Source organism: Geodermatophilus sp. SYSU D01045 (assembly GCF_054050295.1).
Genome location: NZ_JBJGZB010000001.1, coordinates 275894 through 316798 on the forward strand (window position 1 = coordinate 275894; position 40905 = coordinate 316798).

General features: G+C 76.8%; 47 protein-coding genes and 1 pseudogene (1 of these 48 running past the window's edge). 21 read left to right on the forward strand and 27 right to left on the reverse strand.

Features of this window, described 5'->3' with window-relative positions; genetic code table 11:
* Positions 1 to 858, forward strand: the 3' portion of a protein-coding gene (locus tag ACI798_RS01550) for an Mrp/NBP35 family ATP-binding protein (protein ID WP_457047008.1). 303 nt of this gene lie to the left of the window's left edge; the window shows 858 of its 1161 coding nt (coding positions 304-1161); its start codon lies beyond the left edge, outside the window; it ends in the stop codon at positions 856 to 858.
* Positions 859 to 1050: 192 nt separating this feature from the next.
* Here ACI798_RS01550 and ACI798_RS01555 read toward each other — a convergent pair whose 3' ends face one another.
* From ACI798_RS01555 to sigE, 4 genes are all read right to left on the reverse strand, one after another.
* Positions 1051 to 1440, reverse strand: coding sequence for a twin-arginine translocase TatA/TatE family subunit (locus ACI798_RS01555; RefSeq protein ID WP_456941231.1), 390 nt, complete (start codon positions 1438 to 1440; stop codon positions 1051 to 1053).
* Between the two features lie 50 nt (positions 1441 to 1490).
* On the reverse strand, positions 1491 to 3125 hold the full coding sequence (locus ACI798_RS01560; protein WP_456941230.1) for a S1C family serine protease: 1635 nt from the start codon (positions 3123 to 3125) through the stop codon (positions 1491 to 1493).
* A 103-nt stretch (positions 3126 to 3228) separates the two neighbouring features.
* A complete protein-coding gene (locus tag ACI798_RS01565; RefSeq protein WP_457047009.1) occupies positions 3229 to 3801 on the reverse strand; it encodes a zf-HC2 domain-containing protein in 573 nt (190 codons plus the stop codon).
* Complete coding sequence (gene sigE / locus ACI798_RS01570; protein ID WP_456941228.1) at positions 3798 to 4397, reverse strand: RNA polymerase sigma factor SigE; 600 nt, start codon at positions 4395 to 4397, stop codon at positions 3798 to 3800. Before sigE ends, ACI798_RS01565 begins: the two co-directional genes overlap by 4 nt.
* Before the next feature lie 192 nt (positions 4398 to 4589).
* On the opposite strand from sigE, the gene ACI798_RS01575 reads away from it, so the two are divergent.
* On the forward strand, positions 4590 to 5246 hold the full coding sequence (locus ACI798_RS01575) for an O-methyltransferase (protein WP_456941227.1): 657 nt from the start codon (positions 4590 to 4592) through the stop codon (positions 5244 to 5246).
* Here the strand turns inward: ACI798_RS01575 and ACI798_RS01580 are convergent.
* Positions 5243 to 5854 (reverse strand): 2'-5' RNA ligase family protein, encoded by a 612-nt coding sequence (locus ACI798_RS01580; protein WP_457047034.1) that lies wholly within the window; start codon positions 5852 to 5854, stop codon positions 5243 to 5245. The two genes, ACI798_RS01575 and ACI798_RS01580, sit on opposite strands and share 4 nt — an antisense overlap.
* Positions 5752 to 6972 (reverse strand): glucose-1-phosphate adenylyltransferase, encoded by a 1221-nt coding sequence (gene glgC / locus ACI798_RS01585; RefSeq protein ID WP_456941226.1) that lies wholly within the window; start codon positions 6970 to 6972, stop codon positions 5752 to 5754. Before glgC ends, ACI798_RS01580 begins: the two co-directional genes overlap by 103 nt.
* 73 nt (positions 6973 to 7045) lie before the next feature.
* Between glgC and glgA the strand changes: the two genes are divergently transcribed.
* The 6 genes from glgA to ACI798_RS01615 all read left to right on the forward strand — a co-directional run bounded on the left by glgA (position 7046) and on the right by ACI798_RS01615 (position 13574).
* Positions 7046 to 8218 (forward strand): glycogen synthase, encoded by a 1173-nt coding sequence (gene glgA, locus ACI798_RS01590; protein WP_456941225.1) that lies wholly within the window; start codon positions 7046 to 7048, stop codon positions 8216 to 8218.
* A 58-nt stretch (positions 8219 to 8276) separates the two neighbouring features.
* Positions 8277 to 9485, forward strand: a complete 1209-nt coding sequence (locus ACI798_RS01595) for a PP2C family protein-serine/threonine phosphatase (protein ID WP_457047010.1) — start codon at positions 8277 to 8279, stop codon at positions 9483 to 9485.
* On the forward strand, positions 9482 to 10567 hold the full coding sequence (locus tag ACI798_RS01600) for a hypothetical protein (protein WP_456941223.1): 1086 nt from the start codon (positions 9482 to 9484) through the stop codon (positions 10565 to 10567). The genes ACI798_RS01595 and ACI798_RS01600 overlap by 4 nt, the downstream gene beginning before the upstream one ends.
* A 40-nt stretch (positions 10568 to 10607) precedes the next feature.
* Positions 10608 to 11342 (forward strand): GAF domain-containing protein, encoded by a 735-nt coding sequence (locus ACI798_RS01605; RefSeq protein ID WP_457047011.1) that lies wholly within the window; start codon positions 10608 to 10610, stop codon positions 11340 to 11342.
* 70 nt (positions 11343 to 11412) lie between these two features.
* Complete coding sequence (locus ACI798_RS01610) at positions 11413 to 12519, forward strand: spore photoproduct lyase family protein (protein WP_456941221.1); 1107 nt, start codon at positions 11413 to 11415, stop codon at positions 12517 to 12519.
* Complete coding sequence (locus ACI798_RS01615; RefSeq protein ID WP_457047012.1) at positions 12519 to 13574, forward strand: MsnO8 family LLM class oxidoreductase; 1056 nt, start codon at positions 12519 to 12521, stop codon at positions 13572 to 13574. Before ACI798_RS01610 ends, ACI798_RS01615 begins: the two co-directional genes overlap by 1 nt.
* On the opposite strand, the gene ACI798_RS01620 is transcribed toward ACI798_RS01615, so the two are convergent.
* Positions 13499 to 14173 (reverse strand): DUF6766 family protein, encoded by a 675-nt coding sequence (locus tag ACI798_RS01620; RefSeq protein ID WP_456941219.1) that lies wholly within the window; start codon positions 14171 to 14173, stop codon positions 13499 to 13501. The genes ACI798_RS01615 and ACI798_RS01620 overlap by 76 nt on opposite strands.
* 94 nt (positions 14174 to 14267) lie before the next feature.
* Positions 14268 to 14657: a hypothetical protein gene (locus ACI798_RS01625; RefSeq protein WP_457047013.1), complete on the reverse strand. Its 390-nt coding sequence runs from the start codon at positions 14655 to 14657 to the stop codon at positions 14268 to 14270.
* Positions 14658 to 14786: 129 nt separating this feature from the next.
* Between ACI798_RS01625 and ACI798_RS01630 the strand changes: the two genes are divergently transcribed.
* Positions 14787 to 16289 carry a phytoene desaturase family protein gene (locus ACI798_RS01630; protein WP_456941217.1) on the forward strand — a complete coding sequence of 501 codons (1503 nt, stop codon included), beginning with the start codon at positions 14787 to 14789 and terminating at the stop codon, positions 16287 to 16289.
* Between the two features lie 27 nt (positions 16290 to 16316).
* Positions 16317 to 16826, forward strand: a complete 510-nt coding sequence (locus tag ACI798_RS01635) for a DinB family protein (protein WP_457047014.1) — start codon at positions 16317 to 16319, stop codon at positions 16824 to 16826.
* Between the two features lie 101 nt (positions 16827 to 16927).
* Here ACI798_RS01635 and ACI798_RS01640 read toward each other — a convergent pair.
* The 5 genes and pseudogenes from ACI798_RS01640 to ACI798_RS01660 form a co-directional block, all read right to left on the reverse strand.
* Positions 16928 to 17485 (reverse strand): annotated as a pseudogene (locus ACI798_RS01640) (DUF4232 domain-containing protein); the annotation flags it as partial.
* On the reverse strand, positions 17469 to 18932 hold the full coding sequence (locus tag ACI798_RS01645; protein WP_456941214.1) for a hypothetical protein: 1464 nt from the start codon (positions 18930 to 18932) through the stop codon (positions 17469 to 17471). The pseudogene ACI798_RS01640 and the gene ACI798_RS01645, both read right to left, overlap by 17 nt.
* 7 nt (positions 18933 to 18939) lie before the next feature.
* Positions 18940 to 20466, reverse strand: coding sequence for a leucyl aminopeptidase family protein (locus tag ACI798_RS01650; protein WP_457047015.1), 1527 nt, complete (start codon positions 20464 to 20466; stop codon positions 18940 to 18942).
* 89 nt (positions 20467 to 20555) lie between these two features.
* Positions 20556 to 20723, reverse strand: a complete 168-nt coding sequence (locus tag ACI798_RS01655) for a DUF3117 domain-containing protein (protein WP_012947303.1) — start codon at positions 20721 to 20723, stop codon at positions 20556 to 20558.
* 75 nt (positions 20724 to 20798) lie between these two features.
* Positions 20799 to 21452, reverse strand: a complete 654-nt coding sequence (locus ACI798_RS01660) for a DNA-3-methyladenine glycosylase I (protein ID WP_457047016.1) — start codon at positions 21450 to 21452, stop codon at positions 20799 to 20801.
* Positions 21453 to 21569: 117 nt separating this feature from the next.
* On the opposite strand from ACI798_RS01660, the gene ACI798_RS01665 reads away from it, so the two are divergent.
* Both ACI798_RS01665 and ACI798_RS01670 read left to right on the forward strand, forming a co-directional pair.
* Positions 21570 to 22745 carry a DUF222 domain-containing protein gene (locus tag ACI798_RS01665; protein WP_457047017.1) on the forward strand — a complete coding sequence of 392 codons (1176 nt, stop codon included), beginning with the start codon at positions 21570 to 21572 and terminating at the stop codon, positions 22743 to 22745.
* Positions 22746 to 22939: 194 nt separating this feature from the next.
* Positions 22940 to 23203, forward strand: a complete 264-nt coding sequence (locus tag ACI798_RS01670; RefSeq protein ID WP_457047018.1) for a hypothetical protein — start codon at positions 22940 to 22942, stop codon at positions 23201 to 23203.
* A 10-nt stretch (positions 23204 to 23213) separates the two neighbouring features.
* On the opposite strand, the gene ACI798_RS01675 is transcribed toward ACI798_RS01670, so the two are convergent.
* Complete coding sequence (locus tag ACI798_RS01675; RefSeq protein WP_456941210.1) at positions 23214 to 24110, reverse strand: DMT family transporter; 897 nt, start codon at positions 24108 to 24110, stop codon at positions 23214 to 23216.
* A 71-nt stretch (positions 24111 to 24181) separates the two neighbouring features.
* Between ACI798_RS01675 and ACI798_RS01680 the strand changes: the two genes are divergently transcribed.
* On the forward strand, positions 24182 to 24517 hold the full coding sequence (locus ACI798_RS01680) for a hypothetical protein (protein ID WP_457047019.1): 336 nt from the start codon (positions 24182 to 24184) through the stop codon (positions 24515 to 24517).
* Between the two features lie 6 nt (positions 24518 to 24523).
* On the opposite strand, the gene ACI798_RS01685 is transcribed toward ACI798_RS01680, so the two are convergent.
* Entirely contained in the window at positions 24524 to 25372 is an 849-nt protein-coding gene (locus ACI798_RS01685) for an ABC transporter permease (RefSeq protein WP_457047020.1), read from the reverse strand.
* Complete coding sequence (locus ACI798_RS01690) at positions 25369 to 26316, reverse strand: ATP-binding cassette domain-containing protein (protein WP_457047021.1); 948 nt, start codon at positions 26314 to 26316, stop codon at positions 25369 to 25371. Before ACI798_RS01690 ends, ACI798_RS01685 begins: the two co-directional genes overlap by 4 nt.
* A gap of 114 nt (positions 26317 to 26430) precedes the next feature.
* On the opposite strand from ACI798_RS01690, the gene ACI798_RS01695 reads away from it, so the two are divergent.
* Together ACI798_RS01695 and ACI798_RS01700 are read left to right on the forward strand one after the other, a co-directional pair.
* Positions 26431 to 27126, forward strand: coding sequence for a TetR/AcrR family transcriptional regulator C-terminal domain-containing protein (locus ACI798_RS01695; protein ID WP_456941206.1), 696 nt, complete (start codon positions 26431 to 26433; stop codon positions 27124 to 27126).
* Between the two features lie 268 nt (positions 27127 to 27394).
* Positions 27395 to 28024: a LysE family translocator gene (locus tag ACI798_RS01700; protein ID WP_456941205.1), complete on the forward strand. Its 630-nt coding sequence runs from the start codon at positions 27395 to 27397 to the stop codon at positions 28022 to 28024.
* Position 28025: 1 nt separating this feature from the next.
* Here ACI798_RS01700 and ACI798_RS01705 read toward each other — a convergent pair whose 3' ends face one another.
* Complete coding sequence (locus ACI798_RS01705; RefSeq protein ID WP_457047022.1) at positions 28026 to 28835, reverse strand: MerR family transcriptional regulator; 810 nt, start codon at positions 28833 to 28835, stop codon at positions 28026 to 28028.
* Positions 28836 to 28940: 105 nt separating this feature from the next.
* Between ACI798_RS01705 and ACI798_RS01710 the strand changes: the two genes are divergently transcribed.
* Together ACI798_RS01710 and ACI798_RS01715 are read left to right on the forward strand one after the other, a co-directional pair.
* Complete coding sequence (locus ACI798_RS01710) at positions 28941 to 29408, forward strand: DUF2243 domain-containing protein (protein WP_457047023.1); 468 nt, start codon at positions 28941 to 28943, stop codon at positions 29406 to 29408.
* Positions 29405 to 30130, forward strand: a complete 726-nt coding sequence (locus ACI798_RS01715) for a cytochrome c oxidase assembly protein (RefSeq protein ID WP_457047024.1) — start codon at positions 29405 to 29407, stop codon at positions 30128 to 30130. The genes ACI798_RS01710 and ACI798_RS01715 overlap by 4 nt, the downstream gene beginning before the upstream one ends.
* Here ACI798_RS01715 and ACI798_RS01720 read toward each other — a convergent pair.
* From ACI798_RS01720 to dapE, 4 genes are read right to left on the reverse strand one after another with little or no spacing between them, the layout of a single operon-like run.
* A complete protein-coding gene (locus tag ACI798_RS01720) occupies positions 30118 to 30582 on the reverse strand; it encodes an SRPBCC family protein (protein WP_456941201.1) in 465 nt (154 codons plus the stop codon). The two genes, ACI798_RS01715 and ACI798_RS01720, sit on opposite strands and share 13 nt — an antisense overlap.
* Positions 30575 to 30970: a DivIVA domain-containing protein gene (locus tag ACI798_RS01725; protein WP_457047025.1), complete on the reverse strand. Its 396-nt coding sequence runs from the start codon at positions 30968 to 30970 to the stop codon at positions 30575 to 30577. Before ACI798_RS01725 ends, ACI798_RS01720 begins: the two co-directional genes overlap by 8 nt.
* A gap of 7 nt (positions 30971 to 30977) precedes the next feature.
* Positions 30978 to 31820: an LOG family protein gene (locus ACI798_RS01730; RefSeq protein ID WP_456941199.1), complete on the reverse strand. Its 843-nt coding sequence runs from the start codon at positions 31818 to 31820 to the stop codon at positions 30978 to 30980.
* Positions 31817 to 32923: a succinyl-diaminopimelate desuccinylase gene (dapE, locus tag ACI798_RS01735; RefSeq protein ID WP_457047026.1), complete on the reverse strand. Its 1107-nt coding sequence runs from the start codon at positions 32921 to 32923 to the stop codon at positions 31817 to 31819. Before dapE ends, ACI798_RS01730 begins: the two co-directional genes overlap by 4 nt.
* 53 nt (positions 32924 to 32976) lie before the next feature.
* Between dapE and dapD the strand changes: the two genes are divergently transcribed.
* Positions 32977 to 33954, forward strand: a complete 978-nt coding sequence (gene dapD, locus ACI798_RS01740) for a 2,3,4,5-tetrahydropyridine-2,6-dicarboxylate N-succinyltransferase (RefSeq protein WP_457047027.1) — start codon at positions 32977 to 32979, stop codon at positions 33952 to 33954.
* A gap of 12 nt (positions 33955 to 33966) precedes the next feature.
* On the opposite strand, the gene ACI798_RS01745 is transcribed toward dapD, so the two are convergent.
* Positions 33967 to 35073, reverse strand: a complete 1107-nt coding sequence (locus ACI798_RS01745) for an alpha/beta fold hydrolase (protein ID WP_456941196.1) — start codon at positions 35071 to 35073, stop codon at positions 33967 to 33969.
* 137 nt (positions 35074 to 35210) lie between these two features.
* On the opposite strand from ACI798_RS01745, the gene ACI798_RS01750 reads away from it, so the two are divergent.
* Positions 35211 to 35906 (forward strand): hypothetical protein, encoded by a 696-nt coding sequence (locus tag ACI798_RS01750; protein ID WP_457047028.1) that lies wholly within the window; start codon positions 35211 to 35213, stop codon positions 35904 to 35906.
* A 1-nt stretch (position 35907) separates the two neighbouring features.
* On the opposite strand, the gene ACI798_RS01755 is transcribed toward ACI798_RS01750, so the two are convergent.
* The 3 genes from ACI798_RS01755 to fdxA all read right to left on the reverse strand — a co-directional run bounded on the left by ACI798_RS01755 (position 35908) and on the right by fdxA (position 37641).
* Complete coding sequence (locus ACI798_RS01755) at positions 35908 to 36072, reverse strand: hypothetical protein (RefSeq protein ID WP_456941194.1); 165 nt, start codon at positions 36070 to 36072, stop codon at positions 35908 to 35910.
* A gap of 109 nt (positions 36073 to 36181) precedes the next feature.
* Positions 36182 to 37318, reverse strand: a complete 1137-nt coding sequence (dapC, locus tag ACI798_RS01760; RefSeq protein ID WP_457047035.1) for a succinyldiaminopimelate transaminase — start codon at positions 37316 to 37318, stop codon at positions 36182 to 36184.
* Positions 37315 to 37641, reverse strand: coding sequence for a ferredoxin (gene fdxA, locus ACI798_RS01765; RefSeq protein ID WP_456941193.1), 327 nt, complete (start codon positions 37639 to 37641; stop codon positions 37315 to 37317). The genes dapC and fdxA overlap by 4 nt, the downstream gene beginning before the upstream one ends.
* 161 nt (positions 37642 to 37802) lie before the next feature.
* On the opposite strand from fdxA, the gene ACI798_RS01770 reads away from it, so the two are divergent.
* On the forward strand, positions 37803 to 38552 hold the full coding sequence (locus ACI798_RS01770) for a GNAT family N-acetyltransferase (protein ID WP_457047029.1): 750 nt from the start codon (positions 37803 to 37805) through the stop codon (positions 38550 to 38552).
* Positions 38553 to 38617: 65 nt separating this feature from the next.
* On the opposite strand, the gene ACI798_RS01775 is transcribed toward ACI798_RS01770, so the two are convergent.
* Positions 38618 to 39013, reverse strand: coding sequence for a hypothetical protein (locus tag ACI798_RS01775; RefSeq protein ID WP_456941191.1), 396 nt, complete (start codon positions 39011 to 39013; stop codon positions 38618 to 38620).
* Positions 39010 to 39906: an N-acetyl-1-D-myo-inositol-2-amino-2-deoxy-alpha-D-glucopyranoside deacetylase gene (gene mshB / locus ACI798_RS01780; protein ID WP_457047030.1), complete on the reverse strand. Its 897-nt coding sequence runs from the start codon at positions 39904 to 39906 to the stop codon at positions 39010 to 39012. Before mshB ends, ACI798_RS01775 begins: the two co-directional genes overlap by 4 nt.
* Positions 39907 to 39990: 84 nt before the next feature.
* On the opposite strand from mshB, the gene ACI798_RS01785 reads away from it, so the two are divergent.
* The gene (locus ACI798_RS01785) at positions 39991 to 40881 is read left to right on the forward strand and encodes an LLM class flavin-dependent oxidoreductase (RefSeq protein WP_457047031.1); all 891 of its coding nucleotides are present in this window, start codon (positions 39991 to 39993) and stop codon (positions 40879 to 40881) included.
* Positions 40882 to 40905 lie beyond the last annotated feature (24 nt).

Consider the following 40905-nt stretch of genomic DNA (forward strand, 5'->3'; position numbering starts at 1 on the left):
ACCGTCCGCGGCACCGACGCGGCCGACCCCGTCATCCCCTTCGCCCAGCCGGGTTCGCTGACCCGCGTCTACGCGGTCGCGTCCGGCAAGGGCGGCGTCGGCAAGTCCAGCGTCACGGTCAACCTGGCCGCGGCGCTGGCCAAGCGGGGCCTGTCGGTCGGCGTCGTGGACGCCGACATCTACGGCCACTCGGTGCCGCGCATGCTGGGCGTCGACGACAAGCCGACCCAGGTCGACAACATGATCATGCCGCCGCAGTCGATGGGCGTGAAGGTCATCTCGATCGGCATGTTCACCCCGGGCAACACCCCGGTCGTGTGGCGCGGCCCGATGCTGCACCGCGCGCTGCAGCAGTTCCTCGCCGACGTGTGGTGGGGCGACCTCGACGTCCTGCTGCTCGACCTGCCGCCCGGCACCGGCGACGTCGCGATCTCCATCGCCCAGCTGCTGCCCAACGCCGAGATCCTCGTGGTGACCACGCCGCAGCAGGCCGCCGCCGAGGTGGCCGAGCGGGCCGGCGCGATCGCCACCCAGACCCACCAGCAGGTCGTGGGCGTCATCGAGAACATGTCGTGGCTCGAGCTGCCCGACGGCTCCCGCATGGAGGTCTTCGGCTCCGGCGGCGGCCAGGCGGTCTCCGAGGCGCTGACCCGGCTGCTCGGCGCCAACGTGCCGCTGCTCGGCCAGGTCCCGCTCGACACCCGCCTGCGGGAGGCCGGGGACGCCGGCGCGCCGATCGTGCTCGCCGACCCCGAGACCCCGGCCGCGAAGGCGCTGACGAAGGTCGCCGACTCCCTCGCCGTCCGCCAGCGCGGTCTGTCGGGCATGTCGCTGGGGCTCACCCCCGTCCGCCGCTAGGACGCACACGCACCGGAGGCCCGGTCCCCTCGAGGGGCCGGGCCTCCGTGCGTTCGCGGCCCCGGAGAGCCGCCCCGCGAGGACGGCGGACCGACCGCGGGGCCGGAGGCCCCCGGTCGGGACGGCGTGGCGGGGCTCAGCGTCGGTCGGGGACGGCAGCCGGCCGCGGTGTCGGCCGGTAGGCCGACGACGTCACGTCGCGTCGACGTCGAACGGCGGCGGGACGGTCCGGTCGTGCTCGACGACGGCCGGGCGCGTCGCGGGCTTCACCAGGCTCGCCGCGGTCGCGCCCGCGGTGCCCGCGTCGCCGCGGCGCGCCGGCGGGGCGTCGTCGTCCTCGAACAGCTGGGACCGGATGAACGTCTTCGGGTGGTACTTGCGCAGGTCCAGGTCGCGCAGGCCGGCGAGGTCCTCACCGAGGGAGTCGTCGACCTGGGCACGCACCCCGGTGATCGCCTGCCGGACCTTCTTCAGCCCGGCCGCGGCGTCCCGCGCCAGGGTGGGCAGCCGCTCGGGCCCGAAGATGAACAACGCGGCCAGCGCCAGGACGACGATCTCGCCCCAGCCGATCGAGTCGAACACGCGTCGCTCCCTCCTCCGCCGGTCCCAGGGTATGCGGTGCCGCGGTCCGCTCAGGCCTGGGCGAGCGTGGCCTGGACGGTCGTCGACGACCCGCCGCGGACCAGCTCGATGGTCACCTGATCGCCGGGGTCGTGGGCGTCGACGGCGACGACGAGCTCCTCGGAGCTGCCCACCTCCTGGTCGTCGACGGCGATGACGACGTCCTGCTCGCGGATCCCGGCCCGGGCCGCGGGGCTGTCCGGCTCCACGTTGAGGACCAGCGCGCCGTCGCGGGTGCCGTCGGTGACCGACCGGGTGTTCACCCCGAGGGTCGCGTGCACCGCGCTGCCGGTGGCGATCAGCTGCTCGGCGACGTCGCGGGCGGTGTCGATGGGGATGGCGAAGCCCAGGCCCACGCTGCCGCCGCCGAGCGAGGCGATCGCGGTGTTGATGCCGATGACCGCGCCGGTCGCGTCGACCAGCGCGCCGCCGGAGTTGCCCGGGTTGATCGGCGCGTCGGTCTGCACCGCGCTGATCACGGCGTTGGTGTCGCTGCCCTCCCCCGCCAGCCGCACCGGCCGGTCGAGCGCGGAGACGATGCCGCTGGTGACCGTGCCGGCCAGGCCCAGCGGCGAGCCGATGGCCACCACCGGGTCACCGACGACGACGTCGTCGGAGTTGCCGAGCGAGGCGGTGACCAGGCCGGGCTTCTCCACCTTGACGACGGCGACGTCGCTGGCCGGGTCTCGGCCGACGATGCGCGCGGCCGAGCCGCTGCCGTCGCTGAACACCGCCCGGATCTCCGCGCCGTCCACGCCGTCGGCGCCGGAGATCACGTGGTTGTTGGTGACGATGTAGCCGCCCTCGCCGTCGATGACCACGCCGGAGCCGGTCGCGCCGGCGTCGCCGATGCGGACCTCGATCGACACGACCGCCGGCGCCACCCGGCCGGCGATGTCGGACACCGAGCCCGGCTCGCGGCTGATGCCCTCGTCGGTCTCCGAGAGCGTGGTGCCCGGCGCCAGCAGCGGCGTCTCGCTCGCCTCGCGGGTGAGCAGGTAGCCCACGCCGCCGCCGAGCGCGCCCGCGAGCAGGACGGCGAGGACGACCAGCAGGGCCACCCGCACCGACAGGTCGCGCAGCCGCAGCTTCTTCCGGCCCTTCCGGTCGACGACGACCGGGCCCTCCTGCTCGGACTCCTCCTCGAACACCGCGGGGCCGGTGAGGCCGGCCGGGGCGTGCGGGTCGCGCCACGGGTCGCTCTTCGCGTCCGGCTTCCACCACGGTCCGGCCGAGGTGCGACGGCGCCCGGGCCGGCCGCCGGGCGGCTCCTGCAGCCCGGCCTGCCCGGCCGGGGCGCGGAAGGCGCGCAGCACGGCCTCCGGCGGCGGCGGGGCCACCGGCCGCGGGGGCGGGGTCGGGCGGTCCCCGGCGAAGCTGCCCGGGACGGCGGCCGGGCGGCCGAACGCGGCGGCCTGGGCGGGACTGGCCGGCGGCTGCGGCGCCGCCGCGGCCGGGCGCAGCCGCTCCGGCGGCGCGAAGGAGCCGGTGGCCCCGGCGGGACGGGCGAAGACCACGTCGTCCCCCGTGCCGGCGGCGACCGGCGGGTGGACGACCGCCTCGACCGTGCGCTCGCCGTCGCGGGGAGCACCGCCGGGAGCGGGCTCGGCAGGACCGGTCTCGCGGGCGTCGTCGGGTGCGGTCACGGGTTCAGGGTCCTCCCCGGACCTGGCAGCGGACGTGGACTACGGGTGCCGGCGCGACGGTACCCGTCCGCGGGCTCGGGAGTCCGGGGTCAGGGCGCGGTGGTCACGGCGTGGCGCCCCGCGCGGACGACGGGCCGCTCAGCGTGCGGACCACCGGCGGCACGACCTCGGTGCGCTCGTCGGGCGAGGAGGGGCCGGCCACCGACGACGGCGTCCGGGGCGCCCGCTCCGCCGGGTCGGGCAGGTGGAGCGCGAGGACCGCGACGCCGAGGCCCAGCCCGGCCAGCGTGCCGGCGACGCTGCGGCGCAGCCAGCGCGCGTGGTGCGGCGACGCGGGACGGACGGGCGGGTCGTCGAGCGACACGGTCCAGCGGCCGGAGGACCCGGAGACGGTCAGCTCCCCCGCCGACGCGGTGACGGTGCCCAGCCCGCCGCCGCCGGGGACGTCGGCGGTGAACGGGATGGCGCACAGCCGGGAGAGCAGGTCGCGGGGGACGGCGACGTCGGCGGCGGCGTGCAGCGCGTCCTTGGCCTCGCGCTGGGCCTGCACGAGCATCCGGCACTCGAGGCAGCCGGCCAGGTGGCGGGCGGCGCGCGCGGCGGGCCCGCTGGCCAGCTCCCCGTCGACCAGCGCGGCGATCGCCTCCTGCGCCAGGTGGCTCTCCGGCAGGCTCATGCGGGAGCCCCCGGTGCCGGGACGCTGCGCGGGGCGAGGTGGGCCAGGGCCTGGCGCAGCTGCACGCGGCCGCGGTGGATGCGGCTGCGCACGGTGCCGAGCTTGATGCCGAGGGTCGCCGCGATCTCCTCGTAGGTCAGGCCCTCGATGTCGCAGAGGACGACGGCCACGCGGAACTCCGGCGGCAGCGCGTCCAGCGCCGCCTGCACCTGCGGGTCGAGGTGGGTGTCGGCGTAGACCTGCTCGGGGCTCGGCGCGGTGCCGGGCAGCCGCTCGGTGTCCTCGGGCAGCGCGTCGAACCGGATCCGCTGGCGGCGGCGGACCATGTCGAGGAACAGGTTCGTGGTGATGCGGTGCAGCCAGCCCTCGAAGGTGCCCGGCGAGAAGTCGGCCAGCGAGCGGAACACCCGGACGAACGTCTCCTGGGTGAGGTCCTCGGCGTCCTGGGCGTTGCCGGAGAGGCGGTAGGCCAGCCGGTAGACGCGCGCCGAGTGGTCCCGCACGACCTGCTCCCAGGTCGGCGCCACCCACACCTCGCCGGCACCGGACGCGGCCGACTGCTGGTCGGCGGCAGGGGGGACGGCGGCCTCGGACACGTCCCCAGTATCGCGGACGCGCACGCTGCCGACCTCCCCCGCGGGATGGACGGGGACGGCGGCACGCTCGGGTGTCACGCCCGGACCAACGGCGGTGACGGCATTCCGTGTTCCCGTCGTCAGTTCTTGCCAGGTTCCTCACAGGAACGCCTCCCGGATGGCGGGCCGCGGTCCCCTTACCCTCGGCCGGTGATGAGCGCCGAGGGACCGTCGCGCGCCGGCGGGACCGGCGCTGCCGCCTGGTCCGACCGCTACGCCGCCGAGGACCCCGTCCTGGCCGCGGCGCGCGCCCGGGCCGCGGCGCTCGGCGGCCCGCCCCCGCCCGGCCCCGCCGCGGGCGCCACCCTCGCGGTCCTCGCGGCCGGCGCGGGCGCCCGCGCGGTCGTGTCGATCGGCAGCGGCGGCGGGGTGGTCGGCCTGTGGCTGCTGCGGGGCATGCGGCCCGACGGCGTCCTCACCGCCCTCGACGCCGACCCCGAGCAGCTGCGCGGCGCGCGGCGGGCGTTCGCCGAGGCCGGCGTGCCGCAGAGCCGGACCCGGCTGATCTTCGGCACCCCGGCCGAGGTGCTGCCCCGCCTGTCCCCCGGCGCCTACGACCTGGTGGTCTGCGCCGGGCCGCCGACCGAGTACGCCGGGCACCTGGCCTCGCTGCTCGCGCTGGTGCGCACCGGCGGGACGCTGGCCTGCCACGGCCTGCTCGCCGGGGACCGCATCGGCGACCGCGCCGCCCGCGACCCCGACACCGTCGCCTGGCGCGACCTCGCCCACAACGTCCGCGAGGACGAGGGGCTGACCTCCGCCGTCCTGCCGATCGGCGCCGGTCTGCTGGTGGCGACCCGCCGGCACTAACCCGCGAACGGGTGCTCGGCCAGCGGCTCCCACGGGCCGCCGAGGTAGCGCCACAACCCCAGCCCGCGGGCGGGCACCTCGCCGGGGACGAACCCCGCGGCCAGCCGGTCGTGCAGCGCCCGGGCCACCGCCGGCTCCACCTTGTTCTGCACGGTCACGTGCGCCGACAGCCGCTGGCGGTCCTGCCGGGTGAGCCACGGGTCGAACTCCGCGGCCAGCCCCGCGTGCAGGGCCGACAGCTCCGGCGCGGCCAGCCGGTAGGCGACCCCGCGGCCGAGCAGCTGGAGGCCGGTCACGGCGACGGCGAACGGTGGCCGGGCGGCGGCCGCGGCCAGGGCGGCGTCGACGGCGTCGCGCCGGTCGCCCGGCAGGGCGTGGAACAGCGTGACGTGCGCGGCGAGGTGGTTGCGGCCGGCCGGGAAGTGCTCGGCGCGCAGCCGGTCGAACCGCGCCTGCGCCTCCGCCCCGAGCAGCAGCGTGACGACCAGAGGGGCGGTGTCGCCGCTCAGACGATCGCCCTGGCGCCCTTGCCGAGGACGGTCACGCCGCCGGCACTCACGTGGTAGCGCTCGCGGTCGGCGCCGGAGTCCACCCCGATCCGCGCCCAGGCGGGGACGACGACGTTCTTGTCGAGGATCGCCCGCCGGACGTAGGCGCCCTCGCCGATCTGGACGCCGTCCATGAGCACGCTGTCCTCGACCCGCGCCCCGCGCTCGACCCGCACGCCGGGCGAGACGACCGAGTTGTGCACCGACCCGCCGCCGATGATCGCGCCGGCGCTGACCATCGACTCCTCGGCCCGCCCGCCGAGCACGAACTTCGCCGGCGGCTGCTGCGGGGGCAGGGTGAGGATCGGCCAGCGGTCGTTGTAGAGGTTGAACACCGGGGTGACCGACACGAGGTCCATGTGGGCGTCGAAGTAGGAGTCGATCGTCCCGACGTCGCGCCAGTAGCCGTGGTCGCGCTCGGTGGCCCCGGGGACGATGTTGGTGGAGAAGTCGTAGACGTACGCGTCCCCGGTCTCGGCGAGCATCGGCATGATCGAGCCGCCCATGTCGTGCGCCGAGTCGGCGTCCTCGGCGTCCACGCGCAGCGCCTCGAGCAGCGCGTCGGTGGTGAAGACGTAGTTGCCCATGGAGGCGAAGGACTCCTCCGGGCTGTCGGGCAGGCCCGGCGGGTCGGCGGGCTTCTCGAGGAAGCCGCGCACCTTGCCGTCGGCGCCGGCGTCGATGACGCCGAACCCGGTGGCCTCCCGCCGCGGCACCCGCAGCCCCGCGATGGTCACCCCCGCGCCGGTCTGCAGGTGCTGGTCGATCATCTGCGCCGGGTCCATGCGGTAGACGTGGTCGGCGCCGAACACCACGACGACGTCCGGCCGCGCGTCGTAGATCAGGTTCAGGCTCTGGAAGATCGCGTCGGCGCTGCCGGTGTACCAGCGCGGCCCGAGCCGCTGCTGCGCCGGCACCGGGGTGATGAAGTTGCCCAGCATCTGCGACAGCCGCCACGTCGTGGTGATGTGCCGGTCGAGGCTGTGGCTCTTGTACTGGGTGAGGACGGCGATCTGCCGGATGTCGGCGTTCACCAGGTTGGACAGCACGAAGTCGATGAGCCGGTAGTTGCCGCCGAACGGCACCGCCGGCTTGGCACGGTCCTGGGTCAGGGGCGCGAGCCGCTTGCCCTCACCACCAGCCAGGACGATGCCGAGCACTCGAGGACCGCCACGCATGGAGGGAACGTAGCCGCTGCGCGGGCCCGCCGTCGCCCCACCTCGGCACCCCCCGCCCCCTAGGGTGACCGCCGTGCGGATCGGCATCGTCACCCGGGAGTGGCCCCCAGACGTCTACGGCGGGGCCGGCGTGCACGTCGAGCACCTCGTCGCGGCCCTGCGCTCGCTGCCGGCGGGCCCGGACCTGGAGGTGCACGCCTTCGGCGGCCCCCGGACCGACGCCCGCGGCTGGGCGGTGCCGCCCGGCCTGGCCGCGGCCAACGGCGCGCTGCAGGCCCTGGGCACCGACGTCGAGATCGCCGCGGCGCTGGCCGACGTGGACCTCGTGCACAGCCACACCTGGTACGCCAACGGCGCCGGCCTGCTCGCCGCGCTGGTGCACGGGGTGCCGCACGTGGTGACCGCGCACTCGCTGGAGCCGCGGCGGCCGTGGAAGGCCGACCAGCTCGGCGGCGGCTACCGGCTGTCGTCGTGGGTGGAGCGCACCGCCTACCTCGCCGCGGATGCGGTGATCGCGGTCAGCCACGGCATGCGCGCCGACGTCCTCGACGCCTATCCCGACCTCGACCCGGCCCGGGTGCACGTCGTCGGCAACGGCGTGGACGCCGAGGCGTACAAGCCGACGCCGGCGCCGGACGTCGTCCGCTCGCTCGGGGTCGACCCCGACCGGCCCTACGCGCTGTTCGTCGGCCGGATCACCCGGCAGAAGGGCGTCGTCCACCTGCTGCGGGCGGCCGAGCAGCTGCCGCCCGACGCCGGGCTGGTGCTGTGCGCCGGCGCCCCCGACACCCCGGGCGAGCGGCAGCAGGTCGCCGACGCCGTGGCCGAGCTGCAGGCCCGCCGGCCGGGCGTCGTCTGGATCGAGGCGATGCTGCCGCGCGAGCAGCTGGTGCCGCTGATCACCGGGGCGACGGTGTTCGTCGTCCCCTCGGTCTACGAGCCGCTGGGCATCGTGAACCTCGAGGCCGCCGCCTGCGGCACCGCGGTGGTCGCCAGCGCCGTCGGCGGGATCCCCGAGGTCGTGGCCGACGGCGTCACCGGGCTGCTGGTCCCCTACGACCCCGGTGACGTCGCCGCCTTCGAGGCGGGGCTGGCCGCGCGGATCGCCGAGCTGCTGGCCGACCCGACCCGGGCCGCGGCGATGGGCGCGGCGGGCCGCGAGCGGGTGCTGTCGGAGTTCGGCTGGCCGGCGATCGCCCAGCAGACGGTCGGCGTCTACACGGCCGTCCTCGAGGCCCGGGGCTGACCTCTCCCCCACCCACTCCCCGCGCCCGCCGCAGGTCGGGATGCGATCCTGACCCGTCGTGGCCACCGATCCGCGCCCGTCCGAGCGGGACCCCGTCCGGGCGCTCGTCCGTGCGTCGCACCACCTGTCCGCCGACGACCTCGGCGCCGTGGTCGCGGAGCAGGCGCGGCGCCTGGGCGTCCGCGGGGCGGTCGTCTACCTCGCCGACTACGCCCAGCACGTCCTGCTGCCCCTGCCCGGCGAGGGCGTGCCCCCCCGGCAGGAGCTGATCATCGACGGGTCGGTGGCCGGGCGCGCGTTCCGCCGGGTCGAGCCGGTCCACGCCCCGGCCGGTGACGGGCCGGCCAGCCTGTGGGTGCCCCTGCTCGACGGCGCCGAGCGGGTCGGCGTGGTCGAGTACGTGCTCGACGGCGACCCGACGCCGGACCTCGAGGACGATGCGCGGTCGTTCACCTCGCTGGTCGCCGAGCTGGTCGTCACCCGCGACGCCTACAGCGACCTGTTCGCCCGGCTGCGGCGGCGACGCGAGCTGACGCTGGCCGCGGAGATCCAGTGGGAGCTGCTGCCGCCGCTGACCTACGCGAGCGACCGCGTCGTCATCACCGGCGCGCTCGAGCCGAGCTACGACATCGGCGGGGACACCTTCGACTACGCGGTCAACGGCGCGCTGGTGGACCTGGCCGTGCTCGACGCCGTCGGCCACGGCCTGCCCGCCGCCCTGCTGACCACCGCCGCCGTCGGCGCCTACCGGCACGCCCGGCGCGCGGGCCTCGACCTCCCGGCGGTCGCGGCCGCGATGGACGCCGTCGTCGCCGGCCAGTTCGCCGGCAGCCGGTTCGCCACCGCGGCCGTCGCCCGGCTCGACCTCGACACCGGGCTGCTCACCTGGGTGAACTGCGGGCACCCCGACCCGATCGTCGTGCGCGACGGCGCCCTGATCCGGCCGCCGGCCTGCCCGCCGGCGCGCCCCCTGGGGCTGCTCGCGGCGGCACCCGCGGTGTGCCGGATGCAACTGCGCCCCGGGGACCGCGTGCTGCTCTACACCGACGGCGTCGTCGAGGCGCGCTCGCCCGACGGCGCGTTCTTCGGCGAGGACCGGCTCGCGGACCTGGTCGTGCGCGCCGAGCTGGCCGGCGACCCGCCGCCGGAGACGATGCGCCGGCTCATGGGCAGCGTCATGCAGCACCAGGACGGCCGGCTGCAGGACGACGCGAGCATCGTCATGGTCGAGTGGCAGACCGGGCACGAGGAGCGGTTGAGGCTGTGAGCACGGCACCGGAAGGACCCCTGACCGGCGAGGCGGCGGGTCCGGCCGACGTCGTCGTGGGGCTGGTCGCCGCGCCCGGCGCGCCGGTGGAGGTGGCCGACGAGCTGGCCGCCGACCTGGCCGGCGCGCTGCGCGAGCGGCACCCCGACGTCGCGTGGGACGTCCGCGTGGTCGAGGACGGGCTGGTCCAGCCGCCGGCCGACGACGCGGAGATCGTCGGCGCCGCGCGCGACCGGCTGCTGGCGGAGGAGTGGGACCTCGCCGTCGTCGTCACCGACCTGCCGCTGTCGGTCGACCGGCGCACCGTCGTCGCGCACGCCAGCCCGGTGCACGGCGTCGCGGTGCTGTCCCTGCCGGCCCTCGGCGCGGTCGGCCGGCGGCGGCGCGCGCTGCAGACGACGGTCGGGCTGGTCCGCACGCTGCTCGGTGACGCCGAGGGCGACGACGACCCGGCCGCGCTGCGCCGCCGGGTGCGCGAGCTGGCCACCGACCCGGCCGACACCGCCGACGGCGTCCGGTTCACCGCCCGGGTGCTGTCGGGCAACCTGCGGCTGCTGGTCGGCATGGTGCGCGCCAACCGGCCGTGGCGGCTGACCATCCAGCTGTCCCGCGCGCTGACGGCGGCGGTCGCGGCCGGCGTCTTCGCCCTGGTGACCGCCGACATCTGGCGGCTGGCCGACCGGTTCGGCTGGCTGCGGCTGTCCGTCGTCGGGCTGGGCTCGGTGGTGGCCATCTGCGCGACGCTGGTCGTCGGCGCGCAGATGTGGGAGCGGGCCCGCTCGCGCCGCGTGCGCAAGCAGGTGGCGCTGTTCAACCTGGCCACCGTCGCCACCGTGGTGATCGGGGTGCTCACCCTCTACGCCGCGCTGTTCGCCCTCGCGCTGGCCGGCTCGCTGCTGCTGGTGCCGTCGGCGCTGTTCGCCGAGGGGCTGGGGCACCCGGCCGCGCTCGGCGACTACCTGGAGCTGGCCTGGCTGACCAGCTCGCTGGCGACGGTCGGCGGGGCCCTGGGCGCGGGCCTGGAGGACGACGACGCCGTCCGCGGGGCGGCGTACGCGCACCGGCCGGACGCGGCCGGGTGACCGGGATGGCCCCGGTGCCCGCACGGGGCGAGGATGACGTGTGACCATCTCCACGCGGTTCGCCGCCGCGCTGGACGCCGAGGCCGCCGGGAGCCCCGGGTCGGCCGAGCTGCTGCCGGTCCGCCTGGCCCGGGCCTGCGTCACCACCCTGGGGGTCGACGCCGCGGGGCTGTCGGTCGTCGACGGGTCCGGCCTGCGCATCCCGCTCGGGGCGAGCACCACCGAGGCCGCGTGCGCCGAGCGCCTGCAGTTCACCGTCGGCGGGGGGCCGTGCTGGGAGGCCCAGGAGACCCGGCAGCCGGTGTTCGCGCTGCTGGACGACCTGCGGCGGCGCTGGATGCCCTTCGCCGACCTGCTCACCGCGCAGACGCCGTTCCGCGCGGTGGTCGCGCTCCCGCTGCGCGAGGACCTCGCCGGCGCCGGCGCGCTGGACCTGTACTTCACCGACGAGGCCGCCGTGCCGGGACTCGACGTCTTCGCGGCGATGGCCGTCGGCGAGCTGGTCACCGCGGCGCTCAGCGACGCCGCCGTCTGGTCGGACTGGCCGGCCGAGCGCGGCCCCGACTGGCTGCACGGCCCCGAGGCGCGCCGGCGGGCCGCGGTGCTGCGGGCCGCGGGCCGGGCGGCGATGGCGCTGGACACCGACCCGGCCACCGCGCTGGACCTGCTGCGCGCCGAGGCCTACGCCGGGGGACGCGCCGTGGAGGACGTCGCCGAGGACCTCGAGCAGGGCCGGCTCGACGTACGCGAGCTCGCCCCGAACTGGCACCACTGACCCGCACCGTGTGACCGTCCCCGCAGGTCAGGGGCGGAATCCGGGCCCGCGCGCGGGCGCTGCACCCCGCGTGACCGCAGCGCCCCCGCCGTCCGACGTGTCCGCGCCCGTCCCCTCCCCCACGCGGCTGCTCGACGTCCGCACCGTCTACGCCGAGCCGGCCGCCCTGGACTCCGTCCGCGGCCGCGAGGTGCTCGCCCGCTTCCCCGGCGCGGAGGTCGTCGAGGTGCCCTCGCACTGGAGGATCCCGGAGCTGCACGGCAACGAGGGCAACGTGGACCGCTGGGTGCGGGTGAAGACCGAGACGCTGGTGCTCGGCGTGAAGAAGTCGCTCACCGCCCGCCCGAACGGCCGGTCGGCCGACTGGATCGCCCCCTCGACGGCGAACGGCTGCGCGATGGCCTGCGCGTACTGCTACGTGCCGCGGCAGAAGGGCTACGCCAACCCGATCACCGTCTTCACCAACATCGAGCAGATCACCGGCTACCTGCGCCGGCACGTCGCCCGGCAGGGGCCCAAGACCGAGCCCGACCAGGTCGACCCGGTCAGCTGGGTCTACGACATCGGCGAGAACAGCGACTGCTCGGTCGACGCGCTGGTCAGCGACAACGTCGCCGACCTGGTCGCCACCTTCCGCGAGCTGCCCACGGCCAAGGCGTCGTTCGCCACCAAGTACGTCAACCGGCAGCTGCTCGACCTCGACCCGCAGGGCCGCACCCGCATCCGGTTCTCGCTCATGCCCGACGCCGACTCGCGGGTCGTCGACGTGCGCACCAGCCGGGTCGCCGAGCGCGTCGCCGCCGTCGACGACTTCGTCGAGGCGGGGTACGAGGTGCACCTCAACCTCTCGCCGGTGGTGCTGCGCGACGGGTGGGAGGCCGGCTGGGCGCAGCTGCTGCGGCAGCTCGACGACACCCTCTCCCCCGCGGCCAAGGCCCAGGCGGCCGCCGAGGTGATCATGCTGACCCACAACCGGGACCTGCACCAGGTCAACCTCGGCTGGCACCCGAAGGCCGAGGACCTGCTGTGGCGGCCGGACCTGCAGCAGCCCAAGCGCAGCCAGAACGGCCAGTGGAACGTGCGCTACCGCAACGACGTGAAGCGGGCCGGTGTCGAGCGGCTGCGGGAGCTGATCGCCGCCCACGCGCCCTGGCTGCGCGTGCGGTACGCGTTCTGATGCGGCTCTCGCTCCTCGACCGGTCGCGCACCCGCGCCGGCGAGCCGGACGCGGCGGCGCTGCGCGGCACCGTCGCGCGGGCGGTGTCCGCGGAGCGGCTGGGCTACGAGCGGTTCTGGGTCGCCGAGCACCACGGCGTCCCCGGCATCGCCGGGGCCGCGCCCGCGGTGCTGCTGGCCGCGGTCGCCGGCCGGACGACGGCGATCCGGCTGGGCTCGGCCGGCGTCATGCTGCCGCACCACCAGCCGCTCGTCGTCGCCGAGCAGTTCGCCACCCTGGCCGCCCTCGCCCCGGGCCGGGTGGACCTGGGGCTGGGCCGCTCGCCGGGTTTCACCCCGCCGGTGCGCCGGGCGCTGCGGGAGACCGAGCGCGACTTCGCCGCCGACCTCGCCGAGCTGCGCGCGTACCTCACCGGGACGGCGGAGATCACCCTGCACCCGCAGCCCGCCGGGGACGTGCGCGTGGTCGTCCTGGCCACCGGCCGCGGCCTGGAGGTCGCCGCGGACCTGGGCCTGCCGGTCGTCGTCGGAGGGCCGCTGCTCGGGGTGGCCGGCGACCCGGAGCCGGGCCGGCAGGCGCTGGCCCGCTACCGCCGCGCCTACCGGCCCTCGGCGCAGGCGCCGGAGCCGGAGGTCGCGATCAGCCTGGACGTGCTCGTCGCCGACACCGCGGCCGAGGCCGCCGACCTGCTGCTGCCCGAGGCGTGGGCGATGGCGCAGGCGCGCACCACCGGCGTCTTCCCGCCGCTGGAGCCGGTGGCCGCGGTGAGGGCGGCGCCGATGACGGCGGTGCGGCGGCGGCACGCGGAGCGGACGGCGGCCGCGGCGGTCGCCGGCCCGCCGGACCGGGTGGCCGCGCGGCTGGCGGAGCTCGCCGAGCGCACCGGCGCGACCGAGCTGGTCGCCGCGGGCAGCACGCACGACCGCGCGGCGCTGGCCGCCTCCGACGAGGCCCTGGCCCGGCTGCTGGGCGCCCCGGCTCACCCCGTGGCGCCGGTGTCCCCGTGGGACGCGCCGACCGGCTTGGACTCCGGCGACCCCCGCTGGCGCAGGTAGACGGCGAACACCGCCATCGACCCGACCGCGAGCATCTCCGACTGCCAGTTCTGGAAGCTGCGGTTCCAGAAGTCGGCCTGGCCGAGGTAGGACACCCAGCTGACCGGGTCGGCGTGCGACTGCAGCTGCTCGGCGTTGTACGCCGCCCACCCGGCCACCGAGGTCGCCGCCCAGGTGAGCAGGAAGATCCCCGCGAACAGCAGGCCCAGGGACCGGGAGAACAGCGCGCCGCGCCAGCCGCCCACCCGCGCCCACGCCGGCGAGTCGTCACGGGCGTGCGCTCCCGTCCGCTGCTCCTCGTCGCTCTCGGTGCCGACGTCGTCCAGCTCCTTGGACTCCGGCGACCCGCGCTGCACCAGCCAGACGGTGGCGAAGACGTAGAGGAAGAACTGCAGGTACTCCGACTGCCAGTTCTCCATGACGTCGACGGCGAACGACGACGAGGTCACGTAGTCCGCCAGGGAGACCGGCGCGAGGCCCTCGGCCTGCCGGTCCTCGCTCACCTGCGCCGCCCCGGCCACCGCCTGCCCGGCCAGGCTGAGCAGGAACAGCAGGCCGAAACCCAGGCTCAGCGAGTTCTCCCGGACGAACCGCCGCACGCCGCTCACCGCCCCAGCAGGGCGAGGACCACGCAGTAGGCCACGCCGCCGAACACGGTCAGCAGGTAGGCCACGAACACGACGCGCACGGATCTCACGAGCCCTCCACCAGGCAGTCGTAGCGCCCCTCGCCGGAGGGCCGGCAGCCGGCCGCGGCCACCTCCCAGCCGTCGGGCGCGCGGGTGAGGAACAGCGTGTCGTCGGTGAGCCGCACCTGGGCCTCCTGACCCCAGACCTGCGTGGAGACGACGCCGCCGGTGCCGAGCGGGAGCTCCTCGAGCACCACGGGGCAGCCGGTCGGCTCCTCGTGCTCCAGCGCCTGCACCGCGGCGTCGGTGAGCAGGTCGCAGCGGGTGGCGGGATCGGCCACCGCGAAGTCCCCGGCCACCTGCTCGACGTCGGGCAGGTGCACGTCCGAGCACCCGGCCAGCACCCCCAGCACCGGCACCACCAGGGCCGGCACCCACCACGCCACTGTCCGCACGGTCCGTCGCCTCCCGTCCCGCTCCCGCGCGGGCTCCGCGGGTCCCCCGATCGTGGGCCGAGGCCCCGGGCCCCGCCACCCCAGGTGATCACCCGATCGGGCGGTGACCTGCGGCACTACGGTGACGCTGTGGCACGGGTGGTGGTCGTCGGCGCGGGGCTGGGCGGTCTCGCCGCTGCGGCGCGACTGGGCGCCCTGGGTCACCGGGTGACCGTGCTGGAGCAGTCGGCGGCCGTCGGCGGCAAGCTCGGCTGGTACGCCCGCGACGGCCACGCCTTCGACACCGGCCCCAGCCTGGTCACGCTGCCGCAGGTGCTGCGCGACCTGTTCGACGCCACCGGCGGCCCGCTGGAGGAGTCCGTCGACCTCGTCCGGCTCGACCCCGCCGTCGACTACCGGTTCGCCGACGGCACCCGGCTGGCCGTGCCCGGGCACCTCGAGGCGGTCCCGGACGCGCTGGACGCCGCCCTCGGCGAGGACGCCGGCACCCAGTGGCGGGCGCTGCTCGAGCGCGCCGGCGCGATGTGGGCGATCACCGAGCAGCCGTTCCTGCGCTCGCCGCTGCGCGGCGCGGCCACCCTCGCCCGGCTGGCCCGCGACCCGGCCGACGTCGCCGCCGTCGCGCCCTGGCAGACGCTGCGCGGCCTGGGCGCCCGCTACCTGCGCGACCCGCGGTTGCGCGTGCTGCTCGACCGCTACGCCACCTACTCCGGCTCCGACCCGCGGCGCGCGCCCGCCGTGCTGGCCACCGTCCCCTACGTCGAGCAGGCGTTCGGCTCCTGGTACGTCCGCGGCGGGCTGCACCGGCTGGCGGAGGCGGTGGCCGAGCGGGCCCGCGAGCACGGCGCCGACGTCCGCACCGGCACGCCGGTGCGGCGGGTGCTGCGCGACGGCAGCCGGGTGGCCGGGGTGGAGCTGGCCGAGGGCGGTGAGGTGACCGCCGACGTCGTCGTCTCCGGCGCCGACGCCACCGCCCTGTACGCCGGGCTGCTGCCGCCGGACCGGCGCACCCGCGCGGTGCGGCGCGGGCTGACCCGGGCGACGCCGTCGCTGTCGGGGTTCGTGCTGCTGCTGGCGCTGCGCGGCCGCACGCCGGGCCTGGCGCACCACACCGTCGCCTTCCCCGCCGACTACGACGCCGAGTTCGACGCGGTCTTCGGCACCGGCCGGCACCGCGGCCTGCCCTGCCCGGTGCCCGACCCGACCGTCTACGTCAGCGCCCCCGACGACCCCGCCACCCGGCCCGACGACGACAGCGAGTCGTGGTTCGTCCTGGTCAACGCGCCGCGGCACGATCCCGACGGCGGCGTCGACTGGGACACCCCCGGCCTGGCCGACCGCTACGGCACCCGGGTGCTGGAGGTGATGGCCGCGCGCGGGCTCGACGTCCGGTCCCGGCTGCGCTGGTGCGTGACCCGCACGCCGGCCGACCTCGCCCGGGAGACCGGCAGCGTCGGCGGCTCGATCTACGGCACCTCGAGCAACGGCGCCCGCGCGGCGTTCCTGCGCCCGGGCAACGCCGCCCCGGTGCGCGGGCTGTACCTGGTCGGCGGCTCGTCGCACCCGGGCGGCGGGCTGCCGCTGGTGACCCTGTCGGCGGAGATCGTCGCCGGGCTGGTCGGCCCGGCCTGACACCTCCCGGCGTGCGAGGGTGCCCGGGTGCGCACCGACCCGCCGGAGACCGCCGACGAGACCACCACGCTGACCGCCTACCTCGCCTACCAGCGCGAGACGCTGCTGCTGAAGACCGAGGGGCTCACCCGTGAGCAGCTGGCGCGGGCGCACCCGCCGTCGTCGCTCACCCTGGCCGGGCTGCTGTACCACCTGGCGCTGGTCGAGGAGACCTGGGCGGTGGAGCGGTTCGCCGGGCAGCCGGAGCCCGCGCCGTGGGACGGCGTCGACTGGGACGCCACCCCCGACTGGGAGTTCGACGCCGCCCTGGACCTCGAGCCGGAGGTGTTGCGCGAGCGCTACCGGGAGGCCGGGCGGCGCACCGACGCGGTGGTCGCCGCGGCCGGGTCGCTGGACGCGCTGTCGGCCGTCCCGCGGCGCGACGGCAAGCGGTTCAGCCTGCGCTGGATGCTGCTGCACCTGGTCGAGGAGACCGCCCGGCACAACGGCCACGCCGACCTGCTGCGCGAGGCGGTGGACGGCGTCGTCGGCGAGTGAGGCGCTACTGCGCCAGCTCCGTCGCCCACGCGGGCGACGGCGACCTCCCCGGTGGTGCCGGCGTCGACCCACATCGGCAGGACCTGGCCGGGGTCGCCCGGCACCGGGACGACGTGCAGCGCCCGTCCCTCGGTGAGCCCGCCGTCGGTGACCGTCGCCGACCAGGAGACGCCGGTGACCGCACTCTGGCCCGGCTGCAGCACCAGCGGGGACGGCCCGGGGTCGCGGACCGTGTACGTCGACTCGTGCGCCACGGTGAACGGCATCGGGCGCCCCGTCCCGTCGAGGACGGAGACCTCGGCGTAGCCGGTGACGTCCCGCGGCACGTCCCCGCAGTTGGTCACGGTGACGACGACGCCGCGGTGGCCGAGGCCGGCGTCGACCGGGCCGGCGGTGACGAGCAGGCCCAGCGGTGAGCAGGTCGGCGTCACCGGCTGCGGCACCTCCGGCGCGCCGGGTGCGGGCGTCGGTGCGGTCGGCTCCGCGGCCGGGGTGGGCCCGGGCGGGACGCCGATGCCCGCCGCGTCGGCACCGGCCGGCGCGCGGGCGGCCAGCACACCCGCCGTCACCGCGACGACGGCCAGCGCCACCAGCAGCGGGACCGGCCACCGGGCCCGCGGCGCGTCGGCCCCGCGCGGCGACTCAGCCCCGCGCGGCACCGAGGCCCAGCACCGCGGCCAGCCCGAGCGCGCTGCGGGGCGCGTAGGCCGCCCGCCACAGCCCGCCGTGGACGGCGGCGTACGCCTCGTCCTGCCACGGCTGCTCGTGCCGCGGCCCGCCGCCGGTGTGCAGGTCGTGCACCAGCAGCGCGGCCATGAGCACGTTCGACGTCGCCGGCTCGAACACCTCGACGCCGAACCGGTGCGCCCCGGCGTAGGCGGCGGCCAGGGCCCGGTTCTTCACCACCGACCGGGTGCGGGTGGGCGGCGCGACGTTCATCGACACCGTCGTCCCGGCCGCCCGCGCGACGGTCGCCCGCCACCGCTGCAGCCGCTTGGCCAGCGCGTAGTTCGGGCCCTGCTGCGCGACCAGGCTGTCGCTGACGCCCGGGTCGGTGCCCGGCACGTACGCCCGCTGCAGCAACCGCCCGGCCGAGAGCGTGCGCAGCGGCCGGCCGAGGAGCTTGCCGACGCGGGAGCGGCCGGCATAGGCGCGCGCCGACTGCTCGACGGCGTCGCCGGGGACGGCGAAGACGTCGGTGGGCGTGGCGAGGAAGGCCAGCGCGAGGTCGGGCCGGTCGCGCTGCAGGCGGACGGTGAGCGCGTCGACCGCGGCCGACACCCGCACGTTGGTGGCGCCGTCGGCGTAGACGTAGTCGCCGAGCACCGGGTCGCCGGGCAGGCCGGCCACCCAGTCGCCGACGGCCGGCACCTCGCGCACGAGGTCGGCGCCCGCGGTGCCGGCGAGGTCGCCGTCGTCGGTGGGGGCGGGCAGCAGCAGCCGGCCGGCGCCGCGGCGGCCGGTGTCGAGCACCCGCCGCCACAGGTCCGGCCGCGGCAGGTCGACCCCGGCGACGGTGGCGCCCCACCGCAGCAGCGCCGTCAGCGGACCCATCTCCGCACCCGCACCCAGCACGACGACGGTCCGGCCGGGCAGCGCCAGCCACTCCGGGTGCGCGGCCACGGCGCGCACCGCCTCGGCGAGGCCGGGCTCGGCGATCCCGCCCTCGACCCAGGTGTCCACCTGGCGCAGCAGGTCGTCGCCGCGCAGCCGCCGGCCGTGGAAGGGCAGCGTGAACTCGCGCTCGGGCTCGGCGGTGCCGGCCACCTCGCGGGTCCGCAGCGCCCGCCCGGCCGGCGCCGCGGGCAGCGCGCTCAGCGGCTGCTCGCCGTCGTCGGTGGCCACCCGCAGCCGGGCGTGGACGGCGTCCAGGCCGGCCGCGGCGATGGCCCGGGCCGCGTCCGGGGAGGCCAGGCCCGCCTCGACCAGGCGGCGGAAGTGCACCAGGTAGCCCGCCCGCCAGTTGGTCTCGGACTCGGCGGCGCGGGCGCCGGTCGGGTCGACCGGGCGCAGCGCGTCGGCGACGACGGCACGGCCGACCGCCGCGGTGCTGCGCCGCCCGTCGGGGCCGGTGGGGAAGACGACTCCGGTGTCGTCGGTGCTCATGGGCTCCTCAGTCCGTCACGGTCGGCGGCGGGTCGAGCGGGGCGCCGGCCTCCAGCCAGCGCAGCAGCGTGCGGGCGCCGAACCCCGTGCCGCCCTTGACCACCTCGGCCTCGTCGGAGCCGGCCCGGGCCGGGCCCGCGATGTCGAGGTGCGCCCACGGCAGGTCGCCGGCGAACGGGCGGAGGAACAGCGCCGCGGTGGTGCCGCCCGGGTTGCCGGGGGCGTTGTTCGCGTCGGCGACGTCGCTGTCGAGCAGGTCGGCGTACCCCTCGTCCAGCGGCATCCGCCAGACCCGCTCGCCGGCGTGCAGCGCGGCGGTGGACAGCGCGCCGGCCAGCCCGTCGGTGGTGGCGTACAGCCCGGCCGTGCGGGCGCCGAGCGCGGTGCGCATCGCGCCGGTGAGCGTGGCGACGTCGACCAGCGCGGTGGCGCCGAGGTGCAGCCGGGCGTGGGCGAGCCCGTCGGCGAGCACCATCCGGCCCTCGGCGTCGGTGTTCCTCACCTCGGTGGTGCGCCCGCCGACGTGCCGGACGACGTCGGCCGGGCGGTACGCCGACCCGGACACCGCGTTCTCCGCGGCCGGGACGACGGCCGTGACCGCGACCGGCAGCTCCAGCCGCGCGGCAGCGTCGACCGCCGCGAGCACCGCCGCTCCCCCGGCCATGTCGGTCTTCATCTCGCGCATGCCGGGGCCGCGCTTGATCTGGAGGCCTCCGGTGTCGAACGTGATCCCCTTGCCCACCAGCACCGGCCGGGCGGGGCCCGCGCCGGGCGGCTCGTACGCGGCGACGACGACCCGCGGCGGGGACGCCGAGCCGCCGCCGACGGCGAGTACGCCGCCGAAGCCGCCCGCGGCGAGCTCGTCGGGACCGAGCACGGTGACGGTCACGTGCGGCAGGCCGGACAGCCGCTCGACGGCCTGCGCCGCCAGCCAGGCGGGGTCCTCGGTGTTCGGCGGGGTGTTGACCAGGTCGCGGGCCCAGGCGACGGCGCGGCCGGTGACCTCCCCGGCGCGGGCGGCCGCGACGACGACGGGGTCCTCCGCGTCGGCGGCGACCACGGTGACGGTGGCCAGCCGCGGCGGGTGCGGCTTCGACGTCTCGCGGAACCGGTAGCCGGCCAGCAGCGCGGCCTCGACGGCGGCGCGGACCTCGTCGGCCCCGGCGGGGGCGGTGGCACCGTCGAGGGGCAGGACCAGCCGGGTGGCGCCGTGCTCGGCGAGGGTCTGCGCGCGGCGCACGGCGGTGGCGACGTAGCCGCGCAGGTGCGGCAGCGTCCCGTCGCCCACACCGACGGCGACGACGCTGCGCGGGGAGCGGCCGGGGACGGGCAGGTTGGTGACCTTGCCCGGCCGGCCGGTGTTGCCGGTGTCGCGCAGCGCGCCGGTGAGCAGGTCGGCCGGGACCGGCGGCAGGGTGCCGGGGGCGCGTGCGGTCAGCCAGGCCGGCAGCGTGCCGCCGGACCCGACCGGGACGGCGAGGACGTCGTCGTCGGTGAGGCGCGGCAGGCGGGCCAGCAGTTCGACCCGCGGCAAGGGTGCGGCCCCGGTCGCCGGCGTGCTGCCGGCGGCCGGGGCCGCGTCGTCCTGCGCGGGGCTGCCCGAGGGCGAGCTCGCGGGGACGTTCAGCTGGTCGCGCCCTTCAGCGCCTCGGAGAGCGCTGCGGCCTCGTCAGGGGACAGCTCGACGACCAGGCGGCCGCCGCCCTCGAGCGGCACCCGCATGACAAGGCCGCGCCCCTCCTTGGTGACCTCCAGGGGACCTTCACCCGTGCGCGGCTTCATGGCCGCCATGCGTGCCTCCTTCGCCGGCCACCCGTCGCCCCTCTGTGGCTGCGGTGTGGCTGTGTCTCGGTGCAGTGAGCTCCGCTACCCATGATCCCGTATGACCGCCGCGGAACCAACCGCAGCCCCCTCCCGGGTGGCGCGGAAGCACGTCGCGACGTGGTCGTCGACCATGCCGGTGGCCTGCATGAGCGCGTAGGCGGTGGTCGGTCCGACGAAGACGAACCCCCGTCGCTTGAGCTCCTTCGCCATCGCGGTGGACTCCGGACTGGTGGCCGGGACGTCGGCGAGGGTGGCCGGCCGCGGGCGCTCCCCCGTCGGCGCGAACGACCACAGCAGCGCCGACAGACCCTCGGGGACCTCCTGCGCCGCGCGGGCGTTGCGGATCGCCGCGGTGATCTTGGCGCGGTTGCGGACGATGCCGGCGTCGGCCATCAGGCGCGCCTCGTCGTCGGCGGTGAAGGCGGCGACGGTGTCGATGGAGAAGCCGGCGAAGGCGGCCCGGAAGGCGGGGCGCTTGCGCAGGATGGTGATCCAGGACAGGCCGGACTGGAACGCCTCGAGGCAGAGCCGCTCGAACAGCGCGTCGTCGCCGTGCAGCGGGGTGCCCCACTCCTCGTCGTGGTACGCGACGTACTCGGGAGCGCTGTCGCCCCAGGCGCAGCGCACGCGGTCGGTGGTCGGCACGGGCTCCACGACGGCGACGCTAGTGCCGCCGTCCGACAGGTCGGTCGTCATGGACACGTCCTACCGCCGTCCGGACGGGCCGCACGACGGCGAGCGGTGACCTGTGGACGGGTCGCTGACCTGGGGATTTGCGCTGCAGGAGGCCACCGGATCGGCTAGACTTCGATCATGTGTTCGGGTGACCTGGAGAGCGGGGACGTCCTCGACGACGTCGCCGCGACGGTCGCCCGGCGCAATCGCGAGGACGCCCGTCTGACCCGCCTGGTTCGCGAGGCGGAGAACCAGCAGGCGCCGGAGCGGGACGGGCTGAGGTCGATGGCCTCGTGGCTGCGCGGGCACTGCCGGCTGTCGACGGTGGAGGCCTCCCGGCTGGTGCGCAACGGCCGCGCCCTGGAGCACCTGCCGGCGCTCGCCGAGGCACACGAGGCGGGTCTGGTGTCCGCCGAGCAGGTCGCCGTGGCCGCGAAGGCGGTGACCCCCGAGCGGCTTTCCGCCGCTGCGGCCGCCGGGGTGGACCTGGCGGTCATCGCCGCGGTGCTCACCGGGGTCGCCGTCGAGCGGCAGCACTCCGACCTGGTGCAGGTGGTGCAGCACTACTGCAACGACCTCGATCCCGACGGGCCCGAGCCCGATCCGACCGAGGGCCGGTCGCTGACGCTGGCCAAGCACGCCGACGGATCGGTGTCGGGCCGGTTCCACCTCGACGCCGTGGGCGGGGAGAAGCTGCAGGGCGCCCTCGAAGCCCACGTGCAGGCCGACCGGCCGGCCGGGGACGACCGCACCCGCGCCCAGCGGCTCGGCGATGCGCTGGTGCAGGTCGTCGACAACGTGCTGGCGGCCGGGAGCCTGCCGCTGCTGCGCGGGCACAAGCCGCACGTGGTGGCGCGGATCGACCTCGCTGACCTGGCCGCTCCGGGCACCGGTCGGAACGCCGCCACGCTGGGCTCGGGAGTGACCATCTCCGCCGCGCGGGCCCGGTGGCTGGCCTGCGACGGCGCCGTCTCCCGGGTCGTGTTCGGCCCCGACGGGGTACCGCTGGACCTGGGCCGGGAACAGCGACTCATGAGCCGCCACATCCGGAAGGCGGCGGAGCTCCGCGACGGCGGCTGCGTGTTCGCCGGCTGCGGGGCGCCGACGTGGTGGTGCGACGTCCACCACCTGGTGCACTGGATCGACGGCGGCGAGACCAGCCTCGACAACTCAGCGCTGCTGTGCGAACGCCACCACACGAAGGTCCACCACGGCTTCCGGGTCGAACGACAACCGACCGGCACCTGGCGCACCTACCGACCCGACGGCACCGAGATCACCACCCCGGCGCCGCTGCTCGTCCCTGCCGCCTGAGCGCAACTCCAGCCCACAGGTGGGATGAGCGTGGGCGGCACGGGAGCACGGGTCGTCCGCCTGGGCCACCGGAGCAGTCAGCGGAGCCGAGGCCGGGCCGGTTCGTTCGCGCCCCCGGGGAAACGGTCCTGCAATCGGGCTGCGTCCACTTCCGCGTCGCGGAGTTCGCCGACCTGACCGACGGGCGCCGTGTGGTGCGGCACGCCGACCGGGGGTCCAGCCTCGGCGCCGGTGCCGATCCGTGGCTGTTCGTGACGCCGGAGAGCCCGGCGGCCGACGTCCGCACGACCGTCCTCCCCGACGACCCCGAGGAGACCGGCGAAGACCACCCCTGGGGATGGCTGTCGGCCCTGCTACGGCAACGAGGCGGCGACGCGTCACCAGCGGAGCTCCGGCACCTTCCCCACGACGTCGAGTTCAGTGACCGTCTCGACGAGCGGCTGCCCGCTCGGGCGTGACCTGCGGGCCTCAGGGGACCGCGGCGTCCACCGCGGCGGGGGCCGGCGCGGGGGCGTTGCGCCGGGTGGCGAGCACGCAGCCGACGAGCACCAGCGGCAGCCCGACGGCGAGGCCGAGGGTGAACGGCTCCCCGAGCAGCAGGACGCCGGCGACCACGGCGACCGCCGGGTTCACGAACGTGATCACCAGCGCCCGCTGCGGCCCGACCTCCCGGATGAGCGCGAAGAACAGCACCAGCGCCACCGCCGTGCACACCACCCCGAGGGCGACCAGCGACGCCAGCGCGGACACCGGAGCGTCGGCCACCTCACCGATCCGCGGCAGCGCGAACGGCGCGTACACGAGCGCGGTGACCGTCAACGCGATCGCGCTGACCGCCACACCGGGGACCTCGGCCAGCGACCGGCTCGCCACCAGGGGTGCGGTGCCGTAGCCGATCACCACCAGCACGACGGCGAGCACCGGCAGCAGCGCGATGCCCTCCACGTCGAGACCGAGCAGCGCGGCGATGCCGACGACACCCAGCCCCATCCCCGCGAGACGCACCGGCGTCAGCCGCTCCTCGCCGCCCACCAGCCGCGCGGCCAGCGCGGCGACGAACGGCACCGAGGCCACCAGCAGCCCGGTCAGCGAGCTCGACAGCGACACCTCGGCGTAGGACAGCAGCAGCCACGGCCCGGTCATCTCCAGGACCGTGAACACCAGCAGCGCCCGCCAGTGCCGCAGCGCCGGGCGCACCTGCCCGCGGGCGAGCGTCCACGGCAGCAGCAGCGCCGCCCCGATCACGCACCGGGTGAAGACGACCACCACCGGCGAGGTCTCCCCGACCGCCACCTTGATCAGCAGGTAGGGCACGCCCCAGATGACCGACATGGCCAGGAACAGGGCCCATCCGCGACGACTCACCGCGACATCCTCACCGATCCGGTGCCCGTTCCCGTTGCGCGTCCCCGGCGACCGGCGCTGGACTGCCTGTCGTGGACCCCGGCCGGCGCTTCGACCTCCTGGTGGAGGCCCTCGCCACCCGGCCCGGCGTCGGCCCGCCGGGCGCGGGCGGGGGCCGGGGCTTCGGCTCGGCCGCGCTCACCGTCGACGGGTCGATCTTCGCGATGGTCGTCGGCGGCGCCCTGGTGCTGAAGCTGCCGCGTCACCGGGTGGAGGGCCTGGTCACCGCCGGCACCGGGGTGCCCTTCGCCGCGGCCAACGGCACCCCGATGCGCGAGTGGGTCGCGCTGGACCACGGCACGCCCGAGTCCGACCTCGCCCTCGCGGAGGAGGCCATGGCGTTCGTGGCCGCGCGCCGGCGCAGCTGACGACCGCTACTCGGGGCGGCTGAACAGCCAGGCGGCGACGCCGAGCAGCGCCGCGCCCACCCCGCCCACGATGACGACGTCGAGCCAGACCGGCACCGTCCAGTCCCCCCAGTGCAGCGCGACGGCGTCGGCGCCGGCCGGGTCGACGTAGTGGAGGACCAGCCGCCGCACCGCGTCGACGCCGTAGGTGATCGGGTTGGCCAGCGCGAGCGCGTGCAGCCATCCCGGCAGCGCGGCGCTGACCGGGAAGAACGCACCCGACAGGAACATCAGCGGCGCGAGCAGGAGCTGCACCCGCGGCATGACGGTCTGGATCTGGTCCACGCGGACGGCGATGACCAGGCCCAGCGCGGTGATCGAGAACGCGACGAGGAACAGCAGCGCGATCGTGCCGACGATCATCAGCGGCGCGTAGGGGACGCCGACCAGCCCGGCGAGGGCGAGCAGCACGACCGACTGCAGCGTCGCCACCGTCGCCCCGCCGAGCGCCTTGCCCAGCACGATGCTGGTCCGGCTGACCGGCGCGACGAGCATCTCCCGCAGGAAGCCGAGCTCGCGGTCCCAGACGATCGAGATGGCCGAGAAGACGGCGGTGAACATGACCGAGGTGGCCAGCACGCCAGGGAACAGGAACGTCGAGTAGTCGGCGTCGCCGAAGGTGTCGACCGGGATCGTGGCGCCCAGGCCCTCACCCAGTACGAACAGGAACAGCAGCGGCTGGGCGAACGACGACAGGATCCGGCCGCGGTCGGTGCGGAACCGCAGGATGTCGCGGTGCCACACCACCTTCACCGCGCGCAGCTCGTGCCGCAGGCCGCGGCCCGCGAGGCGGACGGGAGCGGTGGTCATCGTCATCGCCGGCCTCCCCGGAACATCGCCGCCACCATCGGGCTGCGGCCGGCCGCCGCCTGGCGGTCGGCCATCCGCGCGCCGGTGTAGGTCAGGAACACGTCGTCGAGCGTCGGCCGGGACACGCTCACCGAGCGGACCGTGAGGCCGAGCTCGAACAGCCGCGGCACGAACTGCTCGCCGTCGGGGGTGAGGACGACGAGCGCGCCGGCCTCCCGCACCGTCTCCACGCCCAGCCGCTCGCGCACGAGCGCCTCGGCGGCGTCGTCGTCGGTGGTGACCACCCGCACCCGGTCGTGCCCGACGCTGGCCTTGAGCGCCGAGGGGGTGTCCAGCGCGCCGATCCGGCCGGCGTCGACGATCGCGATGCGGTCGCAGCGCTCGGCCTCGTCCATGTAGTGCGTGGTCAGGAAGACGGTGATGTCCTCCTCGGCGCGCAGCCGGTCGACGTAGCGCCACAGCGACGCCCGCGACTCCGGGTCCAGCCCGATGGTCGGCTCGTCGAGGAACAGCACGCGCGGGGAGTGCAGCAGCCCGCGGGCGATCTCCAGCCGGCGCTTCATGCCGCCGGAGAAGGTGCGCACGAGCGAGCCGCGGCGGTCGGTCAGGCCCACCATCTCGAGGACGGCGTCGATCCGCGGCCCGACCTCGGCCCTCGGCATCCCGTAGATGTCGGCGTGGAAGCGGAGGTTCTGCTCGGCGGTGAGGTGGTCGTCGAGGGTCGTCTCCTGGAACACCAGGCCGATGTGCCGGCGTACCTCGGTGCGGTCGCGGACGACGTCGAAGCCCGCCACGCGCGCGGTGCCGGCGGTGGGGCGCAGCAGCGTGCACAGGATCTTGATGGTCGTGGACTTGCCCGCACCGTTCGGGCCGAGGAAGCCGAACAGCTCGCCCCCGCGCACCGAGAGGTCGATGCCGCGGACGGCCTCGACCTCGTCGAACGTCTTCACCAGGCCGGAGACCTCGACCGCGGGCGGGCGGTCGGCAGCGGCCTCCCCCGACGGGGTCCCTAACGCCGTTAGAGTCACACCGCCAGCGTCCTCGAACACCGTTAGAGTGTCAAGGTGCCGATCTCGAGGGACGACGTCGTCCGCGCCGCCATCGCGGTGCTCGACGACGAGGGGCTGGCGGGGCTGACCCTCCGCGGGGTCGCCGCGCGGCTGGGTGTGAGCGCGCCGACGCTCTACTGGCACGTCCGCGACAAGCGGCACCTGCTGGACCTGGTGGCCGACCGGGTCCTGGCCGAGGTGCCGGAGAGCACCCGCGCCCCGCACCCCGGCGAGCCGGTGTGGGAGTGGCTGGCCGAGGCGAGCCGGGTGCGGCGGGCGCTGCTGCTCGCCCACCGCGACAGCGTCCAGGTGGTGGCCGGCAACCGGCCGACCGAGGAGGCGCTGCCCGGCATCGAGCGCACGCTGCGCGTCCTGGTGGAGGCGGGGCTGGAGCCGGGCGAGGCGGTGCGCGTGGTGACCGCGCTGGGGTCGTTCGTCCTCGGGGACGCGCTGGAGACGCAGACGGCGCTCGACCGGCCGGCCGGCGAGCCGGGAGGCGGGCCGCCCGGCGACCCGGACGTCTTCCCCACCCTCGCGGCCGCGGTGCCCGCGGCCGGCGGCGACGAGGAGCGGTTCGAGGAGGGGCTGGCGCTGTTCCTCGACGGGCTGCGCGTTCGCCTGGAGCGCCGCGAGCGCGCCCGGCGCGCGGCGGCGCCGGCGCCCGGGGCCGGGCGCCGGGGTCCGGGGGCGCCGGTCCCGGCCCGGGACTGATCCCGGCCACCGACGACGTGGTCGGCGCCGTGCGCCGGCTGCACGAGGCGGCCGCCGGGACCGACGGGCTCGAGGAGAGCGGCGCCTTCCTCGACCGGGAGACCACCCGCGTCGTCGCCGTCTCCGTCCGGTCCTCGCCGGAGGCACTGCAGGCCGGCGGCGCCGCCCTGTTCGCCGGCCGGGGCGAGGTCCCCTTCGACGAGTGGGAGCGGCGGCCCCGCGAGCTGCTGCCCCTGCCCGAGGTCGCCCGGTGGGTACCGTCGGCGGCGTGGAGGGGTCCGGCTACGGCACCTTCGTCGTCCTCGCCGTCGTGCTGGTCCTCGTGCCGGGGCCGGACGTCGCCGTCGTCCTGCGCAACACCCTCGGCGGCGGCCGGGTGCGCGGTTCGTGGAGCGCGGTCGGCATCACCCTCTCCAACGTCCTGCAGGGCGCGGCGGCCGCGACCGGCCTGGCCGCGCTGGTCGTGCGCGTGGAGCCGCTGTTCCAGGCGATCCGCTGGGCGGGGGTCGCCTACCTCGTGTTCCTCGCCGTCCAGGCGTTCCGCTCGGCGGTGCGCGGCCGCTACCCCGACCTGGGCGACGGCGGGCCCGACACCGGGCGGGCCGCGCTCACCGGCCTGCGCCAGGGCTTCCTCAGCAACGTGACCAACCCGAAGGTGCTCGCCTTCTACCTCGCCGTCCTGCCGCAGTTCCTCGCGCCGGGCACCGCCGTGCCGGTGCTGCTGGCCTACGCGCTCACCCACGCGGTGGTCGGGCTGGTGTGGCTGCTCCTGCTGGTGGCCGGGCTGTCCCGGGCGCGGCGGGTGCTGGGGCGGCGCCGGGTCCGCCGGGCCCTCGACGCGTTCACCGGCTGCGCGCTGCTGGCCTTCGGCGCGCGGCTGGCCGTCTCGCGCGGCTGACTCAGGCCACCGGCCAGGCCACCTCGACGTGCGGGGCGTCCGGGTCGGCGTCGCGCCCGTTCAGGTAGACCTCCGCCGGGCTGCCCGCTCGCTCGAGCCCGCGGGCGTCCACCCAGGCGCCGACCGCGTCGTAGGCGCGCAGGATCCCGGGGAACTCCGCCTGCCGCCGGGACAGGCAGGTGACCGCCTCGCGCCCGGCCTGCTGCAGCCGGATCCGCAGTTCCCCCGCCGGCTCCACCCGGCCGGTGAACGGCTGCACCACCTCGACCGGTCCGTCGCCGTCCTCGGTGACCATGCCGTGGTAGACGACCCGCAGCGGGCCGGCCGGCGCCGCGCCGGAGCGCTCCAGGTGGGCGGCGATCTCGCCGGACACAGGAGTGACGAACCCGTCCAGCTCGTCCACGGTCAGCCGCCGCTCGGCGGTCAGCACGGTCCGCTCGGGCACCGCGCGCAGGGACACCTCGTACACGTCGTCCTCCTCGGCCGGTTCCGCGGTCAGCGCGTCGACCAGTGCGCGGCGGCGCCGGACGTCGTCCTCGACGCCGGCCCACCAGCGGGCGACGGCGGCGCGCCGCTGGGGCGGGTCGAGGTCGACGACGTCGCGCAGCCGGGCCAGCGGCATGCCCGCGCGGCGCAGCGCGGCGATGAGCCGGGCCCGCTCGACCTGACCGGCCGCGTAGCCGCGGTAGCCGCTCCACGGGTCCACCGCGTCGGGCACGAGCAGCCCCTGCTCGGCGTAGAGCCGCAGGGCCTTCGCCGACAGCCGGGTGCGCCGCAGGAACTCGCCGGCCCGCAGCAGGTCTCCGCTCACGCCGACGAGCGTGCGGCACGCCCCAGGGGCACGGTCCAGCCGGGGCCCGTTTCCCGCCCGCGCTCGCCGGGCAGCGCCCGGGGACCCCCGACGACGGGAGGGCCCGTGCCCGACGCACTCCCCCGGCCCGCGCCCCGGCGCCGGCTGCTGGTCTCCGGCCTGCTGCTCGGCGCCGGCACCGCGGGCGCGGTGGACGAGATCGTCTTCCACCAGCTGCTGCACTGGCACCACTTCTACGACCGGGCGAGCGGCGCGGCCGGCCTGGTCTCCGACGGGCTGCTGCACGCCGGCACGTTCTCCGCCGCGGTCGCGGGGCTGGCGCTGCTGGCCGACGCCCGCCGCCGCGGCCCGTTCGCCGCCCTCCTGTGGTGGGGCGCGGTGCTCACCGGCGCCGGCGCCTTCCAGGTGTGGGACGGCCTGGTGCACCACAAGCTGCTGCGGCTGCACCAGGTGCGCTACGGCGTCGACCTCACCGGCTACGACGTCGCGTGGGTGCTGCCCGGCGTGGCGCTGCTGGGCGCCGGGATCCTGCTGCTCCTGCGCTCGCGGGGGCGCCCGGTCTCGCGCCGGTGACCGCCGTCCTCGCGCTGCTGCTCGCCGCGGCCGCCGGCTACGTCGCCGCGACCTGGCGATGCCGCCGTCCGTGGCCGCTGGCCCGCACCGGCGCGTGGCTCGCCGGGCTGGCCGCCGCGGCGGTGGCGGTCACGGGACCGGGGACCGGTCACGCCGACCTGCACGCCCACATGGCCGCGCACCTGCTTGTGGGCATGGTCGCCCCGCTGCTGCTCGTGCTCGGCGCCCCGGTCACCCTCGCGCTGCGCGCCCTACCGCCGCCGGCCGCGCGCCGGCTGTCCCGGCTGCTGCGCACCGCGCCCGCCCGGTGGCCGGCCGACCCGCTGGTCGCCGTCCCGCTCAACGCCGCCGGGCTGTGGGCGCTCTACGGCACCGGGCTGCACACCGCCGTCGCGCACCGGCCGGTCCTGGCCGCGCTCGTCTGGCTGCACGTGCTGGTCACCGGTTACCTGGCCACCGCGGCGGTGCTCGCCGTCGACCCGGCGCCGCACCGCCGGCCGGTGGCCGTGCGCGCGCTGGCGCTGGCCGGCGGGGCGGCCGCGCACGACGTCCTGGCCAAGGTCCTCTACGCCGCCCCGCCCGCGGGGACCGTCGGCGCCGAGGAGGGCGCGCGGCTGATGTACGACGGCGGCACGGTGGTCACCGTGTTGACTGCGGCGCTGCTGTGGCGGCGCTGGTACGTCAGCCGCGACGCCGTCCGGGCGGCCGCTCAGCCCGGGTAGGAGCGGGCGAAGCGGGCGAACCGGCGCAGCGCGATCCGGAAGCCCACGACGACAGCCGGGCGCGCCAGCGGCCAGCCGAGCCGGCCGAGCAGACCGAAGGGCGGATACCACCGTTCGGTCAGGACCAGGTCGGTGCCGCCCTCGGCCGGCGTGAGCTCGAAGATGCCCGGTCCCCGCACGATCCGGCCGGTGTGCTGCACGACCACGCGCCGCGGCGGGTCCCACTCGGTGACCACCATCGTGTCGAGCACCCCGAGGTGCCGGCCGCGCCGCCACGGCAGCGGGACGCCGGTGCGCGCGGCCAGCCGCACGCCGACGCCCTCCTCCGCGGCGGTGACCACCTCGACGTCGGTGGCCGGCATCCACCGGCCCTGACCGCGCCAGTCGGTGAGCGCCGCCCACACCCGCTCCACCGGCGCCTCCACGTGGACCGGCAGGACCAGCTCAGGCATCGCGGCGCACCGGGTCCCCGGCCGGTGCCCCGCCCGGCCCGTCGCCGTCCGGCACGGGCAGGTCGGGGTCGGTGTCGGCGTCCGCGGCCCGCGGCGGCGGGACCGCCCGCAGCGCCGCGATCGCCTCGTCGCGCTCGTCCAGCGCCAGGGCCAGCTGCTCGAGCAGCCAGTCGACCTCGCTCATCCGGTAGCCGCGCACGGCCACCGACACCCGCAGTCCCCGCACGTCCTCGCCGGTCACCGGCCGGTCGTCGGGCAGCTCGACCGGCGAGCGGTCCAGCTCGGCCGGCGGCTGGGTCTCGCCGCGGCCGAGCAGCAGCGAGCCGCCGAGGAACAGCAGCGCCCCGACGACGGCGACCGCGGCGATCCCGACGAGCAGGGACAGCACGGCGTCCTCAGCCCTCGACCGGCTCGACCGGCGGGGCCAGCGGCGCCCGCATGCCCCCGCCGCCCTCGCCGCCCTCGCGGGCGGTCTCGGCCGCGCGGATGTGGGCGAGCACCTCGTCGACGTCGTCGGTGACGGTGAGCAGGTCCAGGTCGCCGGGGCTGATGGTGCCCGCCTCGAGCAGCGTGCCGCGGATCCAGTCGACCAGGCCCGACCAGTACGTGCTGCCGAACAGCACGACCGGGAAGCGGGTGACCTTGCGGGTCTGCACCAGCGTCAGCGCCTCGAACAGCTCGTCGAGGGTGCCGAAGCCGCCGGGGAGGATGACGAAGGCCTGCGCGTACTTCACGAACATGGTCTTGCGCACGAAGAAGTAGCGGAAGCTGATGCCGAGGTCGACCCACTCGTTGAGCTCCTGCTCGAACGGCAGCTCGATGCCCAGGCCCACCGACAGCCCGCCGGCCTCCGACGCGCCGCGGTTGGCCGCCTCCATCCCGCCCGGTCCGCCGCCGGTGATGACGGCGTAGCCGGCCTCCGCCAGCGCGGCGCCGATCTCCACCCCCGCCCGGTAGTACGGGTGGTCGGGCTTGGTGCGGGCGCTGCCGAACACGCTGACCGCCCGCGGCAGCTCGGCGAGCAGGCCGAAGCCCTCGACGAACTCGCTCTGGATCCGCAGCACGCGCCACGGGTCCGTGTGCACCCAGTCGGTCGGCCCGCGGCGGTCGAGCAGCCGCTGGTCGGTCGTCGTCCCGACCGTCTGCGGGTCCGGCTCGCCGCCGCGCAGCGTGATCGGACCCCGGTGACGGGTCGGGCGCGGCTTCCGGGCCCCGTTGGGCTGCGGGATGATCGTCATGCGCTGCCTCCGGACAGGTAGGCGGTCAGGGCGTCCTCGGCCGGCCGCAGCCGGTCCACGAGCACGGACTCCTCGCGGGTGTGGGCGAGCTGGGGGTCCCCGGGTCCGTAGTTGACCGCCGGGATGCCGAGGGCGGCGAACCGGGCGACGTCGGTCCAGCCGAGCTTGGCCCGCGCCGGCCGGCCGACGGCGGCGACGAAGGCCGCGGCGGCGGGCTCGGTCAGCCCGGGCAGCGCGCCGCCGGCGTTGTCGACGACGGTCAGCGTGGCGCCGTCGGCCAGCGCGCCGGCGAACACCTCGCGGACGTGCGCCTCCGCGGCGTCCTCGTCCCGGTCCGGGGCGTAGCGGAAGTTGACCGTCACCCGGCACTCGTCCGGGACGACGTTGCCCGCGACCCCGCCCTCGACGCGGACGGCGTTGAGCCCCTCGCGGTAGGTGCAGCCGTCGATCTCGACCTGCCGCGCCTCGTAGGCGGCCAGCGTGCCGAGGATCCCGGCGGCGCCGTGGATGGCGTTCACCCCGAGCCAGCTGCGCGCCGAGTGCGCCCGGCGGCCGGTCACCTCCAGCACCGCCCGCAACGTGCCCTGGCAGCCGGCCTCGACCTCGCCGTCGGTGGGCTCGAGGAGGACGGCGAGGTCGCCGTAGAGCCAGCCGCGCCGCTCGCGGGCCACCCGGCCGAGGCCGCTCTTCGCGGACTCGACCTCCTCGTTGTCGTAGAAGACGAACGTGACGTCGTGCGCGGGCTCCGCACCCGGGACGCCGAAGCGACCGGCCAGCCGCAGCATCACGGCGTCGCCGGACTTCATGTCGCTGGTGCCGCAGCCGTGCAGCCGCCCGTCCTCGACCCGGCTCGGCACGTTGTCCGCGATCGGCACCGTGTCCAGGTGGCCGGCCAGCACGATCCGGGTGTCGCGGCCGAGCGTGGTGCGGGCCAGCACCGTGTCGCCGACCCGCTCGACCTCCAGCCCGCCCAGCGCCCGCAGCGCGGCCTCGACGGCGTCGGCGAGCACCCGCTCGTCGCCGGAGACCGACGGGGTGTCGACCAGCGCCCGGGTGAGGGTGAGGACGTCGGCGGACAGGTCCAGGTCGAGCGCGCCGGTCACGGTGCCCGAGCCTACGGGCGGGCGGTGCGACGTCGCTGGGTAGCGTCGGGACCGTGACCGCTCCACGCTCCGCCGTCGCCGCCGGCCTCGCGACCATCACCGCCTCCGGCACCGTCCTGGACACCTGGTACCCCTCCCCCGCGCTCGGCGGCGGCGACGGGCCGGCCGAAACCCACCAGCTCGGCACCCTGGAGCTCGGGGGCGAGCTCGGGCACGAGTTCTCCGGGCTGGTGCGCACCGACGACGCCCGCGGCGTGGAGGTGGTCGGCGTCCGGACGGTCGTCCCCGACCTCGACGCGCCGCCGGCCGACGCCCACGACGTCTACCTGCGGCTGCACCTGCTCTCGCACCGCCTGGTCCGCCCGCACGGGGTCAACCTGGACGGCGTCTTCGGCCTGCTGGCCAACGTGGCCTGGACCAGCGCCGGCCCGGTGCTGGCCACCGAGCTGACCCCCGCCCGCCGCGCGACCCTGCGCGCGGCGCACGGGCACGTGACCGTGCTGTCGGTGGACAAGTTCCCGCGGATGGTCGACTACGTGCTCCCCGCCGGCGTGCGGGTCGCCGACGCCGACCGGGTGCGGCTGGGCGCGCACCTGGCCGAGGGGACGACGGTGATGCACGAGGGCTTCGTCAACTACAACGCCGGCACGCTCGGCCCGTCGATGGTCGAGGGCCGGATCAGCGCGGGCGTCGTCGTCGGCGCCGACAGCGACATCGGCGGCAGCGCGTCGATCATGGGGACGCTGTCCGGGGGCGGCAAGGAGGTCGTCTCGATCGGCACCGGCTGCCTGCTCGGCGCCAACTCCGGCATCGGCATCTCCCTCGGCGACGACTGCGTCGTCGAGGCCGGCTGCTACGTCACCGCGGGCTCGCGGATCACCCTGCCCGACGGGTCGGTGGTCAAGGGCCGCGAGCTGTCCGGCCGCGACGGGCTGCTGTTCCGCCGCAACAGCGTCTCCGGTGCGCTGGAGGCGCTGCCGCGGTCGGGCCAGTGGGGCGCCCTCAACGCCGCCCTGCACGCCAACGACTGACGCCGGTTCGCCTCAGGTGAGGCCGGCGGGCTGCTCGGCGGGGGCGGCGAGGTGCTCGAGCAGCGCGACGACGAACTCCTGCGGCCGCTCGACGTGCGGCGAGTGCCCGACCCCGGGCAGGACCACCTCGCGGTAGGCGCCGCCGGTCGCGGCGTAGCGGTCGAGCACGGCGCGGGTCTGGGTGACCGTCGGCTGCGGCGGGCAGACCTCCGCGCCCGGCCAGCCCGGCACCGCGCCGAGCTGCCCGAGGTACGCCAGGTCGAACACCGAGGTGTCGGAGACGATCGCGTCGGCGTCGCCGCGGATCCACAGCACCGGGGGCTTGTCGGCCAGCTCGGCGATCCCGGAGACGTCGAACACCGTGGGGGCCATGGTGTTGAGCACCCCGCGCGTCCCCGGCGCGGTCCCCGGCCAGGTGTCGCTCGGCACGGCGTCGCCCGGGTAGTGGTCCTCGCCGGTGCGGGTGGACAGCATCGCGGCGACGAAGACGTCCTCCAGCGCCGGGTCCAGCGGCAGCGAGCCCGGCGCCACGTAGAAGGCGCGCAGCACCGAGCGCGGTGAGGACGGCGTGGCGTCGGAGGTGTCGCCGGCGGCCAGCGCCGCCACGAACTCCGGGTTGGCCAGCCCCCCGCCGGAGCCCGCGCCGTCGTCGGCCACCCGCCGGCCGTCCGGTCCGGCCGTGCCGCCGAAGCCGTAGGGCGACACCGGCGCGACCAGGGTCACCGAGGCGATCCGGCCCGGCGCGTCGAGCAGGTGCTGCAGCACGACGGCTGCGCCCATGCTCCAGCCGACCAGGTGCACCCGGTCCAGGCCGAGGGTGTCCAGCAGCGCGCCGAGGTCGTCGGCCCAGTCGCCGACGCCGCGGCCCGCGTCGACCGGCAGCGGGTCGGTGTCGCCGTACCCCCGCAGGTCGACGGCGAGCACCCGGTGCCGCCCGGTCCCGTGCACGGCCAGCACCGTCTGCTGCCAGAACAGCGCGGAGCTGACGTTGCCGTGCACGAACAGCACCGCCTCGCCGGGGCCGCCCGGGTCGGTGCCGTCGGGGTGCAGCACGTTCTGGGTGAGCCGCGTGGTGGGCACGCGGGTGGCGGAGACGCCGGGCAGCAGGACGTCGGGCATGCGGGCTCCAGGGGGCGCGCGGGGCGGGAGGACGGCGTGAGGCGGCCGTCACCGTAGCGATCACGCCCGTCCCACGACACCCGTCCGCACCGCGACGTCCGGGGTCCTGCCGGGGAGCGCACCTACAGTCGGGGGCGATGACCAGCGCACGGACGGCTCCGCCCCGCCGGCCGGCGACGGCTCCCCGGCGCCCGGCGGCCAAGCGGCCCTCCGGCAGCCGGCCCGCCCCCAAGCGCGCCCCCGCCGGGCGTCAACCGGCCCGGCGTCCCGCCGGCCGCCCCCGCCGCGGCGGCCCGGCCGCCCTGCGCACGTGGTGGCCCGCCTACGTGATCGGGATCGTCGTGGTGTTCGCCCTGGCGTGGAAGGCCGACCGGTCCGAGCTGCCCGCGCCGGCGGCGACCGGGATCTGCACCGTCCCGTCGACGTCGGTGACGCTGTCCGCCGAGCAGTGGACCAACGCCCAGACGATCGCGGCCGTCGCCCGGCAGCGCGGGCTCCCCGAGCGGGCCGTGGTCATCGCGCTGGCCACGGCGATGCAGGAGTCGACGCTGCGCAACCTCGACCACGGCGACCGCGACTCCCTCGGCCTGTTCCAGCAGCGGCCCTCGCAGGGCTGGGGCACGCCGGCGCAGGTGCAGGACCCGGTCTACGCGGCCGGCCAGTTCTACGACCGGCTGGTGCGGGTCCCCGGCTGGGACACGATGCGGCTGACCGACGCCGCACAGCGGGTGCAGCGCTCGGGTTTTCCCGAGGCCTACCAGCGCTGGAGCGACTTCGCGCAGGCGCTGACCACGGCGCTGGGCTCCGACGAGCGCGAGCGCAACTGCGGGTGACTCAGCTCAGCCGGGCGCGGCTCTTGCCGTGGAGCTCGGGCCGGTCGAGGGCCGCGGGCATCCCGGCCGAGCCGGCCAGGCTGCGGTTGCGGTGCAGGTGCGCCTCGAGCGCGACCAACGCGACGAGGGCGACGACGGGGAACAGCAGGAACAGCACGAGGAACACGGCAGGGCCTCCGCGACGGGGCCGGGCGGGCTTGCCCGGCTGACGGGACCACCGTGTCGGTGCGCCCTTGCGGGGCTCTGGCGGAGGACTGACGCCTGCTTGCGGGCGGCTAGTGGCGGCCGGCGCCCTCGGCGGTGAGGCGCGCCACGGCGGCGTCGATGCGCTCGTCGCTGGCGGTCAGCGCCATGCGCACGTGCCGCACGCCGGCCGGGCCGTAGAAGGACCCGGGCGCGGGGACGATCCCGAGTCCCGCCAGCCAGTCGACGGTCGCCCAGCAGTCCTCGTCGCGGGTGATCCAGAGGTACAGGCCCGCCTCGGAGTGGTCGATCCGCGCGCCGGTCGCGCGCACCGCCGCGGCCAGCCGCTCCCGGCGGGCGCGGTAGCGCTCGCGCTGCGCGTCCACGTGCGCGTCGTCGGCCAGCGCCGCGGCCATGGCGGCCTGCACGGGCCCGGGCACCAGCAGCCCGAGGTGGCGGCGCACCTCCCACACCTGCCGGACCAGCGCCGGGTCGCCCGACAGCAGCCCGGCGCGGTAGCCGGCCGCCGTGGACTGCTTGGACAGCGAGTGGACCGCCAGCAGGCCGGTGTGGTCCCCACCGGCGACGGCGGGGTGCAGCAGCGAGCGGGGCTGCACGTCCCAGCCGAGCGTCGCGTAGCACTCGTCGGCGACGACCGGTACGCCGTGCGCCCGGCCCCACGCCACCCAGGCGCGCAACTCGTCGTCGGACAGGACGCGGCCGTGCGGGTTGCCCGGGGAGTTCAGCCACACCAGGACGACGCCTGCGGGGTCGTCGGGCGGGGTGTCGGTGCGGCGCACGGCGAGCCCGGACAGGACCGCGCCCACCTCGTAGGTCGGGTAGGCCACCTCGGGGATGACCACGGTGCCCTCGCGCAGGCCCAGCAGCGTGGGCAGCAGTGCCACGAGCTCCTTGGACCCCACGGTCGGGATCACCGACGGGTCCGCGGCGAACGGGTCGGCCACGGTCACGCCGAGCCGGCGCTGCAGCCAGCCGGCCGCCGCGGCCCGCAGCTCACGGATCCCCAGCGCCGTCGGGTAACCCGGGGAGTTCCCGGCCGCGGCGAGCGCCGTGCGCAGGACCTCGGGGGTCTCGTCGACCGGCGTCCCGATGGAGAGGTCGACGAGGCCGCCCGGGTGCTGCGCGGCGCGCGCCCGGGCGGCCTCGAGGCTGTCCCAGGGGAAGTCGGGCAGCCGCCCGGCCGCCGTCCCCGGGACGGCGGTCGTCAGTGCTCCTCGCCCTGCGGCGGGAGAGCCGCCACCAGCGGGTGGTCCTTGCCGATCTTCCCGGTCTTGGCCGCGCCGCCGGGGCTGCCGAGGTCGGAGAAGAACTCCACGTTGGCGTTGTAGAAGTCCTTCCACCGGTCCGGGACGTCGTCCTCGTAGTAGATGGCCTCGACCGGGCACACCGGCTCGCACGCGCCGCAGTCGACGCACTCGTCGGGGTGGATGTAGAGCATCCGGTCGCCCTCGTAGATGCAGTCCACCGGACACTCGTCGATGCACGCCTTGTCGAGGACGTCGACGCAGGCCTGGGTGATCACGTAGGTCACGGTGGGTCCTCCCTGGGGGACGTGCGGGCAGCGGCCCCGGCTCCCGCCGGGCCCGCGCGTGTCGCCCGTCAGTATGGCCCCGGCTCCGGGGGCCGGGCGCGACGGGTGGACCCACCCGCCCCGGTGGAGGGACGCGGGAGCGCACCCCGCAGGATCGGGCCGTGGGACAGAGCCGCTCGCCGCTGGGCGTGGCCGACCTGGAGCGGGTCGCCGCGCGCGGCTGGCGCGGCACCGAGGAGGAGCCGCTGGGCGACTGGCTGCTGCGCGCCGGGGGCGGGTTCACCGGCCGGGCCAACACCGCGCTGGTCGTCGGCGACCCCGGCCGGCCGCTGCCGGAGGCGGTCGGCGCGGTGACCGCGTGGTACCGCGGGCGCGGGCTGCGGCCGGGCGCGGCGCTGCCCGGCGTGCAGGCCCGCCCCGCCGACGCCGCGTTCGCCGCCGCCGGGTGGGAGCGCGGCGAGGACGTCCTGGTGCTCACCGCGCCGCTGGTCCCCGGCCCGGAGGACGGCGTGCCGGTCGAGCTCTCCCCCACCCCCGACGACGGCTGGCTGGGCGCTTACCGGCACCTCGGGAACGCGCTGCCGCCCACCGCGCCCGCCGTGCTGACCAGCGCCCCCGTCGTCGTCTTCGCGGCCGTGCGGCCGGACCCGGGCGCGGCGCCGGCCGCGGTGGCCCGCGGCGTGGTCACCGGCGACTGGCTGGGCGTCAGCGCGGTCACCGTCGCCGAGGACGCCCGCCGCGCGGGCCTCGCGACGGCGGTGATGGCGGCGGTGACCCGGTGGGGCGCCGACCACGGCGCGCGCTGGGTCTACCTGCAGGTGACCGCCTCCAACGCGCCGGCCCGGGCGCTGTACCGCCGGGCCGGCTACGTCGAGCACCACCGCTACCACTACCGGTGGGCGCCGGACTGACGCCCGGGTTCAGCCGGGCACCCGGCGCGCCGCGCGGCCCCCGGCAGCGGGCGGCGCGCCGATCCTCAGGCCGGCGGGCCGGCCGGACGGTGCGGCCTCGCCAGGACCCGGCCCACGGCGACGGCCGCGGCGGTCACCCCGAGGCCCAGGAAGGCGAGGGTGACCGCGCCGAGCCCGCCGGTGCCGACGGCGACCAGGTCACCCTCGGGCCGGGGCATCGTCGCGCCGACCGCGACCACCAGCCAGGTGACCGCCGGGAGCAGCGCGACCACGCGCGAGCCGGTGAGCAGGTGCGCGCCAGTGACCAGCAGGTAGTTGCCCGCGACGGCGGCCAGGACCGACAGCGGCAGCAGGACGCCGGCCACCCGCAGCGGCAGCCAGAACACCTCGACCAGCGCCAGCCACCCGGCGACCAGCACCGCCGCGAGCCCGGCGAGGACCAGCCCGGGGAGCCGGCTCACGCGTCCAGGCCGGCGAACAGGTCGTCCTCCCAGCCGTGCGGCCCGTCCCCCGCGGGGCCGCGCTCGCCGCGCACCAGCCGGTAGTGCTCGATGCCGAGCACCTCCTGGCCGTAGTTGTTGGACAGCGCGAAGAACGGCCCGTCGACGGTGATCTGGGTGGCGTGGGCGCGCATGGCGGCGTCCTTGCGGCCGGCGTGGGCGCGGCCGTCGACGGCGGCGGTCACCAGCTCGTCGGGGACGGCGAAGGGGATGTCGTCGATCTCGCCGAGCTGCTCGAACGGCGAGGCCTCCCCCAGCGCGGCCATGGCCTCGGCGCCCTCGCGCAGCACCGACCGCGGCACGCAGGCCCAGTAGACCTTCGCGACGTCCCACGCCGCGCCCAGCTCCGGGCGCCAGGCGGGGTCGGCGGCGCGCTCGACGGCGGCCATCGCGACGCGGTGGGCCTGGATGTGGTCGGGGTGGCCGTAGCCGCCGTTCTCGTCGTAGGTGACCACGACCTGCGGCCGCACCTCCCGCACGACGGCGACCGCGTGGCCCACCGCCTCGTCGAGGGCGGCGTTCCAGAAGGCGCGCGGGTGGTCGTTGGCCGGCGTCCCCATCATCCCGGAGTCCCGGTAGCGGCCGGGGCCGCCGAGGAAGCGGCTGTCGGTGACGCCGAGGGCGGCCATCGCGGCGGCCAGCTCGCCGATCCGGTAGCCGCCGAGCTGGTCGGCCTGGTCGGGGGCCAGCTGAGCCAGCTCCGGGACGAGGACCTCGCCCTCCTCCCCCAGCGTGCAGGTGAGCAGCGTGACCTGCGCCCCCTCGGCGACGTAGCGGGCCATCGTGGCGCCGTTGTTGATCGTCTCGTCGTCGGGGTGGGCGTGGACCAGGAGGATGCGGCGGTCTGCGGTCACGGGCGCACAGTCTCCCACCGGGCTCGCCCGCGCACGGACCTGCGCCCCTGGTGCGGCCCGGCGCCGGGGGCGGACGGTGCCGACGTGGAGTACGGCGCCCACCTCCCCCTCGCCGACCTCGGCGGCGGGTTCTCCCTCCCCGCGCTGCGGGACCACGCCCGGGCGGCGGTGGACCTGGGGTACACGTGGCTGTGCGCCAACGACCACCTCGTCTTCGCCCGGCCCTGGCTGGACGGCCCGACCGCCCTGGCCGCGGTGGCCGACTGCTCCGGGGACGCGACCCTGGCGACCACGGTGGCCCTCCCCGTCGTCCGCGGCGCCGCCGCGACGGCCAAGACGCTGACGGCGATCGACGTCCTGTCCGGCGGGCGCCTGGTGGCCGGCGTGGGCCCCGGGTCGTCCCCGGCGGACCACGCGCTGGCGGGCCTCCTGTTCGAGGAGCGGTGGCGCCGCTTCGACGAGGGCCTGCGCACCCTCCGCGCCCTGCTGCGCGGCGATGCCGCCGGCGACGGCGGGGCGCGGCTGGAGCCGTCCTCCCCGCGGCTGCCCGTGTGGGTGGCCGCCTGGGGCAGTGCCGCCGGGCTGCGGCGCGTCGCCCGCCTGGGGGACGGTTGGGTCGCCTCGGCCTACAACACCTCCCCCGACCGGTTCCGCGAGGCCCTCGGCACCCTCGGGGAGCTCACGGCCGGCCGGCGGACGCCGCTGCCGAACGCACTCGCGACCACGTGGGTCCACGTCACCGAGGACGCCGGCGCGGGCGAGCGGGTGCTCACCGACGTCCTGGCCCCGCTGGTCGGGCGGTCCCCCGAGGCGCTGCGGCAGCTGCCGATCGGGCCGGCGGAGGTGTGCGCCCGGCGGCTGGCCGCGTTCGCCGCGGCGGGGGTGCAGCGGGTGCTGTTCTGGCCGCTGACCGACCCGGTGCACCAGCTCGGGCTGCTCCGGGAGCGGGTGCTGCCGCAGGTCGGCACCCCCTGACGACGACGGCGCGGTGGCCACCCC

Excerpts from the sequence above, each read along its gene's own strand:
- ACI798_RS01565 (WP_457047009.1), bottom strand. The coding sequence starts at position 3,801 with ATGAGCCTGCCGGAGAGCCACCTGGCGCAGGAGGCGATCGCCGCGCTG.
- ACI798_RS01730 (WP_456941199.1), bottom strand. The coding sequence starts at position 31,820 with ATGACGATCATCCCGCAGCCCAACGGGGCCCGGAAGCCGCGCCCGACC.
- ACI798_RS01750 (WP_457047028.1), top strand. The coding sequence starts at position 35,211 with ATGACCAGCGCACGGACGGCTCCGCCCCGCCGGCCGGCGACGGCTCCC.
- ACI798_RS01575 (WP_456941227.1), top strand. The coding sequence starts at position 4,590 with ATGAGCGCCGAGGGACCGTCGCGCGCCGGCGGGACCGGCGCTGCCGCC.
- ACI798_RS01655 (WP_012947303.1), bottom strand. The coding sequence starts at position 20,723 with ATGGCGGCCATGAAGCCGCGCACGGGTGAAGGTCCCCTGGAGGTCACC.
- ACI798_RS01660 (WP_457047016.1), bottom strand. The coding sequence starts at position 21,452 with ATGACGACCGACCTGTCGGACGGCGGCACTAGCGTCGCCGTCGTGGAG.
- ACI798_RS01665 (WP_457047017.1), top strand. The coding sequence starts at position 21,570 with ATGTGTTCGGGTGACCTGGAGAGCGGGGACGTCCTCGACGACGTCGCC.
- ACI798_RS01615 (WP_457047012.1), top strand. The coding sequence starts at position 12,519 with ATGCGGCTCTCGCTCCTCGACCGGTCGCGCACCCGCGCCGGCGAGCCG.
- glgC (WP_456941226.1), bottom strand. The coding sequence starts at position 6,972 with ATGCGTGGCGGTCCTCGAGTGCTCGGCATCGTCCTGGCTGGTGGTGAG.
- ACI798_RS01745 (WP_456941196.1), bottom strand. The coding sequence starts at position 35,073 with ATGCCCGACGTCCTGCTGCCCGGCGTCTCCGCCACCCGCGTGCCCACC.
- ACI798_RS01645 (WP_456941214.1), bottom strand. The coding sequence starts at position 18,932 with ATGAGCACCGACGACACCGGAGTCGTCTTCCCCACCGGCCCCGACGGG.
- ACI798_RS01720 (WP_456941201.1), bottom strand. The coding sequence starts at position 30,582 with ATGCCTGAGCTGGTCCTGCCGGTCCACGTGGAGGCGCCGGTGGAGCGG.
- ACI798_RS01685 (WP_457047020.1), bottom strand. The coding sequence starts at position 25,372 with ATGACGATGACCACCGCTCCCGTCCGCCTCGCGGGCCGCGGCCTGCGG.